Here is a 46,248-nt window from a genome sequence, read left to right on the forward strand (position 1 = left end):
CGTGTATCTGGTACCTTTCACTATTATCTCCTACTAGTTTGTGCAGCCTCTTCCATTAAGTAAATCCGTTTATTCACCGCCGCCAAGAAGACCATTACAATACCATTCAACTAACAATTTCAACGGTTTTAACGTCCTCAATCGTTTTTATGAAATTATAAATTTCTGGCACAGTTCTATTCATATTAACTTTTGTTTTGATCTCTAACAATTGAGAATTACTTTCCAGTATATCTTTAATACGCAAATGAGATATTGCAAATTTCTCTCTTTCCAATTTATGCATCACGTGTTCAACGCTTCCTAATTCATTTATATGGATTTTAAGCATCAATTCTCTTTTTCGGAGTTTTTTCGGACCAAATTTCAACACAATAATCGGGATTAATTCCACACTTAAAAGCAATAGTAGAACGCCGAACGTTGCTTCAACATAAAAGCCGGCACCAACAGCAATACCAATCCCGGCCGCCCCCCAAATCATGGCTGCAGTCGTTAAGCCGGAAATGCGATCATTTCCTCTTCTTAAAATGACACCAGCCCCTAAAAAACCGATCCCGGATACGATTTGCGCTGCGAGCCTTAATGGATCCATCTGAATGCGAAGGTCGTCACTCCCAGGAAACGTATAGGCTGATTCAATTGAAACAATTGTAATTAGGCAACTAATAATAGAAATAACTAGACTTGTTTTTAGCCCTAGTGGCTTTCTTTTTAATTCCCGTTCTACCCCTATTACTAAACCTAATACTGCGGAAATACTTAACTTTAAGATTAGTTCCAAATCAATTATGTCCAATTTTCCCACCTCACCTTATGCGATAGCTACAATTGTCACTTTCCGTTGAAATTGCTTTAATTTCATTTCATCTTTAGGGAAATCCAGGTAATTATGAAAAGTGCCAAGCACCCGGACAATTCAAATTTCAATGAATACCTGATATCCTTCCCTATTCTTTCAATTCTTTAAAATCCCTTTAATTCCTTTAATTCTTTACATTCTTGTTAGCTAGTAGACATCTGTTAGAAATTCGTATTTTACAAATCAAAAAACACTGGAAATCCGTCGATTTACTCCCAGTGAAAGGTGCCCCAAAAAATCCATATTTCGACAGGTCTTTTTATTAGTCTTAGTCAGTTTAGTTTCCACTAATGATGGTCTCCCCTAGTATGATGCAATGAACGTAACTACTTAGACTGGCCTTTATAAAAGATGAATTTTCCGGATTGGACTGAAATGAGGGAGGTAAGTACTTCACGGTTCTGTTTTCGTAGGGTGGAAATGAAGCTGCGGATTCGCGCAAATTTCTACGCATCTTCAACTATACGGAAAGATCCTGAGATTTTCTGTTTCACTTTCATCATTCTAATATCTCGTTCTGACAAACTGTTATCGAAAGGCACACGGACGTCTTGAATAAACCGCACAATGCGGTTTCGTGGAAGTCATTCAAATGGTTGAGAAGTGTCGCTTCACTCGGGCGATAGCCAGTCATGTTTTGAAACAGTTGGCTGAGGGGGTAAAGTTGATAGGTCTTTAAAGAAGCGCACCAAGCAGTCCAGCTGCCCCATACTGGACCGGTGCTTTCACGTTTTCTGGAAAAAAAGCCTGTTTATGAGCCGCACAATGGGAATAGGATTGAACCTGATGCCACTCGATTTCATCTGGTTCGTCAATCATTTCGAGGGTATGGCCGTCATGATCTTTTGGGGCACCTATCTTACCTCCCGCTTTCCGAGTACTTCTGGGTTCACTTGAAGGAGGATTACTGCTGCTAGCACTTGTTAGACCGGTTTGTCGCTCTAGCTCTTTTACACGAGTTTCTAGCTTGTCGATTTTCGATAAGAGAAGTGTAATGAAAGTGGCAATCTCAGACGGGTTCCAATGACCGATTTTCTCGATTTCCTTAGCTGAGTATGGCATAGCACCCCTTCTCCTATCTAAATTTTTGGAAGTTGGTAATCAGTACCTTGTTTTTTTAGAGACTCAAACTCTAGTGACCTAAGTAGTTACAGATTTGGTAACTAATAAATCGCTACTGGCCCATATGGACCCTCAATAATATCTATTTTTGTTTCAAAAATATCTGTCAAAATTTCCGGGTTCATAATTTCTTCTACTGTTCCAAAAGCGGCAATTTGTCCATCTTTCATCGCACAAATCCGATCAGAATATTTAGCTGCAAAATTTATATCATGCATAACAGTCAGGATTGTTCTTCCAAATTCCTTCGCAGCATGTCGCAAATGCTCCATCATTTGAACAGAACGAGCAACATCAAGATTGTTCAGGGGCTCGTCCAAAAGTACATATTCCGTCTCTTGGCACAAAACCATTGCCACATATGCCCGTTGCCTTTGACCACCTGAAAGCTCATCTAAATATCTATTTTCCAGATCCGTCAAGTCCAAAAAATCGATATATTTAGAGATGATCGCCTCATCCTCTCTCGTTAATCTTCCCTGTGAATGAGGAAAACGACCATAGCCAGCTAGTTGCCTAACCGTAAGTCTCGTGACAAAATGATTTTCTTGTCGCAATATCGTCACGATTTTCGCTAAGTCTTTTGATTTAGATGTAGAGACATCCATATTTGCCACACTAATTTGTCCTTCATCCATATGCAAAAGTCTTCCAATCATCAAAAGTGTTGTAGACTTTCCAGCGCCATTTGGTCCAATTAAAGAGGTAAAACCGGCTTTTGGTATTTCAATATCCAAAGGTCCTATCTTTACCTCATCCGTATATAACTTTCTAGTATTTTCAATTTTTATCATAGAGCCCTCTTCCTTAAAATTACAATTAGAAATATGATTCCACCAAACAGTTCGATAATAACTGACACTACACCTTGCGCATTGAATACATGATTCATAAAAAAGTACGCACTCGTTAGTATTAAGAATCCTATCGCAAGGGCCATCGGAAACACATATCTGTGATCATGGGTTGGTGCCGCCTGATAACTCAAAGTGGCAACTAAAAATCCAAAGAAAGTAAGTGGTCCAACCAAAGCCGTTGAAATGGACATCAAAACAGCAACTAAAATAAGCGTATAAATGATACTTGGTTGATGTTTAACACCAAAAGAAGTGGCGACATCCTTTCCAAGGGACAATACATTTAATTTCTTGGAATATGTAAGAAGTAAGATTGCGACAATGATGACCATCGGAATGACAATAGGAAAATAGGCAGCATCCGCATTATTGACGGAACCAAACAATCTTGCCTGTAAAATATCAAACTCGGACGGTGAAAGTAATCTTCTCATGAAAGTAGACACGGATCGTAGCCCAGCCCCAATAATAATGCCAACCAAAAGCATAAGTTGTAAATTTCCATACTTCCCCGAAAGCAACCATCCGTACAGGATCAAACTCATCAAGACCATAGCCGTCACTTGAAACAGAAATGATCCAGTACCACTAAAACCGATCAGTGCACCGGCACCAAAGAAAAATATCGTACTCGTTTGAATGGCTGAATACAGTGATTCAAAGCCTAGAAGTGAAGGTGTGATAATCCGATTATTCGTAATCGATTGGAAAGCGACGGTCGACAAACTATGACAAACTGCAGCAATGATCATTGCAGTAAGCGCCACGATCCTTCTCATCACAACCGGGATAAAAGAAGGTGAATCGACTGGAACCGGATTGTTATACACTAAAAGCCCGTACGAAGAAAGAACACCCAAAGCAATCAATGTGATGAGCAAAATCCAGTAACGTTTTTCCTCTTTCTTAGAACGAAAAGCTCTAGCGGATCTCTTTTCCTTACGAAGGCTAGAATCGATTTCGACATGATCTGTACTTCTATATCCCAATGCGTTCATCTTCCTCTTAGCCTCCTCGGCTTTCTTCGTCTCAATATAATTGCAATAAATACGACTGCCCCCACTGTTCCGAGTATTAAAGAGACAGGTACTTCAAAAGGCATGATAATTGTTCGAGAAATGATGTCGCAAACCATTATCGTACCCATTCCAATCACACATACCCAAGGCAAATTACTTCTAAGATCATCTCCTCTGAACATGGAAACAATATTTGGGACAATTAAACCTAAAAAAGGTAAGTTTCCAATCACGGCTGCAACAATTCCAACTCCAATAGCAATAAGACCAGTTGCAAAAAGTACGAGCCTATTATAATTTACGCCAAGGCTGGTGGCAACGTCTTCTCCTAGTCCAGCTAAAGTCAATCTATTCGCATACATGAAAATTAGAATGGTAACAAGAACAATTAGCCATAAATATTCGTACCTACCAATTTGAACAGCCGCAAAAGAACCTACAAACCAATTTTCAATACTTTGTGTCGCTTGAAAAAGGAGTCCGATAAAAGTGGAAACTGCAGAAATGACTGCTCCAAGCATCAGCCCAATGATCGGAACAATTAAAGACGAGCGAAGTTTAACCCTTCTTAAAAATAAAAAGAAAATCATCGTTCCTATAAAAGAAAAAAGGATTGCCCCCGTCATTCTTAAAGCTAAAGTTGGTGCGGGAAATACTAAATAAACAATAAGTAGACCCAAACCTGCCCATTCAATCGTTCCTGTTGTAGTCGGTTCAACTAAGCGATTCTGTGTAATCAGTTGCATAACAAGCCCTGCCATTGCCATGGCCGCTCCAGTAAGCATGAGTGCTGCTGTTCTTGGCACACGCGTTATGAAAAACATTTCCATGCCATCTTCTTGACCACGTATATCATAAACGCCCGTAAACAGTGAGATGATGCCTAAAATCATAACAGCTATAACCGCTACTATAAAAGACTTTGTCCATATCTTATTGTAGTTATAAAGCTGGGGTTGAGAATCATTCTCAACCCCAGTAATACTATTTTTTTGCACTATGTGAGACTCCTTTAGATTACTTACCTAAAGTGTTTGCAAGGTTTTCAAATAACTCTAGATAAGTTTGGATTGATTCATTTGTGTAAGTGTCATTTGGTGCATAAACAATCTTCCCTTCAGTAACAGCAGTTACTTTTTGAAGAGCTGGCGCATTATCGATAACATCTTTAGCAGGAACTGCATCAGACGCAGATGATACTGCAGCATCACGATCCATTACGAAAATCCAATCAGGATTACTTTGTGCAATCGCTTCAACAGAAACCTCATCACCTTGGTGATCTGATGTAGTTTTGTCAACTTCTAACGCTGGAGCCCAGCCAAAAATTTCATACATCGGTCCCCAAACACGTCCAGAACCAGGAGCTGAAAAACCAATATTTCCGCCAGAAACAATCACGCTCATCACTGTATCTGTTCCATTATAAGCAGACTTAGCATCTTCGATAGCTTTATCAAAATCAGCATTCAATTGTTTAGCCTCTTCATTTTTATCAAAAATTTGTCCCAAAGTAGTTGTCGCATCTTTAAGTCCATTTACTAAGTTTTCTCCCGGTGTAGCAGCTTCTTCAGAAACATCAATATTCAGATCAATAACAACTGCATTTGGCACTAATTTTTTGATGTCTTCATAATAGTTACCAAATCTTTGACCAACTATTACAAGTTCAGGGTCCACAGCCGCGATAATTTCAAGATTTGGTTCACGGTGATTTCCGATGTCTTGAACTGAATCATCACTTACATATGGTGAATCCGCAGGCATTACAGCTTTTGGAGCAGCCGCTAACTCAATTCCCCAATCAGATAAAGTTTCATACGTTCTATTATCCAAAGCAACTACATTCTTAGGATTTATCGGAACAGTGACAGTTCCATGAGCATCAGTGATTTCAACCGTTGTTACCTCTTCTGTTTCAACTTCAGTAGCATTATTTTCTTGCCCATCGGTTTCGGTTTCACCCGTTCCACCCTTTGAATTTGAGCAAGCTACCAACAGCAAAGCAAAAATTGCCATAATGATAGTTAATTTAAATTTCCCCATTTCTCTACCTCTCTCCTTATGTATAAACTTACTAGATTATTGAATTGATAAATTTACTATCTATGTTTTATTTTTGTGCGCGATTTAAATACTAATTATCTCTATATTTACATAGTGCATTGCGACAACATAAACTCATTGATAATGATTATCAATTTCAATCTTCTACTTGAGTATATCAAATCAAAAAATACTGTCAACTACTTTTGCGGACTCAACTTAGTTATCGTTTTCGAAGATACATTGCAGATTTTAGAAATTGAAATAAGCGAGCTCAAAAAAAGATGGCCGAAAGCCACTCGTTGAGTAGACTTTCGACCATCAAAGGACAGTAAAAAAGGAAATGATCTCTTCTAACTTGATAGACGCCCATTTTCTTTAAAGCCCTTCTGAACGATCTTACACTAGAAGAACTAAAGAGAATATGTCCCTGTTGCAAAACCTTCATCCATTTTTTTATAATTCCTTGTATGCTTTCTCTAACTCTGCTAGATCAAATTTTTTCATTTTAAGAAATGCCTTCGTAACACCCGCAATTTGTTCTGGTGTGCCATTGCTCATCATCTCGTCCATTCCTCTCGGCACAATCTGCCAGGACATGCCATACCGATCTTTCAGCCATCCGCATTGCTCTGCTTCTGGATGGGCAGACAGCTTATCCCAGTAGTGATCAATTTCTTTTTGGGTATCACAATAGACCATAAAGGAGACGGCCTCATTGAAACTGAATGGATGATTTTCCGCACTGTCCATTGCAGCAAACCACTGATTCTCAAGCATGAACTCAGTAAACATGATGGTCCCTTCTTTATTAGGTTCCATGCCTTGAGGATAACGGGCAATCTGGCCCTGCTTTGCGTGTTCAAATACAGATATATAAAACTGAATCGCCTCTTCCGCTTTCCCGCATTGATCACCAACAAATAGAAACGAAGGCAGGATTGCAGGCCGCTCTTCACCTTCTGGATTGGTAAGGATTAATTGCCAAGACAAACCATACCTATCTTGAATCCAACCATACTTCTCACTAAACGGATACTGACCAAGTGGCATAAGCACGGTTCCACCTTCGGACAACTTATTCCAAACCTCCACTATTTTTTCACTCGCGTCCTTCTCTCGTGATGGATCAAAATTAACGAAAAAAGACACTGATGGGTTGAATTTGAAATATGGCCCACCATTAATGGCCATAAACTTCTGTCCCCACAACTCAAAAGAGACTAAATCTGCGTCACCTGATGGTGTATCATGAAGTGTTGTTACATTTGTAAGTTTTGAGTCTGGGAAAATGGAAGCATAATACTCCGCCGCTTCCTGCGCTTCCTTGTCATACCATAAATGCGGTACAATATTTTGGATGGTTCCAATCATCGTTACCCCTCCTATTTTTATTTCACTATTTTTATCCTAGTTTGGTTTCTTCAACAAATAATCTTCTAAATGATTGAAGGTGCCTGAGAATCCTTCTTGAACCATATCTTGTGATTCTACAAAGGTTTGAAGTTCCTCTTCAGTTGCCGATACAGGAGTCTCAATCATCGTAACGGTTGTTTTTCCATCGTGTTCTAGTAACGTAAACGTATTCTGCATTTTCAGAGGCCAGGTATCATGAAAAGGTGCACGCACGACATTGCCTTCTTTATCGGAAAAGAATTGAGTATAAACAAACTTTTCTGGAACGCTAATTTCATCATAAATGAATTTGACCCACATTATATCGCCGTCAGGAGATTTTTGGCTGTAGTGGAAGATACCTCCCTGCTCGAACTCGAACGTAGAAATAGTAAAATCCCATCCTTTTGGTCCCCACCAATTTCGAAGATGTTCAGCTTGGGTAAATGTCTTAAAAACAACCTCCCGGGCAGCATTGAAAGTGTGGGTGATTTCAACTTTAGCAGACATAATTTCTCCTCCCATAATATAATAAAAGGTACCCATACATTTCAGAATTTAATGGATACCTAGCATCTTTTATTATGACCAAGTGAAAGGTACCCGATACCTTTCACTATTTTCAATCTACAACGTTGTTTCCAACCAAGCAACACACTCCACATGACTACTGTGTGGAAACATATCTACCGGTTGCACTTCCTGCGTGCGGTACCCTCCATCTTCCAATATCCGCAAATCTCTTGCCAATGTCCCTGGATTACACGACACATAGACGACACGTTTCGGCTTATACTCCAAAATCGTCTTCAACAGTTCTTCATCACAGCCTTTGCGCGGCGGGTCGACGACGAGCACGTCGAATCGCTTGCCATCTGCATACCATTTCGGGATGACGACTTCGGCGGGACCCGCCTCGAAATGGGCGTTGTCGATGCCGTTCAATTCTGCATTGCGTTTTGCATCTTCGATTGCTTGTGGCACGATTTCGACGCCATACACTTCTTTTGCCTTCTGTGCAAGGAATAAAGAAATCGTCCCGATGCCGCAATAGGCGTCGATGACGGATTCACCGCCTGTCAGCTGAGCGTATTCCAACGCTTGACCATAAAGGACTTCCGTTTGCTCCGGGTTCACTTGGTAGAATGAGCGGGCGGAAATTTCGAAATCGATAGGCCCGATTGAATCGATGATGAAGGTCTTTCCATACAATAAAATCGTTTCATCGCCAAAGATGACGTTTGTCTTTTGATCATTGACGTTTTGCATGATGGACGTGACGTCGGGAACGACTCGTTTAATCAGTTCGACGACCGCCTCTTTTTGCGGAAATTTCTTTTTGCGTGTGACAAGGACGACCATAATTTCACCTGTTGCACGCCCTTTGCGTACAATCAGATGGCGCAGCATCCCCCGGTGGGCCTTCTCATCATAAGCATCAATTCCAAATGCATGCATTTCGTGTTTCAGCGTCGACATCAGTTCATCCGCTTCCTCACTTTGGATGATGCAGACATCCGTATCGACGATGTGATGAGTGCGGGATCTGTAAAAGCCGGACACCACTTTGCCGTCTTGCTCACTGAAAGGGATTTGGGATTTATTACGATAGCGCCATGGGTTGTCCATTCCTTTTACAGGATGGACAGGCACATGAGGGAGTTTCGCAATCCGGTCCATTACATCGCGCACCGTTTTTCGTTTTTGCACGAGTTGGCCCTCATAGGATAAATGCTGCAATTGGCATCCGCCGCATTCCGGGAATACATGGCAAGGCGGGTCAACCCGGTCCGGCGATGCTTTTTTCACGTTTATCAATCGGCCAAATCCGTAATTTTTTAACGTTTTGCCGACTTGGATGTCAACTTCCTCGCCTGGCAATGCTCCCGGGATGAAAAGGGGATACCCTTCCACCTTCGCCACACCTGACCCGTCATGTGTCAAATCCTCCACCAAAACGTTCAGGCGTTCATTTTTATTCACAATAAAAGACATTCGATTTCCTCCAAATTTCAGATGTCTATAGTGTACCACGGCAATAGTGAAAATGTAGAGTTGCTACATGATAGCCTTCCTAAGCCGTCGTCTGCATTAAGATCAAGTAAACAACATTCCCACTCAACTAATTAAGAAAAAAGCAGACGCCACACCGACGTCTGCCTCCCCACCAATCATTTCTCATCCTCCGCCTGTTTTCCCACCGCCCTGTCCAACGGTGCAGCGATGAATGCGGTGATAATAGCCAAAATTAGAACGATAAATGGTGCGTAGAACATCAGAAAGTTATGCATGAAAACACCCTCCTTACGCGTGATAATCGCCTTTTCCACGGACATAATTTTTGTCGAATAAGAATAGGCGCATGAGCAAATACAAAGACGGTATCAGTAGCCCGAGTCCCATGATAAATACCACGATGAGGGAGATGGCCATGGCAGGGTTCGTGAAGCTGTCATAAATCGTCAAGTACGGATAGAGCAAATACGGATAATGCGATGCGCCGTAGCCGAAGAAGGCGAAAATGAATTGGCCACCTAAGAAGATAAATGCCCATCCGTAATTGCGCCGCTTCCAAAGCAGCCACACTGTACCGATGAACAGTAGAAACGAAATGAGGAACATCGGCCAGAAGTTTTGGATATTGCTGTAATGTTCCGGATTATGGTTTCTCAGTTCAACGATGATGCCGCCAGCCGTGATGATGGTCGGCAATGCCCAGATAAGCGCATATTTCCGAAGTAGATTCGTTGCTTCCACATCGCGAGCTTTATTGGCATACCAGGTCAGGAATACAGCGGAAATATATAAGGTTGCCGCAATGCTCAATACGACGATCGCCCAGGTAAGCGGGCTTGTGAACAACAGCCAATAATCGAGTACCGGCTTGCCATCCACCATCCTGACAAAGCCGCCTTCCGATATCGTTAGCACGATGGATAGCGATGCCGGAAGCAGAATGCCAGCAAGCCCATACATGAATGAGTAACCCTTATGGCCACGTGCTCCGTACGTTTCGAATGCGTAATACGAGCCACGGATCGCCAGCAGGATAATTCCGATACTGACGGGAACGAGCAATGTCGTTCCGTAGTAAAACGCTGTTTTCGGGAAAAATCCGATAATGCCAACGAAGAAGAACACAAGGAATACGTTTGTCACTTCCCAAACGGGCGATAAATAGCGCTGAATGATGTTTGTCAAAATACGCTGTTTACCTGTTAGCAAGCTGTACGCATTAAAAAATCCAGCCCCGAAGTCGATAGCACCGACAAGGATATAACCGAAAAGGAATGTCCATAAAACGGATATGCCGAGGATTTCCAGTGTCATAATACGTCACCGCCTTTCTCCATCTCCCGGTCTTCGATTTCACGTTCGACCGGATTGTTGCGGAACATTCTACGCAGGACGACAATGACACCGATGCCAAGTACGATATATAGCAGGCAGAACAGAATCAGCATCGTGTCGACATGTCCGCTCGTCGTTGCCGCTTCTTCTGTGCGCATGAGCCCTCTTAAAATCCACGGTTGCCTTCCGACTTCGGCCATCCACCAGCCCGCCTCGATGGCTATAATCGATAACGGCCCACCTAAGACGATCAGCCAGCGGAACCACTTCGTCGAAACCATCTTCCAACGTTGTCTCATTCCAATCCAAAATACAGCGGATAGAACAGTCATCCAGACTCCGATCGTTACCATAATGTCGAACAGATAATGGATATAAAGTGGAGGTATTTCATCATCCGGGAATTGGTCGAGCCCGATCACCTCGGCACTTGGAATACTATGAGCCAGAATACTTAATGCATACGGGACCTTGAGGGCGTATTTCACTTCTTCCCCATCCAACACCCCATAGAGGATCAAAGGTGCATTGCCTTCCGTTTCGAAATGCCATTCAGCGGCAGCCAGTTTCTCGGGTTGATATTCCGCCAAATATTTTCCGGAGAAATCACCGATGATGGCGGCCGCGACGGAAAATATCATCCCAATTTTCATCGTCAAAAATAACGCTTTTTTATGGTATTCGTGATTCGATCCTTTCAACAGGCGATACGCCGCAATTGATGCTAGCACGAAGGCAGCCGTCATATAAGCCGTCGCAACGACATGCGCTACTTTCGTCGGCATCGCCGGGTTGAGCATCGCAATGAGCGGATTGATATTGATCAGTTCACCGTCTACAAGATCAAAGCCTTGCGGGGCATTCATAAAAGCATTGACGATCGTAATGAAAACCGCAGAGAAGGACGCCCCGATTGCGACTGGTATCAATAACAATAAATGTTTTTTCTGATTCTCAAACCGATCCCATGTATATAAGTAAATTCCGAGGAATATCGCCTCAAAAAAGAAGGCGAACGTTTCCATGAACAGCGGGAGTGCGATGACATTCCCCGCAAGCTCCATAAAATTCGGCCACAACAAAGAAAGTTGCAAGCCGATTGCTGTTCCGGTCACAACTCCGACTGCCACGGTAATGACAAAACCGCGTGCCCAGCGCCGTGCAAGTAAAATATAATGTTCATCATTTTTCCGGATACCTACCCATTGGGCAATCATGATCATCAGCGGTACCCCGACACCGATTGTCGCAAAAATAATATGAAAAGATAATGTCGTCTCGGTTAACACCCGTGAAAAAAAGACAGCTTCTTCATTCCCCAACGAACTTCCCTCCCTCAGCTTCCAAATACTCTACCCAAAATCGAAATAAGCATAATGACCGCAATGACGAAGGATAGCCATATAAGACGCTTTTCCTGCATTTTGTACATACGTATGCCCCATCCTTTCAAGTACATCCTGATACATTTCTTTACCCTCTATACATCAACCTAATCTATATTATGAGAGCTAATGATGGACTATTTTTGAAAACAGAAGAGCAGATCTGTAAATTATTCGTTGGTACATATGGAATGACTTTTTACCACTGTTGAATTCCGATCAACGACTTTTCTAAACTCACTGCAAAAAAACTGTATGAGTGCCTTCAAATGGCTCTCATACAGCTTTTATCGACTTATATGACATCTGTTACGCGGTCTTCTTCTCTTAATTCGTCAAGCGGCGCGAACATTTCAATATGACGATGCAGGTTCTCAAATCTGGCCGGGAGCATACCGCCATACTCACCATCCAAATTCAATAGCACCTCTTCCGGTGACTCGACTGTAATTTTCTCTGCTTTACTTGAAATGACGAGCGGATCGTTCAGGTGTTCGCCTCTGAGTGCAAGCGACACAACGCGAATAAACTCGGCGATATTGCATTTTTTTAAGATGAGCAATGTAAATTTTCCATCATTGATGCTTGAACCGGGGGCGAGTTTTTCAAAACCACCGACCGAATTCGTCAATCCGACAAGGAATAGCATGGCCTCATCATCGAACACTTCGCCATCATATTCAATCCGCACAGGGCTCGAATGGATCGATGGCAACATTTCAATGCCCTTCAAATAATAAGCGAGTTGACCAAGAACCGTTTTTAACTTGCTCGGTACATCGTATGTCAATTCCGTCAGTCTTCCGCCGCCTGCGATATTGATGAAATGGCGATCATTCATCATCCCGACATCGACCGGGACCGTTTCACCACGAAGAATGATCTCCACGGCATCGTCGATATCACGCGGAATACGCAATGCACGCGCGAAGTCATTCGTCGTCCCCGTTGGAATCAAACCGATTTGAGGGCGTTTGTCAAATGGACTTACACCCGCTACAACTTCGTTCAGTGTGCCATCTCCACCCGCAGCGACAATCAGGTCGAATCCTCTTTCCACGGCTAATTTGGCCGCATCTCTGGCGTCACCCTCTGCAGTTGTTGCATGACAAGAAGTTTCGTAACCGGCTTTCTCAAACTTCTCCAACACTTCTCCAAGGTGTTTGCGAAATATTTCGCGCCCTGAAGTAGGATTATAAATAATTCGTGCACGTTTCATGCGGGTTTCCCTCTCTATTCGTACAGATGATATTTTCTTTTGATAGATCTATTTCAGTGAGGCGCGTACTCCTTGAAAACGCCTGCATTCATTCCTTCAAGACATATACATATAGACGCTCATCCTGCTTAACTAGTTGCAGCATGCATCAAATCGATTACGATTGTTTTTGCAGTACCGGAAGAAACGTTTTGCGAATATCATCGTAAACCGTAAGCCACAACTCAGGTTTTGTAGTATATTCGGCAGTCAAACGCTTGATGAATTCCTGCTGTTTCTCTTTATATTCTGGTGCATCTGCTGGTGGCAAGTCTTTGCGCATTTCCATTACATACTCCTGGATGGAAGCTGCACGCGGCCCCCATTTCGCTTCCACTTCTCCATCTTCACCTAGCAATAGATAGACGGGAATCGATCTGCCTCCATTCGTCAAATGCCTGTCAATCAGCTCCGTGTCTGCATCACGGTAAACCGCACGTACATCCAGGTCTGCGGCCTCTGCAATCCGACGCAAGATCGGGTTGTTCATCATCGCGTCTCCGCACCAATCCTCCGTGATGATCAGGATATTCGGTTTCTTCTCTTTTAAAAGTTCAATGAATTCATCGTCCTGTGGTACTTCAAATTGTTCATAAATATGGAAACTGTTTTCCTTATGTGTCTCCATCTTATCCATATGCTGTGTAAGTGAAATCGCTTCATCAAAATACTGTTTTTCTGTTTTCATTCCGACCACACTCCTTTACTCCAATTGTACGGTGTCCTTTTGTTTGAATCAAATTCCGGGATTTTAGGAAACATGAATGGTCTATGGAAGTATTGGCACTTTGTTCTCTAGTATGGGCGTTGGCTGACTGTTTATTGACGCTCACCGCATGTTATTGGCGAATCAATAGATAAAACAAGACGCCCAATACAGGGCGTCTTCCTTTTATTACCGTTTTGCAATTTCCTCAAGAAGGATTTTATTGACGAGTGGTGGATTTGCCTGCCCTTTCGTCGCTTTCATGATTTGACCAACGAGGAAGCCGATTGCGCGGTCTTTACCGTTTTTATAGTCTTCGATCGATTGTGCATTTGCATCAAGTGTTTCATTGACCATTGTGCGGAGCGTGCCTTCGTCTGAAATTTGGACGAGTCCTTTCGCTTTGACGATTGCCGCTGCGTCGCCACCTGTTTCAATCAATTCTTTAAACACTTTTTTCGCGATTTTGGAAGAAATCGTGCCATCAGAAATAAGTTTGATCATGCTGGCAAGACCTTCCGGCGTCAATGCCGTGTCATGAAGTTCTTTATTCTCTGCGTTCAAATAAGCGGATACTTCACCCATGAGCCAGTTGGAAGCAAGCTTCGCGTCCGCCCCGGCTACCACTGTTGCATCGAAGAAATCGGACATTTCTTTCGTCAACGTCAAGACCCCTGCATCGTATTCAGGAAGGTCCAGTTCTTTGACATAGCGTTCTTTCCGCGCATCCGGCAGTTCAGGAATCTCTGCACGGACTCGTTCGACCCACGCTTCATCGATATGGAAATCCGTTAAGTCCGGCTCTGGAATGAATAGATAATCATTCGCTTGCCCTTTGACACGCATGAGCAATGTTTTGCCCGTCGCTTCGTCATAACGGCGTGTTTCCTGTTCGATTTTCCCACCAGCCAACAGGATTTTTTCCTGACGCTCCACTTCATACGCCATACCTCTACGTACAAAGTTGAAAGAGTTCAAGTTTTTCAACTCGGTTTTCGTACCGAATTCCTCCTGCCCGAAAGGACGTAGGGAGATGTTCGCATCACAACGAAGAGATCCTTCTTCCATCCGTACATCAGAAACGCCTGTGTATTGGATGATCGCTTTCAGTTTTTCAAGAAAAGCATAAGCCTCTTCCGGAGAACGGACATCTGCTTCTGTAACGATTTCGATAAGCGGTGTTCCTTGTCTATTCAAGTCGACAAGTGAATGACCTTCATCCGTATGTGTCAGTTTCCCTGCATCTTCCTCAAGGTGGACACGTTCAATACGGATTTTCTTCTTTTTCCCTTCGACTTCAATTTCAACCCAACCGTTTGAACCGATTGGACGCTCGTCTTGGGAAATTTGGTAGGCTTTTGGATTATCCGGATAGAAATAATGCTTCCGGTCAAAATTCATAATTGGTGCAATTTCACAGTTCAGCGCCAATGCAGCTTTCATGCCATACTCAATCGCACGTTCGTTCATTGTAGGTAGAACCCCTGGGTATGCCAGGTCGGTAACGTGGATGTTCATATTCGGCTCTGCTCCGAAATGGGCCGGTGCCGGTGACATGATTTTTGTATCTGTTTTCAACTCTACGTGGACTTCAAGCCCGCAAATCGTTTCGAAGTTCATTGGTTATTTCCCCTCCCTGATTGCTGGAGTTTGTGTATGGAAATCGGTCGCTTGTTCAAATGCATGCGCCACTTTGTAAAGCGTTGCTTCATCGAAATGTTTTCCGATGATTTGTAAGCCGACCGGCAAGCCATCCGCAAATCCGCATGGTACTGAAATGGCCGGAACGCCAGCAAGGTTGACCGGAACCGTCAATACATCATTCGCATAAAGCGCCAATGGATCTTTGTTCGTCTCGCCGATTTTATACGCAGTTGTTGCGGAAGACGGTCCGATGATGACATCGTATTTTTCAAAAGCTTGCGCGAAGTCCTGTGCAATGAGCGTACGAACTTTTTGCGCTTTCACAAATACGTCTTTATGATGTTCTGCTCCTAATGCATACGTTCCGAACAGAATGCGTTTTTTCACTTCTCTTCCGAATCCTTCTGCACGTGAACGAGCGTAAAGTTCGTCTAGATCATGAACGCCTTCCGCGCTATAGCCGTAACGGATTCCATCAAAACGGGCCAAGTTGGATGTCGCTTCGGATGTTGCAATGACATAATAAGCTTCCGCCGCGTAATGTAAATGCGGAAGGGAGATTTCTTCCCATTCAGCGCCAAGAGACTCAAGCGTTTGCAGTGCTTCTTGTACAGCCTTTTTCACTTCATCGGAAACACCTTCACCGAGGTATTCCTTCGGTACACCGATTTTCAAGCCTTTTACATCACCTGTAAGCGCCGCTTTGTAATCCGGCACTTCCTGTGGAGAAGTCATCGAATCTTTCGGATCCAATCCTGCGATCGCTTGAAGAAGCATTGCATTATCTTCGACATTTTGTGTGATTGTACCGACTTGGTCAAGCGATGATGCATATGCGATCAGACCGAAACGGGACACACGTCCGTATGTCGGTTTCATGCCGACAACTCCGCAAAATGCTGCTGGTTGACGAACGGAACCACCTGTATCTGAACCTAGCGCGAATGGAACTTCTCCCGCTGCGACCGCTGCTGCGGAACCGCCTGAAGAACCTCCGGGCACATGATCCAAGTTCCAAGGGTTATATGTCTTCTTGAATGCAGATGTCTCCGTCGTGGAACCCATGGCAAACTCGTCCATATTCAGTTTTCCGACGATTACCATACCTGCCTCTTTCAGTTTTTCAACAACTGTTGCATCGTAAACCGGCACGAAGTTTGCCAACATCTTACTTGCGCCTGTTGTCGTAATCCCTTTCGTCACGATATTATCTTTCAATCCGATCGGTAAACCGAAAAGTGGGCCGCGGCCTTCTAATGGCTGCTGATCCAATGCCTCTGCTTGGGCAAGCGCTTCGGCTTCGTTCGTTGAAAGAAATGCTTGTACACTTTCATCCAATTTCGCTATACGGGCAAATGACTCTTCTGTCAATTCTTTGACAGTCAGTTCCCGATTATGTAAAAGCGACTGAAGTTCTACTGCCGTCTTGTTCAATAACGTCATTTATCTTTTCCTCCCCAAATTCGCTCATCAAATGATGGTCGGCACTTTGATCTGTCCAGCTTCGTGTTCTTTTACGCTTTTCAACATCTCTTCACGATCCAGTACATCGACCGGCTCGTCCTTGCGCAGTACATTGACCATTTGCAGTGGGTGTGTCGTCGGTTCAACTTGCTCCGTATCGACTTCCTGCAACTTCCCGATGAAGCTGATCAATTCACCAAGTTCTTCGGCATATGTTGCCGCTTCGTCTTCTGACAGGCCAAGTCTGATACGGCCCGCCAAATAGTTCACTTCATCTATCGTCATCGTTGTCATACTTTCTCCTCCTCATCATCAATCGGTACGTTTAATAATAACACCTTCTATTTCTGTTGAAAAGTTCAAGTGCGTTGTTACCGCTCGTCAATAACCGTAAATATGGACGAATGGTTCCTTTTCTCCGGGTTCATTGATGATCAACGCTTCCGGCCCATTGGAAGTGGAAATACTTACTTCCGCGTAGACATTTGGAAAATATTTCACAATCAGTGCTGTCAAATATTGTGTAAAGCCGATGATTTCACTTGTGCCAAAGAACTGGATGGGCACTTGAATTCTGAGTGATTGTAATTGGCCATCCTTATAAAATCCTGTTCCGATAATGTTCACAAAACTAGGGAAATAGGCGTCTACATCCTGTTTCAAACTATCGAATGCCGTATTCATATCCCTGTAGTTTTCCGTCTCGGATGATGCCGGAAATACGACGTATTTTTCGTTCACTTTTTTCCAACCCGAAGGTGCTGCTTTTCCTCTTTCCGCAACAGCCGTCGCAAAATAGGTTCCTGGATGGATGGAATTTCGGCTTTCTTGCTTAAACAAACCTACAACAATCGGGACATCCGCAAGCCCGTCCATTGCCCGCAAGCGGCGGACGACTTCCTCTGCTATTTTCATGCCTTCCTTTTCTAAGACATTATCAGGAATCCCCGTTTCCCTTCCATTTCTCGAATAGCTGATCGAATTCAGCGCGAGCCCGATTGAAATCCCATCCAATCTGAGTTTCTTATCATCGGTCATGATCAAGTAATTCTGTTCAACGATATGGGCGAGAATATTCGGCGACTGTTCCGCAACCTGTTCCTCCGTCAATCCTTCTTCTGCGGGCGGGTTCAATCCCGCCTCATCGGATGAGCTTCTAGAGAGCCAAGAGCGGGCCGTATCCCGATCGATGTACTGCCCTTCTTGAAAGTAATGCGTGCTCGGACTGAAGTTTTGAACAGATAACCGTAACAGCCCTTCTTCTGCCTCCTGCATATCATACTTCGTGTACAAATTGCTGACAATGAGGCCGCGGCTAGCACTTTTCTTGAACGGAATCAACGTCTGGTAAAATTCATCCTTCAATTTGACATCCGGAATCAGCACCGTCTCTTCTACATTTTCCTCATTTTCCTGGACGACTTCATCCTCATTCTTTCCGATGGAAGGAAGACATCCTCCGAGCAATAAAATCCCTACTAGCCCGGTGACGAGCCATACTCTTTTCATCCTCATCACTCCTCTCCGAGTGCCCCGATTAACATTTCTTCACTCCAAACCGTAATTTCGAGTTCTTCGGCTTTGGCCAATTTTGAACCGGCATCTTCCCCAGCGATGACAAGATCCGTTTTTTTGCTGACACTACCGCTCACCTTTCCACCGAGCGCCTCGATTTTCTCTTTCGCTTCATTGCGCGTCAAAATCGATAACTTCCCGGTCAGGACGACCGTCTTCCCGGCAAATGGTCCATCTGTTGGTACATCCTGTCTGGATCGGCCTTTATACGTCATATTCACCCCATAGGACTCCAATTTCTGGAGCACTTCCATCACGTCTTCATTACTGAAATAAGTGGTGATCGAATCAGCCACCTTATCCCCGATTTCGTGGATGGTCAGCAATCTTTCAACGTCTGCTTCCATCAATGCCGAGAGCGTGCCGAACTCTTCCGAAAGAATCGTTGCCGCTTTCTCCCCGACATGACGGATTCCGAGACCAAACAGCAATTTCTCCAACGAGTTCGCTTTCGAAGCTTCAATCGCAGTCAATAAATTCGAAACAGATTTCTCGCCCATCCGTTCCAATTCAATCAATTGCTCCCTCGTTAACGTATATAGATCTGACACATCATGCACGAGGTCTGCCCGGTACAACTGGTCCACTACCCGCTCGCCGATCCCTTCGATATTCATCGCGTTGCGCGAAACGAAGTGAATAATCGCTTCTTTCATCTGCGCCGGACATTGTGGATTGACACAGCGCAGTGCCACTTCGCCTTCAATCCGGATCAGCTCTGAATCACATTCCGGACAGTTGTCCGGCATGTGAAACGGTTGTTCATCACCCGTACGTTGTTCAATCAATGGCGCAACGACTTCTGGAATGATGTCCCCCGCTTTCCGGATGACGACCGTATCGCCGATTCGGACATCTTTTTCTATAATAAGATCTTCATTATGCAAAGAGGCGCGGCCGACTGTCGAACCGGCAACCCGGACAGGTTCCAAGATCGCTGTCGGGGTGACGACGCCCGTACGACCGACACTCAATTCGATATCGAGCAATTTAGTCATAACCTCTTCCGCCGGGAATTTAAAAGCGGTCGCCCATCTCGGATTCCTCGCAGTGAAACCGAGTTGCTCTTGGTCTTCGAAGTTATCGACTTTAACGACGATTCCATCGATTTCATACTCTAAATTTGAACGGTTTTCCACCCATTTCCCAATATAGTCGATCACTTCATCGATAGAAGCGCAACGTTTCCGTTCATGATTCGTTTCAAAGCCAAGTGTGTCCAGTGCATCCAAGGAGTCAGAATGGCTATCCTGTCCATAAGCACTGCCATCGCCTCCGATGCCGTAGACAAAAATGGCCAAGTTCCGGCTGGCGGCAATTTTCGGATCCAATTGGCGCAGCGAACCTGCCGCCGCATTGCGCGGATTGGCGAACGGTTCTTCACCCGCTTCATCACGGGTAGCATTTAAATGGACGAATGACTTTTTCGGCATATACGCTTCACCGCGCACCTCGATGGAAACCGGTTCGTTCAGACGCAAAGGAATCGTCCGGATCGTCTTCAGATTTGCCGTAATGTCCTCTCCGACGGTCCCGTCCCCGCGCGTTGAACCTTGGACGAAACGCCCATCCACATATTTGAGTGAAATGGCTAGACCGTCAATTTTCAACTCACAAATATAAGTCACTTGATGTCCTGTAGCGGCTTGGACACGTTTGTCAAATTCCCGCAAATCCACTTCACTGAACGCGTTTGAAAGACTGAGCATCGGAAACTCATGCACGACTTTTCCGAAACCTGTCAATATTTCTCCACCGACACGTTGTGAAGGTGAATCGGGATAGATCAGATCAGGATTTTCTGCTTCAATCGCTAGCAGTTCTTGCATTAGCTGATCGTAAACCGCGTCAGGTACAAGTGGTTTATCGAGCGAATAATACGCATGGCCATATTCATGAAGCAACTGATTCAATTCTTCCACCCGTTTTTCGAGTTCCATTCGATCCATCGACTTCTTCTCCTATCATCCTTTTTCAATCGGTGCAAATTTGGCCAGCAATCGCTTGATGCCTACCGGATCTGGAAACGCAATGTCCAGTTCCACATCCTCGCCTGCACCTTTCACACTGACGACCATGCCAGTGCCCCACTTGTTGTGTACCGCTTTGTCTCCTACTCTCCATCCCATCTTGTCCCCGCCACTGGTCTTATAGACCGGCTTTTTGACAGCAGGACGGACAGGGGCTTGATTTCGCGTCGAAGATGTTCCCCCGATTGAAAACCCGGAATGGGCGGACAGCGCTTCTGTAATGTCATCCGAAATCTCTCCGATAAAACGCGATGGGCTATTATAACTCGCACGTCCATAAAGCGTTCGGTACGATGCCGAAGTTAAGTATAATTTCTGTTCTGCACGGGTGATTCCCACATATGCTAGACGTCGCTCCTCCTCCATTTCTTCATCATCCGCCATAGAGCGGGAATGCGGGAAGACATTTTCCTCCATGCCGATGATGAAGACGACAGGGAATTCAAGCCCTTTCGCAGCATGCATCGTCATCAGGACGATTTTTTCCGCCGATTGGTTCTCTTCTTTATCAAGTGAATCAATATCTGCAATTAAAGCCAGATCCGTCAAGAACGCAACAAGTGACTTATCGCCGCTCTCCTCTTCTGCACGTTTTTCGAACGCTTCCGTAACGGAAAGGAACTCTTCGATATTTTCAAGACGGCTTTCCGCTTCGATCGTTTTTTCCCGCTGCAACATATCGCGGTAGCCTGATTTTTCAAGTACTTGTTCAACAAGCTCCGTGACCGACAAATATTCCTGCATCTGCGTAAAGCCGGCAATGAGTTCACGGAATTTCGCCACTTCATTGGCCGCTCTCGCGGTCAGCCCCATAAAGTCAACTTCCTGCAACGCATCAAAAATCGAGCGATCATGCTCGATAGCAAATGTCGCCATCTTATCGAAAGAAGTCGCCCCGATACTCCGCTTCGGTTCATTGATAATCCGCGCGAGCGCCAGGTCATCATCATTATTGGCGATCAATCGTAAATAGGCCAATAAGTCTTTGATTTCTTTTCGGTCATAGAACTTTGTTCCGCCGACAATCGTATAGTCCAAATTCGATTTCACAAGGTATTCCTCAATCACCCGTGATTGGGCATTCGTCCGATATAAAATGGCAAATTGATCGAGTTTCAAGTTTTCCTGCTCTTTCAACTCAATGATTTTACCGACGACAAACTGCGATTCATCTTTTTCATCACTTGCTTTGTACACGCGAATAGGTTCGCCTTCTTCATTATCAGTTCGCAGTTTTTTATCATAGCGGCTTTTGTTATTCATAATGACGTCATTTGCCGCCTGTAAGATGCGCTTCGTGGAGCGGTAGTTCTGTTCAAGCATGATCATCTCAGCATCTTTATAATCCTTTTCAAAAGAGAGGATATTGCCGATATCTGCGCCGCGCCAACGATAGATCGATTGGTCAGAGTCACCGACGACACAGATGTTCTTGAACTTGTCCGCCAACATTTTGACAAGACGATATTGGCAATTATTAGTATCTTGATATTCATCAACGTGGATATATTGGAATTTGTTTTGATAAAATTCGAGGACTTCCGGGACGCGTTCGAATAAGGTCAATGTCATCATGATCAGATCGTCAAAATCGAGTGAATGGTTTTTGCGTAATCGTTTAGCATAGCCATCGTAAACGTCCGCAACCGTCTTTTCATAGGGATTGAAAGAATTGATCTGTCCGCGGAATGCTTCCGCATCGATGCACTCGTTTTTCGCAGAACTAATCGCATTGAGCATAGAGCGTGGATCATATTGTTTGGGATCCAAGTTTAAGTCTTTCAAGACGTTTTTAATGACCGTCAATTGGTCGGCTGTATCAAGAATCGAAAAAGTTTTCGAAATGCCAATCCGATCGATATCACGACGCAAGATACGGACACACATCGAGTGGAATGTGGACACCCACATCCGCTCTCCCGTACCTGGTCCAAGCAATCCATCAATCCGTTCGCGCATTTCACGAGCCGCCTTATTCGTAAACGTGATCGCCAAGATCTTAGATGGATACACGTTTTTTTCCACGACTAAATAAGCGATCCGATGGGTGAGAACGCGCGTCTTGCCGGAACCTGCCCCCGCCATGATCAACAGCGGTCCTTCCGTCTTCTTCACCGCACGCGCTTGCTCAGGGTTCATACCTGCCAACAAGCCTTCTGCAATTGTATTCATATTTTACCGCCTTTCAGAACGTTTGTTCTTCTATTATACATGAATTTATCGTTGACGGGAAACCGATTTGACTGCTTCAACAGTGGAAAGTGCAGCTTTCAAATCTGTGTAAATAATATTGCCAATAATAACTGTATCCGCAAGAGCCGCCATCGTTTTCGCCTCTTCCGCATTCGTGATGCCTCCGCCATAAAAGAGACGTGTATTCTCCAGTATGCGTGATGCCGCTTCCACCACTTCAGCATCGCCATATGTACCGCTATATTCCATATAAAATACCGGTAATTTAAATAGATGCTCGGCCATACGTGCATACGCGATGACATCCTCTTCGTCCGGTACGGTTTCCACGCCGGTCATTTTCGCCGCTGTGCAATCCGGATTCAGAATGCAATAGCCTTCTGCAACCACTTCATCCCAATTCATCATATGGCCATATTCACGCAACGCCGCATGATGCAGCCCATTGATAAATTCCACTTGTGTCGAGTTCAATACCGTCGGGATGAAATAGTAGTCGAAACCGGGCGTCACGGATTCAACTGTCGATACTTCCAGCGCAACCGGAACAGAGTAACGCCGCACCCTGACGAGCAATTCGAGCACATTATCGAGTGTGACACCATCCGATCCACCGACGATCAAACCATCCGTTCCCGATTCCGCAAGCTTTTCCAGTTCATCATCTGTCACCGTTTTTGCTGGATCTAATTTAAAGGCATGACGCCATGTTGTATAGTCCATGTTCAACCACCTAATCTCATATTGTACGTTCACCTAGTATACCAAAAAAACCGGACGAGTTCTTTCCTCGCCCGGTGCTTCGATCATTCAGTTTTGCCTTCCGACTCTTTCTCTTCCGGATACAATCGGTCCAGTACGATATTGTATCCGCCCGAACCGTAATCGACACAACGGCGGACTCTTGAAATGGTCGCGGTGCTGGCGCCCGTCTCATGTTGGATCGTATCGTACGTCTTCCGCTGTTTCAGCATTTGCGCCACTTCCAGACGTTGTGTCAGCGACTGCAATTCACTGATGGTACAAAGATCATCAAAAAATTTATAGCATTCATCGAGGTCTTTCAATTCGAGTATCGCCTTAAAAAGCTGTTCCGTCTGATGACCACGGATTTTATCGATTTGCATATCCTTTCCCACTCTCTGAATGTTTTCTTATGGCATGAATGTCACAGATTGGTCCATCCCCGGCTTTGTTGAGACAACATGGATCCATGTTTTCCCCGGTACAAGTTTCGCTGGGGCACCGTTTTCCATCGGCATTAGAAGTCCGTCCTTATTTTCCCATTCAATGGCTTTGACGATCCCTGCTTGAAACAGCATCCCTTTGCCACCTGTCTCCAAATCGACGGACTGTCTTCCTTCATTATCGATTGTACGATGCGCTGTTTCGAATATAAGGATGTTGGATAACTCCACTGGGGCATCATTCACTTTATCGATTGTCACAACATCATTCACAGTCCGATCGTATGTCCCATTGAGCACATCGTATGAATAATTGCTTGTAAACTTCGGATCCGCACTGTAACTAACCGTAATCGTAGAGGCTTGATCTCCTATTTTAGCATCTTCGATCGATTCATGGAAAGAAAATGGTGATGCCTGATCCATTTCCATCGTGGAATCAGTCTTCTCCGCTCCCGCTAAAATGTTTTCCCCTGATATATAGGAATTATGCGGCGCACGTCGGTCTTTCGAGCGCCAGAAAAGCGTGCCGTCATACTGCATGCCATTCACATTATCCACAAAATTGCTTTGCAACAACTGTTGTGCATCCGGACTATAGCCATGCGCCACGTAAAAAGCATCCAAACCTTTGGCCATATGAACAAAATAATCCCGGGCGCTGCGCACAGGACCAATTTCTTCTGGTAACTCACTTTGGAATAAAGCCAATAGTCTAGTGACATTTCCTTCTGCTAATAATTCATAAACAATATCCGCATCACTGATGCCAGATTGTGGTCTCGCAAGTGGATGATTGTTAATCGTCACTAGAACAGGACGACGAGTCATTTCTTCTTCCGATTGAATGCCTGTAAAAGGGGCTGCATAGCGTGTTACCGGCTCGTCTTCTTGTACGATGTCTTCCTCCTCTAGCGGTCCTGTTACGGGTTCCTTTACCTGCTCGTCCTTTGAACATGCCGTTACTAGCAGCATGGCGATGGCCATCATGAATAGCCACCCTTTCATTTTCTGTTCCATTTAGTCCTCCTATCTTTCCTTTACGGGAATCAGTACTTCGTTTTTCATCACATCATAAATACCTAACGGTGTAATACGTACATATGGCAAATGCGTCGTTTGCAAAAACTGTAATGAAAAGATTGCATCCCCATATTTGAATCCTCGGTCCACCAATGCTTTTTTCAGTTCCAATTCTTGTGCCATCAATAAGTCCATCGGTTCCTTCGAAAAGCCGCCTCCGATGATAAGCGGCAATGTTTGGATGATTTCCCCATTCTCTACGAGCGCCATCCCGCCTCCGATCCGCTTGACTTCTTCGAAAGCACGGACCATCTCTTGCTTGTCCTTACCGAGCAACAGAATATCCCCTGTATTCGAATACGTGGAAGCAAAACCTTGGACGTCCGTTGCAAATCCTTTGATCACCGTATTGACATGCCATTTCCCATGTCGGTCAATGAGCATCAGAAAGCTTTCATCATGCCCATTCTCCAATTGAGCGGCTGTCGTATCCCGTGTAATCTGAAATGGCTTCGTGATGACGTCGTTCACCATTTCGATCCCGATTGGTTGATCGAATCGTAAATCAGATTCCTTTAGCTCAAAATCCGGAGCAAACACGCCAAAATCAGACCAATTAATGGAAGGGAACGGTTCTGCCAGTCTTCCTTCACGTTTCACCCATTCACCTTTAGACAACACATCCGTTGGTACGGGATGATCAGCATCATCCAAAATATTGAGTGATGCATAGCGCCCTGTCGCAATCAAGCCGTGCAGATCCGTCATATTGTAATAACGCGCAATGTTATAAGTGACCATTTGATAAGCATCAATCGGTTCCACCCCCGCATCAAGCGCAATGCGGATACATTTGTCCATCACACCGTCGATGTAAAATGACGGCGAGGAACCGTCTGTCGTCATCATAAGATGATCGAATACATCCAACTCCTTCTCCACTAGGGCTTTCAACAAATCGGGAAGATCCGGCCGGATGGACGAATGGCGAAGCGTCACTCCATACCCATGTAAAAGCCTTGTCTCCACTTCTTCGATGGTCATCGCTTCATGGTCGCCGTCCACTCCAAGAAGGCGCATACGAGCAAGCGTCCGTTCAGAGGCTCCCGGGAAATGGCCTTCTATTTTCTTGCCTTCCGCTTTTACGGCCTGAAGAAAAGAAAACATATCCGGATCGCCGTTCATCAACCGAGGCCATCCCGTCAATTCGCCCCCTAACAAGACATCTGGCCGACCCGCCCATCGTCGGATTGAATCAACATTAAATAACGTCGCTTCATTTTCCGTAGCCGTCTGTGAATCAAATCGCCCCCACCAATAAAATGAAAAAGGCAACGTGCTCAATTCGTCCATGATCGAAAAAGACGTTATGTCATCAAGGGTCAGGAAAAAAGCAAGGTTGTCCGAAATCATCGTAGTCGTCCCGCGCTCCGCTGCATAATTCGCAAATGTCCGAGGGTTGTACAATTGAAAAGGATGCGCATGCGGTTCAATATAACCCGGTACAATCTTTTTCCCTGATGCATCGAAAATTTCCGCACCTTCTGTAACAGCGGGCATGGCCTGTCCAACATAGACAATCCGATCCCCTGAAATCCAAATGTTACCCTTCATCCACTTTTTATAAATAGAATGCAAGTAATCCGCATTTGTAATGATGATATCCGGCGATTTTTCACCTTCGATAATCGCCAGCTGCCCTTTTATTTCACTATGCCCCCACATGAAATCCCCTCTCTCCTCTACTCACTAGTATACTATTTATCGTAGCATAGCATTCATGAAATACATAGAGAGTTGGAAATTTCCGAGGGGACGTTATGTAGTTGTTGGTGAGCGTTTCTTTAACCAAAACAACAAAATTCCTAGATGAAAAGGTTTTTCCAAGTTTTGAGCGAAACAATTACAGATACTACTTAATTGATGGGATTTGATCACATGGCAGACAAAATGGAATTCAATGAAGAGATGGCGACGGAATACGATAAAGGTGTGCGTCGAACGTTACCTACTTACGATTCGATGTTCAGGCTTGTGCAGACGTATCTTCGGGCGCATACGGCACAGCAAGCCCATGTGCTTGTCGTCGGAGCTGGCGGTGGCAATGAACTCGCATTGCTCGGTCCAACAAACCCTGAGTGGTCTTTCACCGCTGTCGACCCTGCGCCGCCAATGCTCGATATCGCACGTAACAAGGCAGCTGCTGTAAAGATGGAAAGTCGTGTAGAATATATCGAAGGTACAGTCGAGAAAGTGAGCGCGGAAAGTTTGTATGATGCTGCCACTTGTATGCTCGTCCTGCATTTCATTGCAGACATACAGGAAAAACTCCGACAACTGAAAGCCATTTGCCAGCGCTTAAAGCCGGGTGCACCGTTTGTGATGGCGACGATGTATGGAAATCCGGACGATCCGGCATTCGATGAACTAGTCGCACTTTGGAAAGCTTATTGGCTTGATTCGACAAGTTTAACACAACAAGAAATGGATGAAATGGAGACAACGGTCCGCGCCCTGTCCTTCATTCCCGAAGAGGAAATTGTCCGTTTACTCAGTGAGGCTGGCTTCGGCAAAATCGCTAAATTCTTCACGACCAATATGTTCGGCGGATGGATCTGCCAAGCGAAATGAAAAATGATCGTCCCGCTCCTCATCAGGAGTCGGGGCTTTTTGATTGGATCCTGCTTCACAAGGTTACTTGTATCATTTCCTCAAATTCCGGCAACGCTAAAAACAAACCTTTTCGATGCTTCACTTGAATGGAGAGTTACAAATGAATGAAAAAAAAGCCCCTCCTTTTTTCGATGGCTTGGCGGAACAATTCAAATCATCCGATGATCTCATTCAAACACCTTTGCAAATAAATGGCCAATCGGCTTTCCTTTTCTATTTGAAAACGGTAGTGGATGGAAATACGCTCCAACAAACAGTGATCAAACCCTTTTTTGAAATGTCCTCTGAGGAAGGCTTTACATCTTATATCCAATCTTTACCGAATCGAATCGAAATGCCAAATATAGATGAACTGCTTATTTTATTAAGCGCGGGATCTGTTCTGATTGCAATTGCGGACAATATTTTCTTATTAGATATCCGCCTTGTGAGTAATAAAGAAGTCCAGGATACCGTGATGGAACCAACCGTTCATGGGCCTCAAAAAGGATTAAGTGAAGATATTGAAGTGACGATCAATTTGATCAGGCAACGGTATCATAAACCTTCTTTAAAAATTGAATCCATCCTGTCGAATGACGATTCCAACCGGGCAATCGCCTTGCTCTATGATCATGACCGAGTCGATCCGGATATGTTGAAAAAAGTCAAGGAGCGGCTTGATGAACTCTGTACGCCGTTATTCCAATCAGCTGGTGATCTCCAACATTTTCTGAACAAGGGTACATTCACGCTATTCCCTTCAACATTGATCACAGAACGACCGGACCGCATCGTCTACAATTTGAATAACGGTAAAGTGATTATCGTCATTGACGGAAGCCCGGATGTCATCATTGTACCTGTCATTTTTTTTGATTTCATGTCTTCAATGGAAGATAATTACCACGTCTTCAGTGTAACGACATTTACAATCCTTTTGAGATATATCGGTTTGTTCGTATGTATTTTGCTCCCTAGCCTGTATGTGACAGTGACATCGTATAACCCGGATATTTTGAGATTGGAACTTGCGCTCACCGTTGCGGGTGGCAGAATCGGTGTCCCTTATCCATCATTTATAGAAGTATTTTTTATGTTATTCTTCGTGGAATTATTAACGGAAGCAAGCATGCGATTGCCGAAAGCTGTCAGTTCTACCGCGACCACTGTTGGTGGTCTCATCCTGGGGACAGCGGCAACAGAAGCGGCACTTACTTCAAATATCATGGTCATCGTCATTTCAGCAGTCGCCATTTCCACGTTTGTCATTCCTATCAACGAGATGAGTTTTGCCATACGAGTTATTCGGCTTATGTTGCTTGTTTACTCGGCTTTGTTTGGGATGGTCGGTTTATTGGTCGGGTTCATAGGCTTAATTATGATTTTGGTAAGTAAAGAAAGTTTAGGCGTACCTTATTTACGGATTCCATGGATTAGTAAAAACGAGGAATTGAGGATGGATAAACGATGAGCCGTTTCCTATTCTACTTGATTTTGGTGAATATGCTGACAAACATGGTTGCCCTCACGCCAAGGATACTAATCGCCGGAAACAATAGTGGAACCGTCCTTGCGCTTGTTCTTGCCCTGCCGGTCGGAATGATATTGACCTACATGATCATTTCCTTATTTAGCCGTTTCCCTGGGCAAGACTTGCCCGAAATCTTGAAGCTGCACGCACCCAAATGGATTGCAACACCCGTGCTTCTTTTTTTCGCTCTTTGCTGGTATCTTGCGGGGCTCTCAACACTAATCATCTATACATTTATTATTTTTCGTTATCTGACGCCTGAAATGTCCATCTATACAATCGTCCTGACTTTTGTTTTTGTTGTCACATACGGAATTCTGATGACGACAAGAAACATTTTATATATGAGTGAAATTGTTATTCTTATTGTAGTTCCTTTTATTATCTTCATCCAAATAAAGGGTTTTCTCAGCCCTAGCCTGAAATGGGATTATATACGGATAGCCGTCATGCATATTAATCATTTGCCGGATTATACGGCTTTCAGCACCTCGCTCTTTATTGTCATTGGGGCAGCCAATTTAATAATTTTCAATCGATATTTCACGAAATTGAAAAAACCGTCACGAAAAGGTATGGCCTTGCTTACAGTAGTTTGTACATTTATCCTTTTCACTACTTATTTCCTTCCAATTGGCTTTGGGGGATTTGACTCCCTAAAAAATGTTTTGTACCCATGGATAATGACGAGCGATTCCATCCGTATGAAATTTGGAGTAATTGAAAGAATTGTCTTTATATTCATCGGCGCCTACTTGGCCCTCAGTGTCATCAGCATGACGATACATTGGCATGTTTCCATCCAGTTGCTTTCCAGCATATTTCATTTCAAACGATTAAAGTGGAAAACGTATAATTTAACAATTCCTTTTTTTGTCGTTTGCTTTTGGATTGTCGCGATGTTCTCGACAGCAATGATGACTGTCGATAGTTTGTATAAATCAGTCGAAGTGTTTGATAAATACTTTTTGCCGATTCTTCTATTTTTGCTGATCGGTAGTCTTCTGTTGGCAAAGAAAAAGGGGGCATCCAATTGTCCGGAACTCAAAAAATGATAAAGGGCTTTTTCTCTATCACTATGCTGATCGCCCTCCTTTTACAATCCGGATGCGCCTTTAAAGACATTGACAAACGGATTTTTGTATTGGGAATCGGCATAGATCCTTCCGAAACAGTGGAAGACGGTTTCAGGGTGACATTGAAGCTGGCCAAGCCAGCCGGTGAAGTCAAGGCAGAGGCTGCCCAGGGTTTTACGTATTTAGCCCACGATTCTAAATCGATTGCAGAAGCCATTCATGAAATGGAAACACATGTTGATAAAAAATTGGAGATGGCACATAATCGGAGTATCATTCTAAACAAGGAATTGCTTTCTAAGGATTTGGATACATTCATGGATTATTTTACAAGACGTGCAGATATCCAAATGATTGCTTACATTGCCGTAGCTGAAAAGACTGCCGAGGAGACAGTTTCCTTTGCACCGGACACTGAACCACCCGCAACGATCGCGCTATATAACTTTTTCGATAATACCGGAACGGAAAGCCCGTATGTCATCACTACTTTCCTATTCGAATTCAGAAGAGAGGTATTAAGTAAAGGGATCGATACGATTTTACCCATCATCGATTTCAATGAGGAACAAAAACATTTTATCGTTAATAAATCGATCATTCTCAAACAGGAAGAGAAACCAGTTGAATTGACGCCAGTTCAAACAAAGTATGTTAATTCACTGATCAACAATGTATCCGAATTCTCTTATGAAATTAAAGAAAATGATTTGACCTTGGTATTGAGCATCGAAAAAGTCACAATGAAATATCAGATTATCCTTGACGAAGGCGAGACGCCACGGATTGATATGAAAATCAAAAAGGTCGGTGTCATTAGCGAATCTAATGAACGTTTAAACAACTCAGATTTGAAGAAGTACAATAAAATAGTGGCTGACGATATAAAAAAGAAAGTCATGGAGTTATTAACTACCCTCCAAGAAAATAACGTGGATCCATTCGGATTCGGCTTGCGTTATCGCGCGACGAGATTGTCGCACGAGGACATAATAGAAGATTGGAATCGCATTTATCCTGAAATTGAGTTTAATGTCACAATGGATATTGATCTGAAAAGTACAGGAGCAATTGAATAAGGAAACAAAACTCATCGTTGCAGTATAATGATCCTAAAATCCCCGCTCCGTTATGGAGCAGGGGATTTTAGGATCAACTATTTTTAACATCTTTCGGGGTCGTAAAAAATACGGATAGCATGGATAGGATACAAAGTATGACGCAAACCCCTAACCCAACCATCGCGGCAAGGCTCGGATTATGGCTAACCGACAATGCACCAAAAACACTCGCGCAAACTGCGATTCCAATAGAACCACCGAGCGTGCTCGCCATTTTGTAAATGCCCGTCGCAACCCCCGCCTTGTCAGCCGGTGAATTGGCCACGGCCGTATCTGTCGAAGGCGTCGCATACAGACCAAGGCCGATTCCAAACAAAATGAAACCGATGATCACTGCGATGGTGTAAGGCATATCGTCCAAAAATGTAAACGCCATGAGCAAGACGCCGATACTCGTCACTAACGGTCCGATCATCATCGGCTTTCTCGCCCCTATTTTCCGGATCAGCTTTTCTCCGATCCGGATCGTTACCAAAATACAAACCAGATAACCGATGGACAAAAGCCCCGACTGAAATGACGTAAAGCCTCTCGCCATTTGGAGATAGGTATTGATGATGATCAAAGACCCGGCCACCATGTTCAATAAAAAGTTCGATAATGTTGCTCCTGAGTAGGCGCGATTTTTGAAGATGGAGAAATCGATAAAACTATTGTCTCCTTTTTTGAAACCGTTTCGAAAGAAGAATATCGCTGATACCACAAAGAGGAGAAGCAAAGAGAGAGTAATCTTGCTGAACCAACCGAATGACCCACCCCGCGTAATGACGAGATTTAAGCTGAGCATCGCTAAAACAAAAGGGATCAGGCCGATGGTATCAAATTTCTTACTAGAGGCCACCGTCTTCGTCTCAGGGGTACCTTTTAATAATAAAAGAGAAAGGATAGCAACCGCGATCGAAAATACAAAAATCCATCTCCAGCCCAACGATGTAGCAATGGCTCCTCCGGCCAACGAACAGATGCCTGTCCCTCCCCAAGAACCGATCGCCCAGAAACTCAATGCACGTTGACGGGCTGCACCGTCATAATACGCTTTGACAATCGACAGCGTTGCAGGCATGACGCAAGCTGCGGAAAACCCTTGAATGACTCTTGCCGTTATGAACAGCAACGTATTTGTTGCGAGGATGAGAAGCAACGATCCAGCAATGCTCAAAATCAATCCTATGACCGTTAACCTTACCGCTCCGAAACGATCGACAAAGCCTCCCGCAACGACTACGAAAATCCCCGAAAAAAGGGCTGTCAGGCTAATTCCAATGCCGATCGTACTGACATCGATGCCCAAGTCCTGCTGGATAGCCGGCACCGTATTCAACAGCGCCTGCGCAAACAACCAATATGTAATGATCCCTAATACGAGACCCACTATTAATTTATCATTACCTTTATATGTACCTTCCATCTGTACACTCCATCTAGTTTGACTTTCTTACATTTATCAATTACGCCTTGGCGTTATTGCGTCCAGATTTTGAATAGCGAATCGAACAGCAAAGGTTTCGATTTGCCGTATTTCTGCGTTTTTTTTGCAGAAATTAAGGCACTTAGATATGCTCAATTAATTCCCTTCAAAATCTGTGACATCCGCCGGAGGCTTAACTTGAATGAGCAAATCTTTTTGTACTAAAAGCGAAGCGTCAGCTACAGAATATTTGACCTACCTCTAATATTTATGCATCTTGACATTCATTCCGTCACTTAAGGAAAAGGGAACTTCTGCTGATTCAAGTTAAAAAAAAGACCGGACCTTGGATGATGAATCTATCCAAGATCCGGGATAATGTTCAAGCAACTTTATTCAAACGTACGCCAGCCGATGTCCTGTCTATAGAAGAATCCATTCCATTCCAGTTGGGACAAGCCTTTATAAACCTGACCTTGTGCTTCTTTCAGTGAGTCCGCTTTCGCAGCAACGAGGATGACGCGACCGCCATTTCCTACAAAGCCGGCGCCAGTCGATTTCGTCCCTGCATGGAACACGTCCAGCCCTTGTGTCGGAAGGATATCGAGGTCAGGCAATGCCGTTCCTTTTACTACATCTCCCGGATAACCGTCTGCTGCAATGACGACCCCCAACATCGCTTCGTCATGCCATTGAAGGTCATACGATTTGCGATCCATAAGCGCTGCCATGAATGCACCGAAATCGGATGCCATACGTGGCAAGACGACTTGCGTTTCAGGATCGCCAAAACGTGCATTGAACTCAATCACTTTCGGTCCATCTTCCGTTAAAATAAGACCTGCATATAGAATTCCTGTAAACGGCGTCCCTTCCGCTGTCATCGCTTCGACAGTCGGAACGACCACTTTATCATACGCTTCTTGCACAACGCTGTCCGAAATTTGCGGAACTGGTGAATACGCACCCATGCCGCCTGTATTCGGCCCTTTATCACCATCGAACGCACGCTTATGGTCTTGCGCGATGACCATCGGGTAAATCTGACCGTCATGCACAAACGACATATAAGAAAATTCTTCCCCATCCAAGAATTCCTCGATGACAACACGTGATGAAGATTCACCAAATTTCTGATTGCCGATCATATCATCGACCGCTTCCAATGCTTCGTCCAACGTCATTGCGACAATGACGCCTTTCCCAGCCGCAAGCCCGTCCGCTTTGACGACAATCGGTGCACCGTTTTCACGGATAAAAGCTTTCGCTTCCTCCGCGTCTGTGAACGTTCCATACGCTGCAGTCGGGATATTGTATTTCGCCATCAGCTCTTTCGCAAACGATTTACTGCCTTCAATTTGCGCCGCCGCTTTTGTCGGACCGAATGCTTTCAATCCATGCTCTGCGAAGAAGTCGACAATCCCTTCCGCAAGCGGTTGTTCAGGACCGACAAAAGTCAGATCCACTTCATTTTCTTTCGCAAATGAAACAAGCGCTTCGAAATCCAATGCATCAATTTGTACACACTCCGCATCGTTTTTCATGCCATCATTGCCTGGCGCGACAAAAACTTTCTGAACGGAAGGGGAGTTCTTGAACTGTCTGGCAATCGCATGCTCGCGGCCACCGCTCCCGATAACGAGTATATTCAACGATAATCCTCCTTAGTGTTTGAAATGACGGACACCTGTGAACACCATAGCGATGCCGTATTCGTTTGCTTTTTTTATGGAATCCTCATCTTTGACAGATCCGCCTGGTTGGATGATGGCTGTGATGCCTGCTTTCGCAGCCGCTTCAACTGTATCGTCCATCGGGAAAAATGCGTCTGATGCAAGTGCTGCTCCGTTTGCACGTTCGCCCGCTTGTGTCAATGCGATATTCGCTGCACCAACGCGGTTCATCTGCCCTGCACCGACTCCGAGTGTCATACGATCATCCGAAACGACAATCGCATTCGATTTCACGTGCTTCACAACGGCCCAGCCAAGTTTCAGTGCTTCCCATTCCGCTTCTGTCGGTTCACGATCCGTTGCAACACGGATATCGGCATCCGCAAAGCCGTGCGTATCCGGTTCCTGCATTAAAAGTCCGCCTTCTACAGACACTGTATTCCATTTGTCTTTTTTGTTTTGATCAAACGAAATCGTAAGTAAACGGATATTTTTCTTCTGCGTTAAGATTTCAACCGCTTCTGCTGTAAAGGAAGGCGCGATGACAATTTCCAAGAAGATTCCCGATAGTTTTTCGGCAGTGGACGCATCCACTTCACGGTTCAAGGCGATAATGCCACCGAAAATGGATACCGGGTCAGCTTCATACGCTTTATTGAACGCATCGAAAATCGTTTCTCCTGTGCCAACGCCACATGGGTTCATATGCTTCACTGCGACTGCTGCTGGCCCCTCGAATTCCTTGACGATTTGAATCGCTGCATTCGCATCTTGGATATTATTATAAGAAAGCTCTTTGCCGTGCAATTGTTCAGCATAGGCGATCGAGAAATCCGAGCCGAGTGGACGGCTATAAAATGCCGCTTTCTGATGCGGGTTTTCACCGTAACGGAGCGGTTGTTTCAACTCATATGTATAAGTCACCTGCTCCGGGAACTCTTCGCCTGCAAGATCAGTCAAGTAGCCTGAAATGAGCGCATCGTACGCAGCTGTATGGCGGAATACTTTAGCCGCTAAACGTCTGCGTGTTTCCAATGTCGTTTGGCCATCTGTCTTCAACTCTTCTAATACTTGCGCATAATCCGCCGCGTCGACAATGACCGTGACATACGCATGGTTTTTCGCAGATGCACGCAGCATCGCCGGTCCGCCGATGTCGATGTTTTCGATCGCATCATCCGTTGTCACATCCGGTTTAGAAATCGTTTCTTTGAACGGATACAAATTAACACAAACGATGTCGATCGGTTGAATGCCATGCTCTTCCATTTGCGCCTGATGTGTCGGGTCATCTTGTTTCGCAAGAAGTCCACCGTGAATCATCGGATTGAGCGTTTTTACACGCCCCTCCATAATTTCCGGGAAGCCTGTTACGGCATCGACAGCTGTGACAGCTACGCCATTATCCGCGAGATGCTTCATTGTTCCGCCTGTAGACAGCAGTTCATAGCCAAGCCCTTCCAACTCTTTCGCAAACTCCAAAATACCACTTTTGTCTGACACGCTTAGCAGTGCACGTTTTTTCACGAGTAATATCCTCCATTTTTGTAATAAATAAAGTCGGCAAAAATGTTCACCGACTTGAACTTATATTTTCATTATGTAACCACTGAAGCTACTTTCAGCGTAGCGATTAGCAAAATAGTTTATTCAATGCATCTTTATAGAGTTCATGTTCAACCGCATGAATCGCTTCCGCAGTCTTTTCAACGTCTCCATCGATGACATCAACCGCTCGCTGTGCAAGAATCGGGCCGGTATCCATCCCTTCATCAACGAGATGAACCGTAACCCCCGTCACTTTCACACCATGCCCCATCGCTTGTCCAATGGCATCTTTCCCAGGGAAAGATGGCAACAAAGACGGATGAATGTTTATGATTTTGGAAGGGTATGCTTTCAATAACGTCTGACCCACAAGGCGCATATAGCCTGCGAGAATCAACCATTCCGCTTCAGACTCACGAAGCGCAGCAAGAATGACTTCCTCATACGCCTCTTTCGTCTCGTAATCTTTCGGTCTGACTGCCGCAATCGGGATATTCGCTTTTCGAGCACGTTCGACAACGAACGCTTCTGGCTTGTTCGTCACCATGAGGACAATTTCGGCGTTTAGCTCCCCTTTTTCACATGCTTCCGCTAATGCGCCGAAATTACTGCCGCTTCCGGATGCGAAAACGGCAATTTTCATTTTACGAGTCATTTTGCAAGGCTCCCGTCATGTTCGCCTGTAAATGTGACCCCTTCACCTGCTGTAACGCGACCGATTTTGTATGCTTTTTCACCATGTTGCTCAGCGATCTCAATTGCACGATCCGCTTGTTCAGCCGGAAGTGCTACGACAAAGCCGACGCCCATATTGAAGACGCTATACAAATCTTTATCCGACAATTTTCCTTTTTCCTTCAGCATTTGGAATACTGGAAGGACCGGCCATGCGCCAAGGTCGATTTCCGTTCCAAAACCGTCCGCCAACATACGCGGCAAGTTTTCGAAGAATCCGCCACCCGTAATATGCCCCATTGAGTGGATATCCAATTCTTCATGCATTTGAAGGACAGGTTTCGCATAGATTTTTGTCGGTTCAAGAAGAGCCTGACCGACCGTTCCAAGTTCTTCATACCCTTCGATGACACCATCGATTGCATAACCGTTCTCTTCAAGAACGATTTTACGAACAAGCGAATAGCCGTTAGAGTGAATGCCGCTTGATGCGATCCCAACAAGCACATCGCCTTCAGCCACTTTTTCACCTGTCACAATACGACTTTTTTCGCAAGCACCTACTGCAAAACCGGCAAGATCGTATTCATCGATCTCATACAATCCAGGCATTTCCGCCGTTTCTCCACCGATTAACGCTGCCCCTGACTGGACACATCCATCGGCAATTCCTTTGACAATCGCTTCTACCTTTTCAGGTACTGCTTTCCCGAGTGCGATGTAGTCTAGGAAGTAAAGCGGTTCTGCCCCTTGCGCCACAATATCATTGACACACATAGCGACACAGTCAATTCCGATCGTATCGTGCTTATCTGCCATGAATGCCAGTTTCAATTTCGTCCCGACACCGTCTGTCCCTGAAATCAGGACCGGCTCTTTATATTCCAATGCTGAAAGGTCGAACATGCCGCCAAAGCCACCGAACGTTCCTGCAACACCCTTACGTGCAGTACGTGCCACATGTGATTTCATCCGTTCAACCGACTCATAGCCAGCCTCGATATTGACTCCCGCTCTTTCATATGCCTTAGACATGCAAAAGGCCCCCTATCTCACAATTTCTTTTTCATGTGGCATTGCCGTATCCGAATAGATTTCCGTCGGATAATTTCCAGTAAAGCATGCCAGACATTGCCCACAGTTCTTCATCTCTGGAGAACGGCCAATCGCCTTTAACATCCCATCTGCAGATAGGAATGTGAGCGAATCCGCTTCAATAAGATCCCGGACCTCTTCAACAGTTCTGTTCGTTGCAATCAATTCGGAATCTGTACTAATATCAACACCATAATAACAAGGACTGACAAGAGGAGGGGATGCAATCACTACGTGAACTTCCTTTGCACCCGCTTCCTTCAGCATCCGTACAATCCGTTTTGACGTCGTGCCGCGGACGATGGAATCATCGACCATGACAACCCGCTTCCCTTGGACGACTTGTTGCACAGGCGATAGTTTCATTTTCACGCCTTTTTCGCGCAATTCCTGTGACGGTTGGATGAACGTCCGACCGACGTAACGGTTTTTGATAAGGCCGAGTTCATATGGAATTCCGCTTTCTTCTGAAAAACCGATAGCGGCCGAAATACTCGAATCCGGCACACCTGTCACAACATCCGCTTCAATCTTCACTTCACGTGCCAACTGTTTCCCACAACGTTTCCGTGCTGAGTGGATATTGATCCCATCAATATTCGAATCTGGGCGGGCAAAATAGACATATTCCATCGAACACATCGCACGGTCCGACGCTTCTGCAAACCGCTCAGAATGCATCCCTTTGTCATTGATGATGACCAATTCCCCCGGTTCAACCGAGCGGATACATTCTGCACCGATAATGTCAAACGCACAAGTTTCGGATGCAACGACCCAGGCATCCCCCATCTTCCCGATGGATAAAGGACGGATCGTATTCGGATCCTGCGCCACCATCAAACTATCTTCCGTCAACATGACAAAGGCAAATGCACCTTTCAGTAGCGCCAAAGCTTTTTTCACTCTGTCTCGTTGGGTTAACGTACCACTCGTCGTTCTCTTCACTAAGTGTGCAAGCACTTCCGTATCCGAAGCCGTTTGAAAAATACTGCCTTGACGTTCGAGATGTTCACGCAATTCAACTGCATTGACGATGTTGCCATTGAGCGCAATCGACAGGCTTCCAGTCGTTGAACGGAACACAAGCGGTTGGACATTTTCTATACCGCGACCGTTTTCTGTCGTATAACGGACCTGTCCAATAGCCGCATTTCCTTTTAGATTTTTTATCGCATCACCAGAAAATACTTCATTGACAAGACCTTCATCTTTAACGACATGCAGTTTTTTGCCTTCCTTCGTCACGATACCGGCGCCTTCCTGCCCACGGTGTTGCAATGCGTGCAGACCATAATAACTGATCTGCGCCGCATCTTCATGACCCCAAATGCCGAACACGCCGCACTCTTCGTTTAAGCCTCTGAGTTCAGCAAGCATTGGATAGCCCCTTTCCAAGCAGTACGGAATTCTTCAACCGATCCGTCGATTAACGTACCATTGTCACCATTGATGACGATTCGATCGTTGTCCGTCACGGTACCGATTTTAATGGCATCACTTACAGCCGCTTCGAAAGCTTGAGCCTGTTCTTCTTTGACCGTCACAAGGAAACGTGATTGCGTTTCACTGAAAAGTGCCGTTACTGCTGAACCTGAAACCGTTACGCCCGCTCCAAGACCTTCTGCACCAAATGCTTTTTCACAAAGCGCAACCGCAAATCCGCCTTCAGATAAGTCCGTTGCCGATTGAACAAGACCCTCTTGAATGGCAGACAATAGTTGCTTCTGACGAGTTGCTTCCACATCCAAGTCAATCGCCGGAACTTGTCCGAAGATTTTCCCTTCCGTCATTTGTTGAAGCTCACTGCCGCCGAATTCTGTTGCCGCTTCACCGATTACGTAAATGACATCGCCCGCTTGTTTGAATTCCGTTGTCACCGTTTGGGAAAGATCATGGACGAGACCGACCATACCGATTGTTGGCGTTGGATAGACCGGAACACCGTTCACTTCGTTGGATAAAGATACGTTCCCACTGATAACTGGCGCATTCAATTTGCGACACGCTTCAGAAATTCCTTCCGCTGACTTTTCAAGTTGCCAAAACACTTCCGGCTTATCCGCACTACCAAAGTTCAAGCAGTCCGTGATTGCGATCGGTTCAGCACCTGAACAAACAAGATTTCGCGCCGCTTCAGCAACTGCAATTTTCCCACCTGTTTCCGGATCGAGATAAACAAAACGTGAGTTACAATCGGATGTCATCGCAAGCCCTTTATTCGTCCCATCGACACGGATAACGCCTGCAGAAGCTCCCGGTGCAACAACCGTATTCGAACGCGCTTGTGTATCGAATTGGTTATAAACCCATTCTTTAGACGCAATCGTCGGGCGTTGCAATAAGTCTTTCAACGTCTCTGTTAAATCGTTGACAGCCGGCTCTGTTTTTTCCATCGCCTGGAACTCTTTGAAATAAGCAGGTTCCTCTGATTTTTTATGGTAAACCGGTGCATCTTCAGCAAGTGCATCCGCTAATACTTCTGCAACCACTTCACCTTTATGAAGCAAGCGAAGCATTTTATCATCTGTTACTTTCCCAATTGCCACAGCTTCAATGCCATGTTTCGCGAAAAGGTCCGTCACTTCTTGTTCACGGCCTTGTTTCACGACGATCAACATACGTTCCTGAGATTCTGACAACATCATTTCATACGCTGTCATTCCTTCTTCACGTTGTGGAACAAGGTCAAGATTCAACTCTACTCCATATCCGGCTTTCGATGCCATTTCCGCAGCCGAGGATGTAAGACCTGCCGCACCCATATCTTGGATACCAATCAATGCATCCGATTTGACAAGTTCCAAACATGCTTCCATGACCAATTTTTCAAGGTATGGGTCGCCGGCTTGCATAACAGGAAGTTCCGCTTCTTCTTCCACAGTTACTTCAGAAGAAGACATTGTCGCACCGTGAATACCGTCACGCCCTGTTGTCGCGCCTGCATACATCACTGTATTGCCGACACCGGACGCCACCCCTTTTTGAATATCCTCATGGTTCAACAAACCGACAGCCATTGCATTGACAAGTGGACGCTTCGAATAACAATTGTCAAATTGTACTTCACCAGCAATCGTCGGGATGCCGATTTTATTACCATAACTTGCAATCCCTGCAACTGCCTCTTCGAATAGGTAACGGTCACGAGCTTCCGTCAAGTCTCCAAAACGAAGGGAGTTGACGAGCGCAACAGGGCGTGCCCCCATGGAAAATACATCACGAAGCACTCCACCTGCACCTGTTGCCGCACCGATGAACGGTTCGATAGCAGAAGGTGAGTTATGTGATTCCATTTTGAAAACGACCGCCTGGTTATCGCCGATATCGACAATCCCTGCGCCTTCACCAGGTCCTTGAAGCACACGCTCTCCATCCGTTGGGAATTTACGGAGCACAGGCTTTGAACTTTTATACGAGCAATGTTCTGACCATAATGCGGAGAACAAGCCGGTTTCCGTATAGTTCGGAAGACGTCCGAGCATTTCTTCTGCCAGTGCAAATTCCTCGTCAGTCATTCCCATTTGAAGGTATAGTTTTTGATCTTTAATCTGTTGAGCGTTCGGTTCATGCTTGGCTGACATTGTTTTCACTCCACCTTTTCAAAATTGAATTGAAGAGAGGTAATCCGTCTGTTCCTCCAATAATCTCTTCGACTGCACGTTCAGGAAGCGGCATCATACCGAGTACATTCCCTTGTTCGTTTAACACGCCTGCAATGGCTTCCGTGCTGCCATCGACGTTTTCATCCGCATATGTAAAGACGATGCGGTTGTTCGCTTTCAGCTCCGCGACCGTTGCTTCATCAACGTAATAATTGCCATATTCATGAGCAAATGGAATTCTAATCTCTTGACCATTTTCATAATCCACAGTGAATTTGGAATCTGTGTTATGAACAGTCAACTTTGCTCTGCCCGCTCTGAATTTCATGCCTTTATTTCGTAGGAAAGCCCCCGGCAATAGCCCTGCTTCCGCAAGGATATGAAAGCCGTTGCCTACACCTAGAACCGGCTTACCTGTCGCAACGAACGCTTTTAAGCCTTCAATTGCTGGCGAGCTTTGCGCCAATGCACCCGGACGAAGATAATCACCGTAAGAGGCGCCACTTGGGATAAGGATCGCATCGTAACCTGCAAAATCCGTTTCTTTGTGCTGGACGTATTCCGCTTCTGCTCCTAGAACTTCTTTTACCGCGTGATACATATCAATATCAGAACCCGATCCCGGGAATGTTAAAATAGCGAACTTCATTTGCCCGCAACCTCCCCGATTTCATAACGGTAGTCTTCGATTACTTTATTGATCAGTAGCTTGTCACACATTTCTTTGACACGTGCATCGATGTCAGATGCTGATCCGTTCAACTCCAATTCGATCACTTTGCCGATACGAGCGTTTTCTACTTCGTTAAAGCCCAATGTCTGTAGTGCTTCCTTTGTAGCAATTCCCTGCGGATCAACAACACTTTCACGGAGTGTTACGTATACATTTACTTTTGTCATGTCTTTTTCCTCCCAAAATGGAATTAGTTTACGTTAGTTAGTGGAATTAATCTGATCATTAAGACCAAATGCCGGATGCATCAATTTCTTCCAATGTCTTTTCAATATTGTCAGTCATGATTGTGACATGTCCCATTTTCCGTTTTTCTTTCGCTTCCGCTTTGCCATACAGATGAATGGACCAATCAGGATACTTCCCGACCACATTGGTCAGTGGCGCAACATGCTCCCCAAGTACGTTTACCATGATGGATGGCGCCCATAATCTTGGTTTGCGCAGTGGCCAACCGCAGACGGCACGGATATGCTGATGGAATTGTGAAATATTACATGCCTCAATAGAATAATGTCCTGAGTTATGTGGACGTGGCGCCAGTTCATTGATGATAATTGTATTATTCTCGAGAACGAACATTTCAACCGCCAACGTACCAACAAGTTCCAAATGATCAGCAATTTTAATTGCCGCCTCTTCAGCTTTTGCCAATACATCTGGGTGTACCCGCGCAGGTACGATCGACTCATGTAAAATATGGTGCTTATGGATATTTTCCGCAATCGGCAGACAGAAGGATTGTCCTTCCGCATTGCGCTGGATAATCACGGAGATCTCCTTTGTGAACGGAACAAATGCTTCTGCGATACAAGCCGAATGGGCAAAAAGTGATGCTGCTTCATTTAAATCGTCCGCAGAATTGATTTTCAATTGCCCCTTGCCATCATAACCGCCAAACGCCGTCTTCACGATACATGGGAAGCCGACCTCTGCAATTTGGGCTGTCAGTTCGTCAAATGTCTGCGCTGCAATATAGTTTGCAACAGGTGCACCAGAAGCTGTAATTTCCGCCTTTTCAGTGATACGATTTTGCGTAATCCGGACAAGCTCCGCACCTTGTGGCACATAAGCAATCTGGGATAGCCGTTTCAATCCTTCGTAATCAATGTTTTCAAATTCATACGTAATGACATCACTTACTTCAGCAAGCTCTTCAAGTGCTGCCTCATCGTTATAAGGCGCCACAATTTGAATATCTGCAATCTGACCGCATGGAGAATCCATCACAGGGTCCAGTACAGCGATCTTGAACCCGGCTTCCTTCGCTGCAAGCCCCATCATTCGGCCCAGTTGCCCTCCGCCGATGATCCCGATCGTCTGTCCAGGTAAAATGGTTTTCATAGTAAATCACCGCTGCTTTCCAACGCGATTTTACGCATATTGTCACGTCGCTCTTCCAAACGTTTCATCAAGCTTTGATCATGGACCGCTAAAAACTGCGCTGCCAACAGGCCGGCATTCGTAGCCCCTGCTTTGCCGATCGATACGGTTGCCACGGGAACACCACCCGGCATTTGCACGATAGAAAGAAGTGAATCCATCCCGTTCAACGCCTTTGATTGGACCGGTACACCAATGACAGGAAGAAGCGTCTTCGCTGCAACCATTCCTGGTAGGTGAGCCGCACCACCTGCTCCTGCGATGATGACTTCTAATCCCCTACCTTGGGCTTGTTCTGCATATTCAAACATGAAATCAGGCGTACGATGCGCGGAGACCACTTTCTTTTCATAAGGGACTTCTAACTCGTCCAATATGTCACACGCGTGTTTCATCGTTTCCCAATCACTTTTACTACCCATAATGACACCGATCTTCGGTTCCACTGATTATCCGCTCCTTTTAATCAAATAAACCATTTCTATATAAATTAAGTTAAACAAAAACGTCCTTGAATAACCCACTCTTCACACGCGTGAAAAGCAGATTATTCAAGGACGTTGAAATATGCGTTAAGATGACTGTACCCATTGGGACTCACACACCTTTCGCTTCAATTCTTGAACTTTCGCTTTCCCGCATAGTCCGGACATTACGGTGTCCTGGTAGAAACACTGAAGCCAATTCTTCAGCATATATGGGGGATTCCTATTTACTCTACATATTTTATCAAGCCTATGGAGATTCGTCAACGGAAAAACGAACATTGTTATACTTCTTTTTTACAACGTTCGTCTTTTGTACATTTATTGATCAGCAAGAACTCCTTTGAATTGAATGAGTTGCCGAACAGGTATATATTCACCATTCACTTCCTCAAACAGCGGCTCTTCCTTTCTGCCCGCCACGATATATCCTTCAGCTGCTAATCTGCTCAAGCACTCTTCAATGCTTTCCCCTTCCTTTACTTCAAACCATACCGTCTTTTTTTTGCTCATCCCTAAACAACTTTCCTTTCCTCACTGTCTTCACCCAGAACCCACCATGAATTGTCTTCGCCTCATAGGCAATGATAAATGCTCTTGGATCAATTTCTTTAATAAGCGTATATAATTTCAGCTCATACTTCCTCGGTGTAAGAATCTGCATAGCAGAACGGTCTCCATCCAATCCATTTGCAGACCAATCTGTTACCCCATAACCTTTCTCCCTCAATATAGCTGGTAATTTCAAATTTTTCTCCGCAGTAATCACATTCACAGTAATATAGCCTAGCGCCATCTTCTCTTCAATTTTTGTACCAATAATAACACCGCATCCATAACCGACTGCATACGCAACCAGATTTTGAATTTCGTTCAGATTATCCAATACGAGGCCTAATCCAACAACGTATATGACAACTTCCACCATACTAACAGCAGCCGCAAAATACCTATACCCTTTAAGCGTTAAGATCATGCGCACTGTAAAAAAAGTAACATAGACGATATTGATCGTGAAAATGATCAGCAACATTTGCAAAGTAATATCCCCTTTCATCGCTTGCTCTCATCGTATCGCGCATAGTGGTGGATTTCAAGAGAAGGGTAATAGTATTTTACGGTTAAATACCCAAAAGGATAGAGAATCGAATTGGAACGTGACAAAATTAGTAGAATTATAGTTCGAGGGGAGGTTTATAAGCGGTTTTGGGAGAGTTTTGAGCGTGGGAGCAGGACGGATGATCACTTGGGATAGCTTTTGAGCACAGCGGTGGGAGATTGATCGCTTGAAAGTAGTTATGAGCGTGGGGGCGAGAGATTGATCACTTGGATGTAGCTTTGAGCGCGGGAGCAAGAGATTGATCACTTGGATGTAGCTTTGAGCGCTGAAGTAGGATAATGAGCACTTGGGGAGAACTTAGAGCGGGGAAAGCAGGAGAAGAATCGTTTAGGAGATACTTTGAGCACTTGAAGCGTTAGGATGATCTTTGCACAATTGCTTGGGCCTTCCCTTTTGAGATATTTGTATTTCAACTTCCATTTTTCTATCTACAAACACAAAAAAAGCCACTACCTATTGGCAATGACCTTGACGCCTGGCGACGTCCTACTCTTGCAGGGGAAACCCCCGACTACCATCGGCGCGCGAGCTTAACTTCCGTGTTCGGGGCTACGAAAGGCGATGGACGGCAGATTTCTTCGTCAGCTTCAGTCGTCCGGTTCTCGCGTATATCATACGCTCCGATCCTCCTACCTTCGCTTCCTTGAACTCCACCATCCCTCCCCTTTCTCGCGTTCCATTAAATAAGTGCAAAATAAACCTTCGGTTTTTCTATTTATATACAAAAAAAAGCCACTACCTATTGGCAATGACCTTGACGCCTGGCGACGTCCTACTCTTGCAGGGGAAACCCCCGACTACCATCGGCGCTGAAGAGCTTAACTTCCGTGTTCGGGATGGGAACGGGTGTGACCTCTTCGCCATCGGCACCAGACTCTTTGAGCTTGTTCGCTCAAAACCGGATAAAACCAACATTGGTTTGCACAAAATCAGGGACAACCATGCCCTTTTTATATCAAGGTTAAGTCCTCGATCGATTAGTATCTGTCAGCTCCACACGTCGCCGCGCTTCCACCCCAGACC

General features: G+C 44.9%; 42 protein-coding genes, 1 rRNA gene and 1 riboswitch. Of the genes, 4 read left to right on the forward strand and 39 right to left on the reverse strand.

Annotated features, from left to right (window positions below; translation table 11 throughout):
• Positions 1–106: 106 nt before the first annotated feature.
• The 25 genes from ACFPRA_RS24565 to ACFPRA_RS24685 all read right to left on the reverse strand — a co-directional run bounded on the left by ACFPRA_RS24565 (position 107) and on the right by ACFPRA_RS24685 (position 26,842).
• Positions 107–799 carry an MgtC/SapB family protein gene (locus ACFPRA_RS24565; protein WP_381440668.1) on the reverse strand — a complete coding sequence of 231 codons (693 nt, stop codon included), beginning with the start codon at positions 797–799 and terminating at the stop codon, positions 107–109.
• 509 nt (positions 800–1,308) lie between these two features.
• The gene (locus ACFPRA_RS24570; RefSeq protein ID WP_381440671.1) at positions 1,309–1,428 is read right to left on the reverse strand and encodes an IS66 family transposase; all 120 of its coding nucleotides are present in this window, start codon (positions 1,426–1,428) and stop codon (positions 1,309–1,311) included.
• A 109-nt stretch (positions 1,429–1,537) separates the two neighbouring features.
• Positions 1,538–1,924: a DUF6444 domain-containing protein gene (locus ACFPRA_RS24575; protein ID WP_381440673.1), complete on the reverse strand. Its 387-nt coding sequence runs from the start codon at positions 1,922–1,924 to the stop codon at positions 1,538–1,540.
• Positions 1,925–2,025: 101 nt separating this feature from the next.
• Positions 2,026–2,778: an iron ABC transporter ATP-binding protein gene (locus ACFPRA_RS24580; protein ID WP_239392452.1), complete on the reverse strand. Its 753-nt coding sequence runs from the start codon at positions 2,776–2,778 to the stop codon at positions 2,026–2,028.
• Complete coding sequence (locus ACFPRA_RS24585) at positions 2,775–3,839, reverse strand: iron chelate uptake ABC transporter family permease subunit (protein ID WP_381440676.1); 1,065 nt, start codon at positions 3,837–3,839, stop codon at positions 2,775–2,777. Before ACFPRA_RS24585 ends, ACFPRA_RS24580 begins: the two co-directional genes overlap by 4 nt.
• On the reverse strand, positions 3,836–4,858 hold the full coding sequence (locus ACFPRA_RS24590; protein ID WP_381440678.1) for an ABC transporter permease: 1,023 nt from the start codon (positions 4,856–4,858) through the stop codon (positions 3,836–3,838). The genes ACFPRA_RS24585 and ACFPRA_RS24590 overlap by 4 nt, the downstream gene beginning before the upstream one ends.
• A gap of 19 nt (positions 4,859–4,877) precedes the next feature.
• Positions 4,878–5,906 carry a siderophore ABC transporter substrate-binding protein gene (locus tag ACFPRA_RS24595; protein WP_381440681.1) on the reverse strand — a complete coding sequence of 343 codons (1,029 nt, stop codon included), beginning with the start codon at positions 5,904–5,906 and terminating at the stop codon, positions 4,878–4,880.
• Positions 5,907–6,362: 456 nt separating this feature from the next.
• The gene (locus ACFPRA_RS24600) at positions 6,363–7,280 is read right to left on the reverse strand and encodes a VOC family protein (RefSeq protein ID WP_381440683.1); all 918 of its coding nucleotides are present in this window, start codon (positions 7,278–7,280) and stop codon (positions 6,363–6,365) included.
• Positions 7,281–7,316: 36 nt separating this feature from the next.
• The gene (locus ACFPRA_RS24605; RefSeq protein ID WP_381440686.1) at positions 7,317–7,811 is read right to left on the reverse strand and encodes an SRPBCC family protein; all 495 of its coding nucleotides are present in this window, start codon (positions 7,809–7,811) and stop codon (positions 7,317–7,319) included.
• 117 nt (positions 7,812–7,928) lie between these two features.
• Positions 7,929–9,296, reverse strand: coding sequence for a 23S rRNA (uracil(1939)-C(5))-methyltransferase RlmD (gene rlmD, locus ACFPRA_RS24610; protein WP_381440689.1), 1,368 nt, complete (start codon positions 9,294–9,296; stop codon positions 7,929–7,931).
• A gap of 176 nt (positions 9,297–9,472) precedes the next feature.
• Positions 9,473–9,592 (reverse strand): cytochrome bd oxidase small subunit CydS family protein, encoded by a 120-nt coding sequence (gene cydS / locus ACFPRA_RS24615; RefSeq protein ID WP_381440691.1) that lies wholly within the window; start codon positions 9,590–9,592, stop codon positions 9,473–9,475.
• Positions 9,593–9,605: 13 nt separating this feature from the next.
• Complete coding sequence (locus tag ACFPRA_RS24620) at positions 9,606–10,631, reverse strand: cytochrome d ubiquinol oxidase subunit II (RefSeq protein ID WP_381440693.1); 1,026 nt, start codon at positions 10,629–10,631, stop codon at positions 9,606–9,608.
• Entirely contained in the window at positions 10,628–11,974 is a 1,347-nt protein-coding gene (locus tag ACFPRA_RS24625; protein ID WP_381440696.1) for a cytochrome ubiquinol oxidase subunit I, read from the reverse strand. The genes ACFPRA_RS24620 and ACFPRA_RS24625 overlap by 4 nt, the downstream gene beginning before the upstream one ends.
• Positions 11,975–12,332: 358 nt before the next feature.
• Positions 12,333–13,256, reverse strand: a complete 924-nt coding sequence (locus tag ACFPRA_RS24630; protein ID WP_381440698.1) for a diacylglycerol kinase — start codon at positions 13,254–13,256, stop codon at positions 12,333–12,335.
• A gap of 157 nt (positions 13,257–13,413) precedes the next feature.
• Positions 13,414–13,983, reverse strand: coding sequence for a thioredoxin family protein (locus ACFPRA_RS24635; RefSeq protein ID WP_381440701.1), 570 nt, complete (start codon positions 13,981–13,983; stop codon positions 13,414–13,416).
• Positions 13,984–14,190: 207 nt separating this feature from the next.
• Entirely contained in the window at positions 14,191–15,621 is a 1,431-nt protein-coding gene (gene gatB / locus ACFPRA_RS24640; RefSeq protein ID WP_381440704.1) for an Asp-tRNA(Asn)/Glu-tRNA(Gln) amidotransferase subunit GatB, read from the reverse strand.
• A gap of 3 nt (positions 15,622–15,624) precedes the next feature.
• Positions 15,625–17,088 carry an Asp-tRNA(Asn)/Glu-tRNA(Gln) amidotransferase subunit GatA gene (gene gatA / locus ACFPRA_RS24645; protein ID WP_381440707.1) on the reverse strand — a complete coding sequence of 488 codons (1,464 nt, stop codon included), beginning with the start codon at positions 17,086–17,088 and terminating at the stop codon, positions 15,625–15,627.
• 27 nt (positions 17,089–17,115) lie between these two features.
• Positions 17,116–17,403 (reverse strand): Asp-tRNA(Asn)/Glu-tRNA(Gln) amidotransferase subunit GatC, encoded by a 288-nt coding sequence (gene gatC / locus ACFPRA_RS24650; RefSeq protein ID WP_381440710.1) that lies wholly within the window; start codon positions 17,401–17,403, stop codon positions 17,116–17,118.
• Positions 17,404–17,490: 87 nt separating this feature from the next.
• A complete protein-coding gene (locus ACFPRA_RS24655) occupies positions 17,491–18,618 on the reverse strand; it encodes a CamS family sex pheromone protein (RefSeq protein WP_381440712.1) in 1,128 nt (375 codons plus the stop codon).
• 5 nt (positions 18,619–18,623) lie between these two features.
• Positions 18,624–20,633, reverse strand: a complete 2,010-nt coding sequence (gene ligA, locus ACFPRA_RS24660) for an NAD-dependent DNA ligase LigA (protein WP_381440714.1) — start codon at positions 20,631–20,633, stop codon at positions 18,624–18,626.
• A gap of 15 nt (positions 20,634–20,648) precedes the next feature.
• Positions 20,649–22,886, reverse strand: coding sequence for a DNA helicase PcrA (gene pcrA, locus ACFPRA_RS24665; protein WP_381440716.1), 2,238 nt, complete (start codon positions 22,884–22,886; stop codon positions 20,649–20,651).
• A gap of 45 nt (positions 22,887–22,931) precedes the next feature.
• Positions 22,932–23,630, reverse strand: coding sequence for a heptaprenylglyceryl phosphate synthase (gene pcrB, locus ACFPRA_RS24670; RefSeq protein ID WP_381440720.1), 699 nt, complete (start codon positions 23,628–23,630; stop codon positions 22,932–22,934).
• Positions 23,631–23,713: 83 nt separating this feature from the next.
• Positions 23,714–24,034, reverse strand: a complete 321-nt coding sequence (locus tag ACFPRA_RS24675) for a YerC/YecD family TrpR-related protein (RefSeq protein ID WP_381440723.1) — start codon at positions 24,032–24,034, stop codon at positions 23,714–23,716.
• Between the two features lie 27 nt (positions 24,035–24,061).
• The gene (locus ACFPRA_RS24680; protein WP_381440725.1) at positions 24,062–25,114 is read right to left on the reverse strand and encodes a DUF3048 domain-containing protein; all 1,053 of its coding nucleotides are present in this window, start codon (positions 25,112–25,114) and stop codon (positions 24,062–24,064) included.
• Positions 25,115–25,123: 9 nt separating this feature from the next.
• Entirely contained in the window at positions 25,124–26,842 is a 1,719-nt protein-coding gene (locus ACFPRA_RS24685) for an adenine deaminase C-terminal domain-containing protein (RefSeq protein WP_381440727.1), read from the reverse strand.
• A gap of 213 nt (positions 26,843–27,055) precedes the next feature.
• Between ACFPRA_RS24685 and ACFPRA_RS24690 the strand changes: the two genes are divergently transcribed.
• The 4 genes from ACFPRA_RS24690 to ACFPRA_RS24705 all read left to right on the forward strand — a co-directional run bounded on the left by ACFPRA_RS24690 (position 27,056) and on the right by ACFPRA_RS24705 (position 31,458).
• The gene (locus ACFPRA_RS24690) at positions 27,056–27,748 is read left to right on the forward strand and encodes a class I SAM-dependent methyltransferase (protein ID WP_381440729.1); all 693 of its coding nucleotides are present in this window, start codon (positions 27,056–27,058) and stop codon (positions 27,746–27,748) included.
• Positions 27,749–27,890: 142 nt separating this feature from the next.
• Positions 27,891–29,243 carry a spore germination protein gene (locus ACFPRA_RS24695; RefSeq protein ID WP_381440732.1) on the forward strand — a complete coding sequence of 451 codons (1,353 nt, stop codon included), beginning with the start codon at positions 27,891–27,893 and terminating at the stop codon, positions 29,241–29,243.
• Positions 29,240–30,358 carry a GerAB/ArcD/ProY family transporter gene (locus ACFPRA_RS24700; RefSeq protein WP_381440734.1) on the forward strand — a complete coding sequence of 373 codons (1,119 nt, stop codon included), beginning with the start codon at positions 29,240–29,242 and terminating at the stop codon, positions 30,356–30,358. Before ACFPRA_RS24695 ends, ACFPRA_RS24700 begins: the two co-directional genes overlap by 4 nt.
• A complete protein-coding gene (locus ACFPRA_RS24705; RefSeq protein ID WP_381440736.1) occupies positions 30,337–31,458 on the forward strand; it encodes a Ger(x)C family spore germination protein in 1,122 nt (373 codons plus the stop codon). The genes ACFPRA_RS24700 and ACFPRA_RS24705 overlap by 22 nt, the downstream gene beginning before the upstream one ends.
• Positions 31,459–31,531: 73 nt before the next feature.
• Here ACFPRA_RS24705 and ACFPRA_RS24710 read toward each other — a convergent pair whose 3' ends face one another.
• The 14 genes from ACFPRA_RS24710 to rrf all read right to left on the reverse strand — a co-directional run bounded on the left by ACFPRA_RS24710 (position 31,532) and on the right by rrf (position 46,099).
• Positions 31,532–32,908, reverse strand: coding sequence for an MFS transporter (locus ACFPRA_RS24710; RefSeq protein WP_381440738.1), 1,377 nt, complete (start codon positions 32,906–32,908; stop codon positions 31,532–31,534).
• A gap of 392 nt (positions 32,909–33,300) precedes the next feature.
• Positions 33,301–34,560 (reverse strand): phosphoribosylamine--glycine ligase, encoded by a 1,260-nt coding sequence (purD, locus tag ACFPRA_RS24715; RefSeq protein WP_381440741.1) that lies wholly within the window; start codon positions 34,558–34,560, stop codon positions 33,301–33,303.
• A gap of 12 nt (positions 34,561–34,572) precedes the next feature.
• Positions 34,573–36,108 (reverse strand): bifunctional phosphoribosylaminoimidazolecarboxamide formyltransferase/IMP cyclohydrolase, encoded by a 1,536-nt coding sequence (purH, locus tag ACFPRA_RS24720; protein ID WP_381440743.1) that lies wholly within the window; start codon positions 36,106–36,108, stop codon positions 34,573–34,575.
• Between the two features lie 106 nt (positions 36,109–36,214).
• A complete protein-coding gene (gene purN / locus ACFPRA_RS24725) occupies positions 36,215–36,784 on the reverse strand; it encodes a phosphoribosylglycinamide formyltransferase (RefSeq protein ID WP_381440745.1) in 570 nt (189 codons plus the stop codon).
• Entirely contained in the window at positions 36,781–37,839 is a 1,059-nt protein-coding gene (gene purM, locus ACFPRA_RS24730; protein WP_381440748.1) for a phosphoribosylformylglycinamidine cyclo-ligase, read from the reverse strand. Before purM ends, purN begins: the two co-directional genes overlap by 4 nt.
• 12 nt (positions 37,840–37,851) lie before the next feature.
• Positions 37,852–39,279, reverse strand: a complete 1,428-nt coding sequence (gene purF / locus ACFPRA_RS24735; protein ID WP_381440751.1) for an amidophosphoribosyltransferase — start codon at positions 39,277–39,279, stop codon at positions 37,852–37,854.
• Complete coding sequence (gene purL / locus ACFPRA_RS24740) at positions 39,255–41,483, reverse strand: phosphoribosylformylglycinamidine synthase subunit PurL (protein WP_381440754.1); 2,229 nt, start codon at positions 41,481–41,483, stop codon at positions 39,255–39,257. The genes purF and purL overlap by 25 nt, the downstream gene beginning before the upstream one ends.
• Positions 41,467–42,153: a phosphoribosylformylglycinamidine synthase subunit PurQ gene (gene purQ / locus ACFPRA_RS24745; protein WP_381440756.1), complete on the reverse strand. Its 687-nt coding sequence runs from the start codon at positions 42,151–42,153 to the stop codon at positions 41,467–41,469. The genes purL and purQ overlap by 17 nt, the downstream gene beginning before the upstream one ends.
• The gene (gene purS, locus ACFPRA_RS24750) at positions 42,150–42,404 is read right to left on the reverse strand and encodes a phosphoribosylformylglycinamidine synthase subunit PurS (RefSeq protein ID WP_381440759.1); all 255 of its coding nucleotides are present in this window, start codon (positions 42,402–42,404) and stop codon (positions 42,150–42,152) included. Before purS ends, purQ begins: the two co-directional genes overlap by 4 nt.
• Positions 42,405–42,462: 58 nt before the next feature.
• Positions 42,463–43,581 (reverse strand): 5-(carboxyamino)imidazole ribonucleotide synthase, encoded by a 1,119-nt coding sequence (purK, locus tag ACFPRA_RS24755; protein WP_381440761.1) that lies wholly within the window; start codon positions 43,579–43,581, stop codon positions 42,463–42,465.
• A complete protein-coding gene (gene purE / locus ACFPRA_RS24760; RefSeq protein ID WP_381440763.1) occupies positions 43,578–44,066 on the reverse strand; it encodes a 5-(carboxyamino)imidazole ribonucleotide mutase in 489 nt (162 codons plus the stop codon). Before purE ends, purK begins: the two co-directional genes overlap by 4 nt.
• Before the next feature lie 175 nt (positions 44,067–44,241).
• Positions 44,242–44,341, reverse strand: a riboswitch (purine riboswitch).
• Between the two features lie 85 nt (positions 44,342–44,426).
• Positions 44,427–44,618, reverse strand: coding sequence for an NETI motif-containing protein (locus ACFPRA_RS24765; protein ID WP_381440765.1), 192 nt, complete (start codon positions 44,616–44,618; stop codon positions 44,427–44,429).
• Entirely contained in the window at positions 44,590–45,162 is a 573-nt protein-coding gene (locus ACFPRA_RS24770; protein ID WP_381440768.1) for a DUF2179 domain-containing protein, read from the reverse strand. The genes ACFPRA_RS24765 and ACFPRA_RS24770 overlap by 29 nt, the downstream gene beginning before the upstream one ends.
• An 822-nt stretch (positions 45,163–45,984) precedes the next feature.
• Positions 45,985–46,099: ribosomal RNA gene (gene rrf, locus ACFPRA_RS24775) — 5S ribosomal RNA — on the reverse strand.
• Between the last annotated feature and the right edge of the window lie 149 nt (positions 46,100–46,248).

Origin of the sequence: Sporosarcina soli, from assembly GCF_042655805.1 — a bacterium.
GTDB classification, from domain to species: domain Bacteria; phylum Bacillota; class Bacilli; order Bacillales_A; family Planococcaceae; genus Sporosarcina; species Sporosarcina soli.

Coding starts and splice junctions, on each gene's coding strand:
- ACFPRA_RS24575 (WP_381440673.1), bottom strand. CDS start 1,924: ATGCCATACTCAGCTAAGGAAATCGAGAAAATCGGTCATTGGAACCCG.
- ACFPRA_RS24580 (WP_239392452.1), bottom strand. CDS start 2,778: ATGATAAAAATTGAAAATACTAGAAAGTTATATACGGATGAGGTAAAG.
- ACFPRA_RS24585 (WP_381440676.1), bottom strand. CDS start 3,839: ATGAACGCATTGGGATATAGAAGTACAGATCATGTCGAAATCGATTCT.
- ACFPRA_RS24595 (WP_381440681.1), bottom strand. CDS start 5,906: ATGGGGAAATTTAAATTAACTATCATTATGGCAATTTTTGCTTTGCTG.
- ACFPRA_RS24600 (WP_381440683.1), bottom strand. CDS start 7,280: ATGATTGGAACCATCCAAAATATTGTACCGCATTTATGGTATGACAAG.
- ACFPRA_RS24605 (WP_381440686.1), bottom strand. CDS start 7,811: ATGTCTGCTAAAGTTGAAATCACCCACACTTTCAATGCTGCCCGGGAG.
- rlmD (WP_381440689.1), bottom strand. CDS start 9,296: ATGTCTTTTATTGTGAATAAAAATGAACGCCTGAACGTTTTGGTGGAG.
- cydS (WP_381440691.1), bottom strand. CDS start 9,592: ATGCATAACTTTCTGATGTTCTACGCACCATTTATCGTTCTAATTTTG.
- ACFPRA_RS24620 (WP_381440693.1), bottom strand. CDS start 10,631: ATGACACTGGAAATCCTCGGCATATCCGTTTTATGGACATTCCTTTTC.
- ACFPRA_RS24630 (WP_381440698.1), bottom strand. CDS start 13,256: ATGAAACGTGCACGAATTATTTATAATCCTACTTCAGGGCGCGAAATA.
- ACFPRA_RS24635 (WP_381440701.1), bottom strand. CDS start 13,983: ATGAAAACAGAAAAACAGTATTTTGATGAAGCGATTTCACTTACACAG.
- gatB (WP_381440704.1), bottom strand. CDS start 15,621: ATGAACTTCGAAACGATTTGCGGGCTTGAAGTCCACGTAGAGTTGAAA.
- gatA (WP_381440707.1), bottom strand. CDS start 17,088: ATGACGTTATTGAACAAGACGGCAGTAGAACTTCAGTCGCTTTTACAT.
- gatC (WP_381440710.1), bottom strand. CDS start 17,403: ATGACAACGATGACGATAGATGAAGTGAACTATTTGGCGGGCCGTATC.
- ACFPRA_RS24655 (WP_381440712.1), bottom strand. CDS start 18,618: ATGAAAAGAGTATGGCTCGTCACCGGGCTAGTAGGGATTTTATTGCTC.
- ligA (WP_381440714.1), bottom strand. CDS start 20,633: ATGGATCGAATGGAACTCGAAAAACGGGTGGAAGAATTGAATCAGTTG.
- pcrA (WP_381440716.1), bottom strand. CDS start 22,886: ATGAATACAATTGCAGAAGGCTTGTTGGCAGGTATGAACCCTGAGCAA.
- pcrB (WP_381440720.1), bottom strand. CDS start 23,630: ATGGACTATACAACATGGCGTCATGCCTTTAAATTAGATCCAGCAAAA.
- ACFPRA_RS24675 (WP_381440723.1), bottom strand. CDS start 24,034: ATGCAAATCGATAAAATCCGTGGTCATCAGACGGAACAGCTTTTTAAG.
- ACFPRA_RS24680 (WP_381440725.1), bottom strand. CDS start 25,114: ATGGAACAGAAAATGAAAGGGTGGCTATTCATGATGGCCATCGCCATG.
- ACFPRA_RS24685 (WP_381440727.1), bottom strand. CDS start 26,842: ATGTGGGGGCATAGTGAAATAAAAGGGCAGCTGGCGATTATCGAAGGT.
- ACFPRA_RS24690 (WP_381440729.1), top strand. CDS start 27,056: ATGGCAGACAAAATGGAATTCAATGAAGAGATGGCGACGGAATACGAT.
- ACFPRA_RS24695 (WP_381440732.1), top strand. CDS start 27,891: ATGAATGAAAAAAAAGCCCCTCCTTTTTTCGATGGCTTGGCGGAACAA.
- ACFPRA_RS24700 (WP_381440734.1), top strand. CDS start 29,240: ATGAGCCGTTTCCTATTCTACTTGATTTTGGTGAATATGCTGACAAAC.
- ACFPRA_RS24710 (WP_381440738.1), bottom strand. CDS start 32,908: ATGGAAGGTACATATAAAGGTAATGATAAATTAATAGTGGGTCTCGTA.
- purN (WP_381440745.1), bottom strand. CDS start 36,784: ATGACTCGTAAAATGAAAATTGCCGTTTTCGCATCCGGAAGCGGCAGT.
- purM (WP_381440748.1), bottom strand. CDS start 37,839: ATGTCTAAGGCATATGAAAGAGCGGGAGTCAATATCGAGGCTGGCTAT.
- purF (WP_381440751.1), bottom strand. CDS start 39,279: ATGCTTGCTGAACTCAGAGGCTTAAACGAAGAGTGCGGCGTGTTCGGC.
- purL (WP_381440754.1), bottom strand. CDS start 41,483: ATGTCAGCCAAGCATGAACCGAACGCTCAACAGATTAAAGATCAAAAA.
- purQ (WP_381440756.1), bottom strand. CDS start 42,153: ATGAAGTTCGCTATTTTAACATTCCCGGGATCGGGTTCTGATATTGAT.
- purS (WP_381440759.1), bottom strand. CDS start 42,404: ATGACAAAAGTAAATGTATACGTAACACTCCGTGAAAGTGTTGTTGAT.
- purK (WP_381440761.1), bottom strand. CDS start 43,581: ATGAAAACCATTTTACCTGGACAGACGATCGGGATCATCGGCGGAGGG.
- ACFPRA_RS24765 (WP_381440765.1), bottom strand. CDS start 44,618: ATGAGCAAAAAAAAGACGGTATGGTTTGAAGTAAAGGAAGGGGAAAGC.
- ACFPRA_RS24770 (WP_381440768.1), bottom strand. CDS start 45,162: ATGAAAGGGGATATTACTTTGCAAATGTTGCTGATCATTTTCACGATC.